This window comes from Citrobacter sp. CK202 (assembly GCF_030333225.1).
Classification (GTDB): Bacteria; Pseudomonadota; Gammaproteobacteria; order Enterobacterales; family Enterobacteriaceae; genus Citrobacter_B; species Citrobacter_B koseri.
In genome coordinates, this window is the sequence record NZ_JAOWGI010000024.1 from 1 (window position 1) to 55,866 (window position 55,866).

At 50.9% G+C, this 55,866-nt stretch carries 63 protein-coding genes and 1 pseudogene (1 of these 64 only partly in view); 47 read left to right on the plus strand and 17 right to left on the minus strand.

From position 1 onward, the window contains the following. The first annotated feature begins 65 nt into the window (after window positions 1–65). The 6 genes from OGX84_RS08170 (at window position 66) to OGX84_RS08195 (ending at window position 2,247) form a co-directional block, all read left to right on the plus strand. A complete protein-coding gene (locus OGX84_RS08170) occupies window positions 66–338 on the plus strand; it encodes a phage holin family protein (protein WP_048224292.1) in 273 nt (90 codons plus the stop codon). Beyond that, entirely contained in the window at window positions 338–826 is a 489-nt protein-coding gene (locus tag OGX84_RS08175; protein ID WP_286457701.1) for a lysozyme, read from the plus strand. Before OGX84_RS08170 ends, OGX84_RS08175 begins: the two co-directional genes overlap by 1 nt. Beyond that, window positions 823–1,290 (plus strand): lysis protein, encoded by a 468-nt coding sequence (locus OGX84_RS08180; RefSeq protein ID WP_286457777.1) that lies wholly within the window; start codon window positions 823–825, stop codon window positions 1,288–1,290. The genes OGX84_RS08175 and OGX84_RS08180 overlap by 4 nt, the downstream gene beginning before the upstream one ends. Before the next feature lie 115 nt (window positions 1,291–1,405). Next, window positions 1,406–1,579, plus strand: coding sequence for a GnsA/GnsB family addiction module toxin (locus OGX84_RS08185; protein WP_286457779.1), 174 nt, complete (start codon window positions 1,406–1,408; stop codon window positions 1,577–1,579). Between the two features lie 156 nt (window positions 1,580–1,735). Continuing rightward, window positions 1,736–1,900 (plus strand): YnfU family zinc-binding protein, encoded by a 165-nt coding sequence (locus OGX84_RS08190; RefSeq protein ID WP_286457781.1) that lies wholly within the window; start codon window positions 1,736–1,738, stop codon window positions 1,898–1,900. A gap of 143 nt (window positions 1,901–2,043) precedes the next feature. Then, complete coding sequence (locus OGX84_RS08195; protein WP_286457783.1) at window positions 2,044–2,247, plus strand: hypothetical protein; 204 nt, start codon at window positions 2,044–2,046, stop codon at window positions 2,245–2,247. A gap of 12 nt (window positions 2,248–2,259) precedes the next feature. Here the strand turns inward: OGX84_RS08195 and OGX84_RS08200 are convergent, their stop codons facing one another. Then, a complete protein-coding gene (locus OGX84_RS08200) occupies window positions 2,260–2,547 on the minus strand; it encodes a DUF6953 family protein (protein ID WP_502873614.1) in 288 nt (95 codons plus the stop codon). Continuing rightward, window positions 2,544–2,726, minus strand: a complete 183-nt coding sequence (locus OGX84_RS08205; protein WP_234284174.1) for a YodC family protein — start codon at window positions 2,724–2,726, stop codon at window positions 2,544–2,546. The genes OGX84_RS08200 and OGX84_RS08205 overlap by 4 nt, the downstream gene beginning before the upstream one ends. Before the next feature lie 26 nt (window positions 2,727–2,752). Between OGX84_RS08205 and OGX84_RS08210 the strand changes: the two genes are divergently transcribed. The 23 genes from OGX84_RS08210 (at window position 2,753) to OGX84_RS08320 (ending at window position 24,769) form a co-directional block, all read left to right on the plus strand. Further along, entirely contained in the window at window positions 2,753–3,268 is a 516-nt protein-coding gene (locus OGX84_RS08210; RefSeq protein WP_286457786.1) for a terminase small subunit, read from the plus strand. After that, window positions 3,268–4,752: a terminase large subunit gene (locus OGX84_RS08215; RefSeq protein ID WP_286457788.1), complete on the plus strand. Its 1,485-nt coding sequence runs from the start codon at window positions 3,268–3,270 to the stop codon at window positions 4,750–4,752. The genes OGX84_RS08210 and OGX84_RS08215 overlap by 1 nt, the downstream gene beginning before the upstream one ends. A 3-nt stretch (window positions 4,753–4,755) precedes the next feature. Further along, entirely contained in the window at window positions 4,756–6,159 is a 1,404-nt protein-coding gene (locus OGX84_RS08220) for a DUF4055 domain-containing protein (RefSeq protein WP_286457789.1), read from the plus strand. Further along, window positions 6,146–7,258: a phage minor head protein gene (locus OGX84_RS08225; protein WP_286457791.1), complete on the plus strand. Its 1,113-nt coding sequence runs from the start codon at window positions 6,146–6,148 to the stop codon at window positions 7,256–7,258. Before OGX84_RS08220 ends, OGX84_RS08225 begins: the two co-directional genes overlap by 14 nt. A gap of 104 nt (window positions 7,259–7,362) precedes the next feature. Next, complete coding sequence (locus tag OGX84_RS08230) at window positions 7,363–8,127, plus strand: DUF6651 domain-containing protein (protein ID WP_286457793.1); 765 nt, start codon at window positions 7,363–7,365, stop codon at window positions 8,125–8,127. Between the two features lie 90 nt (window positions 8,128–8,217). Beyond that, window positions 8,218–9,354: a major capsid protein gene (locus OGX84_RS08235; protein ID WP_286457795.1), complete on the plus strand. Its 1,137-nt coding sequence runs from the start codon at window positions 8,218–8,220 to the stop codon at window positions 9,352–9,354. Window positions 9,355–9,402: 48 nt separating this feature from the next. Continuing rightward, complete coding sequence (locus tag OGX84_RS08240; RefSeq protein ID WP_286457796.1) at window positions 9,403–9,693, plus strand: hypothetical protein; 291 nt, start codon at window positions 9,403–9,405, stop codon at window positions 9,691–9,693. Between the two features lie 3 nt (window positions 9,694–9,696). Then, complete coding sequence (locus OGX84_RS08245; RefSeq protein WP_286457798.1) at window positions 9,697–10,107, plus strand: protein singed; 411 nt, start codon at window positions 9,697–9,699, stop codon at window positions 10,105–10,107. Window position 10,108: 1 nt separating this feature from the next. Further along, window positions 10,109–10,492: a glutamate 5-kinase gene (locus OGX84_RS08250; protein ID WP_286457800.1), complete on the plus strand. Its 384-nt coding sequence runs from the start codon at window positions 10,109–10,111 to the stop codon at window positions 10,490–10,492. A 1-nt stretch (window position 10,493) separates the two neighbouring features. Continuing rightward, window positions 10,494–10,874 (plus strand): HK97 gp10 family phage protein, encoded by a 381-nt coding sequence (locus tag OGX84_RS08255; protein WP_060816048.1) that lies wholly within the window; start codon window positions 10,494–10,496, stop codon window positions 10,872–10,874. Beyond that, complete coding sequence (locus OGX84_RS08260; RefSeq protein WP_286457801.1) at window positions 10,871–11,263, plus strand: phage tail terminator-like protein; 393 nt, start codon at window positions 10,871–10,873, stop codon at window positions 11,261–11,263. Before OGX84_RS08255 ends, OGX84_RS08260 begins: the two co-directional genes overlap by 4 nt. Window positions 11,264–11,289: 26 nt before the next feature. Continuing rightward, the gene (locus OGX84_RS08265) at window positions 11,290–12,210 is read left to right on the plus strand and encodes a phage tail tube protein (protein ID WP_112002345.1); all 921 of its coding nucleotides are present in this window, start codon (window positions 11,290–11,292) and stop codon (window positions 12,208–12,210) included. A 60-nt stretch (window positions 12,211–12,270) separates the two neighbouring features. After that, on the plus strand, window positions 12,271–12,738 hold the full coding sequence (locus tag OGX84_RS08270; RefSeq protein WP_112002346.1) for a phage-derived protein YdaY family protein: 468 nt from the start codon (window positions 12,271–12,273) through the stop codon (window positions 12,736–12,738). A gap of 89 nt (window positions 12,739–12,827) precedes the next feature. After that, window positions 12,828–13,058, plus strand: a complete 231-nt coding sequence (locus OGX84_RS08275; RefSeq protein ID WP_112002347.1) for a hypothetical protein — start codon at window positions 12,828–12,830, stop codon at window positions 13,056–13,058. A gap of 39 nt (window positions 13,059–13,097) precedes the next feature. Beyond that, window positions 13,098–15,977, plus strand: a complete 2,880-nt coding sequence (locus tag OGX84_RS08280; protein WP_112002348.1) for a phage tail length tape measure family protein — start codon at window positions 13,098–13,100, stop codon at window positions 15,975–15,977. After that, window positions 15,977–16,441 carry a hypothetical protein gene (locus tag OGX84_RS08285; RefSeq protein ID WP_112002349.1) on the plus strand — a complete coding sequence of 155 codons (465 nt, stop codon included), beginning with the start codon at window positions 15,977–15,979 and terminating at the stop codon, window positions 16,439–16,441. Before OGX84_RS08280 ends, OGX84_RS08285 begins: the two co-directional genes overlap by 1 nt. Beyond that, window positions 16,438–16,926 carry a DUF1833 family protein gene (locus OGX84_RS08290; protein ID WP_112002350.1) on the plus strand — a complete coding sequence of 163 codons (489 nt, stop codon included), beginning with the start codon at window positions 16,438–16,440 and terminating at the stop codon, window positions 16,924–16,926. Before OGX84_RS08285 ends, OGX84_RS08290 begins: the two co-directional genes overlap by 4 nt. Window positions 16,927–16,984: 58 nt before the next feature. Further along, entirely contained in the window at window positions 16,985–17,497 is a 513-nt protein-coding gene (locus OGX84_RS08295; protein ID WP_112002351.1) for a DUF4823 domain-containing protein, read from the plus strand. A 69-nt stretch (window positions 17,498–17,566) separates the two neighbouring features. Then, complete coding sequence (locus OGX84_RS08300) at window positions 17,567–17,947, plus strand: hypothetical protein (RefSeq protein WP_012132713.1); 381 nt, start codon at window positions 17,567–17,569, stop codon at window positions 17,945–17,947. After that, window positions 17,944–20,661: a host specificity factor TipJ family phage tail protein gene (locus OGX84_RS08305; RefSeq protein ID WP_286457804.1), complete on the plus strand. Its 2,718-nt coding sequence runs from the start codon at window positions 17,944–17,946 to the stop codon at window positions 20,659–20,661. The genes OGX84_RS08300 and OGX84_RS08305 overlap by 4 nt, the downstream gene beginning before the upstream one ends. 42 nt (window positions 20,662–20,703) lie before the next feature. Further along, entirely contained in the window at window positions 20,704–21,225 is a 522-nt protein-coding gene (locus OGX84_RS08310; RefSeq protein WP_112002353.1) for a hypothetical protein, read from the plus strand. 65 nt (window positions 21,226–21,290) lie between these two features. Next, window positions 21,291–23,336 carry a tail fiber/spike domain-containing protein gene (locus OGX84_RS08315; RefSeq protein WP_112002354.1) on the plus strand — a complete coding sequence of 682 codons (2,046 nt, stop codon included), beginning with the start codon at window positions 21,291–21,293 and terminating at the stop codon, window positions 23,334–23,336. A 62-nt stretch (window positions 23,337–23,398) separates the two neighbouring features. After that, window positions 23,399–24,769, plus strand: coding sequence for a hypothetical protein (locus tag OGX84_RS08320; protein ID WP_112002355.1), 1,371 nt, complete (start codon window positions 23,399–23,401; stop codon window positions 24,767–24,769). A 59-nt stretch (window positions 24,770–24,828) separates the two neighbouring features. Here the strand turns inward: OGX84_RS08320 and OGX84_RS08325 are convergent, their stop codons facing one another. Next, on the minus strand, window positions 24,829–25,953 hold the full coding sequence (locus OGX84_RS08325; RefSeq protein WP_112002356.1) for an acyltransferase family protein: 1,125 nt from the start codon (window positions 25,951–25,953) through the stop codon (window positions 24,829–24,831). 459 nt (window positions 25,954–26,412) lie between these two features. On the opposite strand from OGX84_RS08325, the gene OGX84_RS08330 reads away from it, so the two are divergent. Continuing rightward, window positions 26,413–26,829: a translesion error-prone DNA polymerase V autoproteolytic subunit gene (locus OGX84_RS08330; protein ID WP_012132706.1), complete on the plus strand. Its 417-nt coding sequence runs from the start codon at window positions 26,413–26,415 to the stop codon at window positions 26,827–26,829. Between the two features lie 2 nt (window positions 26,830–26,831). After that, complete coding sequence (locus tag OGX84_RS08335; RefSeq protein WP_112002357.1) at window positions 26,832–28,097, plus strand: Y-family DNA polymerase; 1,266 nt, start codon at window positions 26,832–26,834, stop codon at window positions 28,095–28,097. Window positions 28,098–28,473: 376 nt separating this feature from the next. Here OGX84_RS08335 and purB read toward each other — a convergent pair whose 3' ends face one another. Genes purB through rluE form a run of 5 tightly spaced genes read right to left on the minus strand, consistent with a single transcriptional unit; the run spans window position 28,474 to window position 32,810 of the window. Then, the gene (gene purB, locus OGX84_RS08340; RefSeq protein ID WP_012132704.1) at window positions 28,474–29,844 is read right to left on the minus strand and encodes an adenylosuccinate lyase; all 1,371 of its coding nucleotides are present in this window, start codon (window positions 29,842–29,844) and stop codon (window positions 28,474–28,476) included. A 3-nt stretch (window positions 29,845–29,847) separates the two neighbouring features. Further along, window positions 29,848–30,489 (minus strand): high frequency lysogenization protein HflD, encoded by a 642-nt coding sequence (hflD, locus tag OGX84_RS08345; protein WP_024130407.1) that lies wholly within the window; start codon window positions 30,487–30,489, stop codon window positions 29,848–29,850. A 35-nt stretch (window positions 30,490–30,524) separates the two neighbouring features. Continuing rightward, window positions 30,525–31,631 carry a tRNA 2-thiouridine(34) synthase MnmA gene (gene mnmA, locus OGX84_RS08350; protein ID WP_286457809.1) on the minus strand — a complete coding sequence of 369 codons (1,107 nt, stop codon included), beginning with the start codon at window positions 31,629–31,631 and terminating at the stop codon, window positions 30,525–30,527. Window positions 31,632–31,685: 54 nt separating this feature from the next. Continuing rightward, the gene (locus tag OGX84_RS08355) at window positions 31,686–32,147 is read right to left on the minus strand and encodes an NUDIX hydrolase (protein WP_012132701.1); all 462 of its coding nucleotides are present in this window, start codon (window positions 32,145–32,147) and stop codon (window positions 31,686–31,688) included. Between the two features lie 9 nt (window positions 32,148–32,156). Next, window positions 32,157–32,810, minus strand: a complete 654-nt coding sequence (gene rluE / locus OGX84_RS08360; RefSeq protein ID WP_081353176.1) for a 23S rRNA pseudouridine(2457) synthase RluE — start codon at window positions 32,808–32,810, stop codon at window positions 32,157–32,159. Between the two features lie 172 nt (window positions 32,811–32,982). Between rluE and icd the strand changes: the two genes are divergently transcribed. The 3 genes from icd (at window position 32,983) to OGX84_RS08375 (ending at window position 36,152) form a co-directional block, all read left to right on the plus strand. Further along, window positions 32,983–34,233 (plus strand): NADP-dependent isocitrate dehydrogenase, encoded by a 1,251-nt coding sequence (icd, locus tag OGX84_RS08365; protein ID WP_047457457.1) that lies wholly within the window; start codon window positions 32,983–32,985, stop codon window positions 34,231–34,233. Between the two features lie 704 nt (window positions 34,234–34,937). Then, window positions 34,938–35,897: a Kdo(2)-lipid IV(A) acyltransferase gene (locus OGX84_RS08370; protein WP_049011760.1), complete on the plus strand. Its 960-nt coding sequence runs from the start codon at window positions 34,938–34,940 to the stop codon at window positions 35,895–35,897. 123 nt (window positions 35,898–36,020) lie between these two features. Then, window positions 36,021–36,152 (plus strand): hypothetical protein, encoded by a 132-nt coding sequence (locus OGX84_RS08375; protein ID WP_012132696.1) that lies wholly within the window; start codon window positions 36,021–36,023, stop codon window positions 36,150–36,152. Between the two features lie 666 nt (window positions 36,153–36,818). Here OGX84_RS08375 and uspF read toward each other — a convergent pair. Beyond that, window positions 36,819–37,247, minus strand: a complete 429-nt coding sequence (uspF, locus tag OGX84_RS08380; RefSeq protein WP_012132695.1) for a universal stress protein UspF — start codon at window positions 37,245–37,247, stop codon at window positions 36,819–36,821. Window positions 37,248–37,778: 531 nt separating this feature from the next. Between uspF and OGX84_RS08385 the strand changes: the two genes are divergently transcribed. From OGX84_RS08385 to OGX84_RS08415, 7 genes are all read left to right on the plus strand, one after another. After that, on the plus strand, window positions 37,779–38,873 hold the full coding sequence (locus OGX84_RS08385; RefSeq protein ID WP_104868749.1) for a NapC/NirT family cytochrome c: 1,095 nt from the start codon (window positions 37,779–37,781) through the stop codon (window positions 38,871–38,873). A gap of 20 nt (window positions 38,874–38,893) precedes the next feature. Beyond that, window positions 38,894–41,338, plus strand: a complete 2,445-nt coding sequence (locus OGX84_RS08390; protein WP_047457451.1) for a trimethylamine-N-oxide reductase 2 — start codon at window positions 38,894–38,896, stop codon at window positions 41,336–41,338. Between the two features lie 136 nt (window positions 41,339–41,474). Continuing rightward, the gene (zinT, locus tag OGX84_RS08395) at window positions 41,475–42,125 is read left to right on the plus strand and encodes a metal-binding protein ZinT (RefSeq protein ID WP_286457811.1); all 651 of its coding nucleotides are present in this window, start codon (window positions 41,475–41,477) and stop codon (window positions 42,123–42,125) included. A 209-nt stretch (window positions 42,126–42,334) separates the two neighbouring features. Continuing rightward, window positions 42,335–42,973, plus strand: a complete 639-nt coding sequence (leuE, locus tag OGX84_RS08400) for a leucine efflux protein LeuE (RefSeq protein WP_012132690.1) — start codon at window positions 42,335–42,337, stop codon at window positions 42,971–42,973. A gap of 185 nt (window positions 42,974–43,158) precedes the next feature. Continuing rightward, entirely contained in the window at window positions 43,159–43,521 is a 363-nt protein-coding gene (gene yeaR / locus OGX84_RS08405) for a DUF1971 domain-containing protein YeaR (RefSeq protein WP_024130400.1), read from the plus strand. A 3-nt stretch (window positions 43,522–43,524) separates the two neighbouring features. Then, a complete protein-coding gene (locus OGX84_RS08410; RefSeq protein ID WP_012132688.1) occupies window positions 43,525–43,707 on the plus strand; it encodes a DUF1869 domain-containing protein in 183 nt (60 codons plus the stop codon). Between the two features lie 232 nt (window positions 43,708–43,939). Continuing rightward, window positions 43,940–44,587 (plus strand): hypothetical protein, encoded by a 648-nt coding sequence (locus OGX84_RS08415; RefSeq protein WP_286457813.1) that lies wholly within the window; start codon window positions 43,940–43,942, stop codon window positions 44,585–44,587. A 63-nt stretch (window positions 44,588–44,650) separates the two neighbouring features. On the opposite strand, the gene fdhF is transcribed toward OGX84_RS08415, so the two are convergent. Next, window positions 44,651–46,798, minus strand: a complete 2,148-nt coding sequence (gene fdhF, locus OGX84_RS08420) for a formate dehydrogenase subunit alpha (protein ID WP_286457815.1) — start codon at window positions 46,796–46,798, stop codon at window positions 44,651–44,653. 466 nt (window positions 46,799–47,264) lie between these two features. Here fdhF and OGX84_RS08425 point away from each other — a divergent pair, with 466 nt between their 5' ends. Continuing rightward, a complete protein-coding gene (locus OGX84_RS08425) occupies window positions 47,265–47,513 on the plus strand; it encodes a GlsB/YeaQ/YmgE family stress response membrane protein (protein ID WP_012132684.1) in 249 nt (82 codons plus the stop codon). A 139-nt stretch (window positions 47,514–47,652) separates the two neighbouring features. Here OGX84_RS08425 and OGX84_RS08430 read toward each other — a convergent pair whose 3' ends face one another. Then, window positions 47,653–47,751 (minus strand): YoaK family small membrane protein, encoded by a 99-nt coding sequence (locus OGX84_RS08430; protein WP_024130398.1) that lies wholly within the window; start codon window positions 47,749–47,751, stop codon window positions 47,653–47,655. Between the two features lie 170 nt (window positions 47,752–47,921). Between OGX84_RS08430 and OGX84_RS08435 the strand changes: the two genes are divergently transcribed. Beyond that, entirely contained in the window at window positions 47,922–48,176 is a 255-nt protein-coding gene (locus OGX84_RS08435; RefSeq protein ID WP_230011222.1) for a putative hemolysin, read from the plus strand. A gap of 55 nt (window positions 48,177–48,231) precedes the next feature. Here the strand turns inward: OGX84_RS08435 and OGX84_RS08440 are convergent, their stop codons facing one another. After that, window positions 48,232–48,579: a DUF488 domain-containing protein gene (locus tag OGX84_RS08440; protein WP_104868746.1), complete on the minus strand. Its 348-nt coding sequence runs from the start codon at window positions 48,577–48,579 to the stop codon at window positions 48,232–48,234. Between the two features lie 217 nt (window positions 48,580–48,796). Between OGX84_RS08440 and OGX84_RS08445 the strand changes: the two genes are divergently transcribed. Continuing rightward, window positions 48,797–49,504, plus strand: a complete 708-nt coding sequence (locus OGX84_RS08445) for a CTP synthase C-terminal region-related (seleno)protein (RefSeq protein WP_286457816.1) — start codon at window positions 48,797–48,799, stop codon at window positions 49,502–49,504. A 32-nt stretch (window positions 49,505–49,536) separates the two neighbouring features. Here OGX84_RS08445 and OGX84_RS08450 read toward each other — a convergent pair whose 3' ends face one another. Continuing rightward, window positions 49,537–50,724 (minus strand): CynX/NimT family MFS transporter, encoded by a 1,188-nt coding sequence (locus OGX84_RS08450; RefSeq protein ID WP_286457817.1) that lies wholly within the window; start codon window positions 50,722–50,724, stop codon window positions 49,537–49,539. A 99-nt stretch (window positions 50,725–50,823) separates the two neighbouring features. Between OGX84_RS08450 and OGX84_RS08455 the strand changes: the two are divergent. Continuing rightward, window positions 50,824–51,613 (plus strand): annotated as a pseudogene (locus OGX84_RS08455) (AraC family transcriptional regulator); the annotation flags it as partial. On the opposite strand, the gene OGX84_RS08460 reads toward OGX84_RS08455, so the two are convergent. Then, on the minus strand, window positions 51,596–52,042 hold the full coding sequence (locus OGX84_RS08460; RefSeq protein WP_012132677.1) for a DUF441 domain-containing protein: 447 nt from the start codon (window positions 52,040–52,042) through the stop codon (window positions 51,596–51,598). The pseudogene OGX84_RS08455 and the gene OGX84_RS08460 overlap by 18 nt on opposite strands. Window positions 52,043–52,251: 209 nt before the next feature. Here OGX84_RS08460 and yoaI point away from each other — a divergent pair, with 209 nt between their 5' ends. Then, window positions 52,252–52,356 carry a small membrane protein YoaI gene (gene yoaI / locus OGX84_RS08465; RefSeq protein WP_096753847.1) on the plus strand — a complete coding sequence of 35 codons (105 nt, stop codon included), beginning with the start codon at window positions 52,252–52,254 and terminating at the stop codon, window positions 52,354–52,356. Window positions 52,357–52,360: 4 nt separating this feature from the next. On the opposite strand, the gene OGX84_RS08470 is transcribed toward yoaI, so the two are convergent. Both OGX84_RS08470 and dgcJ read right to left on the minus strand, forming a co-directional pair. Then, window positions 52,361–52,864, minus strand: a complete 504-nt coding sequence (locus OGX84_RS08470; RefSeq protein WP_012132676.1) for a YbaK/prolyl-tRNA synthetase associated domain-containing protein — start codon at window positions 52,862–52,864, stop codon at window positions 52,361–52,363. A 45-nt stretch (window positions 52,865–52,909) separates the two neighbouring features. Beyond that, window positions 52,910–54,397, minus strand: a complete 1,488-nt coding sequence (dgcJ, locus tag OGX84_RS08475; protein WP_012132675.1) for a diguanylate cyclase DgcJ — start codon at window positions 54,395–54,397, stop codon at window positions 52,910–52,912. 171 nt (window positions 54,398–54,568) lie between these two features. On the opposite strand from dgcJ, the gene OGX84_RS08480 reads away from it, so the two are divergent. Beyond that, the gene (locus tag OGX84_RS08480; protein WP_012132674.1) at window positions 54,569–55,339 is read left to right on the plus strand and encodes a class I SAM-dependent methyltransferase; all 771 of its coding nucleotides are present in this window, start codon (window positions 54,569–54,571) and stop codon (window positions 55,337–55,339) included. Window positions 55,340–55,390: 51 nt separating this feature from the next. On the opposite strand, the gene OGX84_RS08485 is transcribed toward OGX84_RS08480, so the two are convergent. Beyond that, window positions 55,391–55,866: the 3' portion of a YeaH/YhbH family protein gene (locus OGX84_RS08485; RefSeq protein WP_058669020.1), read on the minus strand. It continues 808 nt past the right edge of the window; only the last 476 of its 1,284 coding nucleotides appear in the window; the start codon falls outside the window, past its right edge — the gene reads right to left on this strand; the stop codon is at window positions 55,391–55,393.

Sequence of the window (55,866 nt, forward strand, 5' to 3'; positions counted from 1 at the left end):
AAATCCAGCCCGAGGGCCTGACCCTACAACACACAGCTCCCGCATTTACCGCGAGGAGAGAGACTATGAAGATGGACGAAAGATACAGCAACGCGACATACGGCAGCGCTGGTCTTGCGGCTTTCTTTGCCAGCCTGTCATTGCAGGACTGGGGCTTCATCATTGGCGTCGCTTTCAGCATCATCCTCGGCGTCCTGACATACAGGCTCAATAAGCGTGAGCAAATGAAGCGCACGAAGATACTGCAGGACATTCTGAACAAGACTGATTCAAGCAACCCATCTGCTACAGCCAAAGTTCTCGCCGATCTCGGACAGAAAGCACCGAAGGAAATCTGATGAACAGCACCCTGCGAAATAAAATTGCTGCCTCCATCGGTGGCGGTGCGATTGCGATCGCAACAGTCATGCTGTCAGGTAAGGATGGTCTTGAAGGTCGAGAATATGTGGCCTACCGAGATGTTGTCGGAGTGCTGACTGTCTGCGATGGTAGCACCGGATCCGACATAATCCCCGGAAAGCGGTATACCGATAAGGAATGCGATGCTCTAACCCGGAAAGATTTAACGCGAATTGCCGCGCAGGTTGATCCACATATCAAAGTGCCGACTACTGAAACTCAACGAGCAGCGATTTACTCTTTCGCGTACAACGTTGGCGCTTCTGCGGCCATCAACTCAACACTGCTGAAAAAACTCAATGCCAAAGAATACGCAGCGGCATGCGAAGAATTAAAGCGTTGGGTGTATGCCGGTGGTAAGAAGTGGAAAGGCCTGATGAATCGTCGAGATGTTGAGTATGAGGTTTGTACCTGGAGCCAGAAATGAGCAGGTTAACCGCAATCATCATCGCTTTTGTCGTCTGCATCATCGTATCTCTTGGCTGGGCTGTTAACCACTACCGCGATAACGCCATCACCTACAAAGACCAGCGCGATAAAGCCACTGAGAAACTCAGCCTGGCGAACGCCACCATCAAAGACATGCAGACCCGCCAGCGTGATGTTGCTGCGCTGGATGCCAAATACACGAAGGAGTTGGCAGATGCGAAAGCTGAAAATGATGCTCTTCAGCGTAAGCTTAATAATGGTGGTCGGGTGCTCGTCAAAGGCAAGTGTCCAGTGCCAGCCTCAACCGAAGCCGCCAGCACCTCCAGCTTGGGCAATGATGCCACCGTCGAACTCTCTCCAGCTTCTGGACGCAACGTTCTCGGTATCAGAGACGGAATCATCAGAGATCAGACAGCACTGAGAACCCTTCAGGAATACATCAATACGCAGTGCCTGAGGTAGAGCTCCGGGGAAGTTTTTTACTATGTACTGAAGATAAATCACATTGTTTTAGAGTCGCTTTTGGTAATATAACCTATTATTTATAATAGATTTGTGATGCTTAAGGAGCGATAAAATGAAAAATGAACAGTTGGTCCGTAAAGCCGAGGAAGATATTTCTGCCCTCATTACGAAAAAGATTGCGGAGCTAAAAAAGAAAACAGGCAAAGAAGTATCTGAGATCGTGTTTGTTCCACGTGAGATAATGGCCGGTCTTGATGGATACGAAGTAAAAATTAAGTTGATATAAAAGCGAGTCGGCGTAGTTGTATCTTTTGCGTCCAATCAAAGGCCTGTCGACGAATGATGTATGAGATAATGTGGGGGCCTATTGCGCCGTTAAATTTTGGTCAAAAAATGTGCGCTTTATGGTACAATGAAGCCCATTCACAAAAGGCCAACCATCATGTCGTTCTTCGATTATGCAATGCAGCGTGTTGGGCTTGTAGCCAATATGACTGTCACGTGTCCAATATGCGGACATAAATCAATTCAGTCGACCACTAAAGTACGCCAGCAACAGGCGTTACTTTGTCCTGAATGTAAATCACTCTTTGTCATTCACAGATAACACACTCCAATACAGTTGATTCAGGCCCTGCATTAGCGGGGCTTTTTTATTGCCATCACCATGGGTAGGTCCATAGTAATGACAGTATCCCCTACAGCGGATAATCAACCAAATATCCCCACTAGCGGATAAAGAGGCTCTCAATGTCCGACATCTACCAAATCACGCTAACCACCCAAACAGGCGAAACCTTCACGGGCAAGATGTCACGACGTCAGCCTGAGCTGGTTAACGGCTTTGTACCGATAGCGACGGAGACGGGAGAGTGGCTTTATTTTGCTCCTGCTGATGTGAAGCGCGTGCAGTTTACGCCGCTGGTCGGGAGCGTTGAAGAAAAGGGCGAATGAACGCCCTGTGTATTAACCGCGGGCTTCTCGGCCTTCTTCATCCTCAGAGACACGGTATCGCCAGTACTTATCTGGCTTCACCCAAACGACATTTTTCCCGCTTTCAACTCTAAATTTATTGATTATTTTGGTTGATAGCGCCTGGTTGCCATCTGCATTTTCTTTGAGGTGCTGCTCGTTATGTTGTTTAACGAGATAATCCACAACATCCTGCTGATATAGACAACCATCCCTCAATAAAGCACCCATCATCCAGGATGAAACATCATCAAGAGTTAAGGTTAGTGCGTTTGGGGCTATGGCTTTGGGGTAACGCGCTCAATGGATTCCGGTTTGAAATAGCCTTGCTCAAGTTTTTTACCAGCAAACCATTGGCAAAGAAAAGAATGACCTTGAGTAGTTGAAAATGACCTGATGGTCATATCAGGTCCGCCTGATTTCAATTTAACAATGTCCCCTGTTTTGAAGTCATCGCTCATAACAATCTCCTTATTGGAAGTAAAAAATGGCACTCACCGACAAACAAGAAATGTTCTGTCGCGAGTACCTCATCGATTTAAATGCCACGCAAGCGGCTATTCGGGCGGGGTACAGCGCTAAGACAGCTAACCGCACCGCGTCCGAAAACCTGTCAAAACCTGACATCCAGTCCAGAATTGCCGAACTTAAAGCGCACCGCAATGATCTGGTTGGCATAAATGCGACATACGTCCTGAATCGTCTCGTTGAGATTGACCAGATGGATGTGCTGGACATCCTGACCTCGACCGGAGAGTTGAAGCCGGTTTCTCAGTGGACGAAGGTCTGGAGGACAACGCTATCCGGGCTGGATGTCGTCGAGATGTCAGCCGAGGGAAACACAGCTGCGCTGCTCAAGAAGATAAAGTGGCCTGACAAGGTGAAGAACCTCGAGCTGATTGGTAAGCATATCGACGTCCAGGCATTCCGCGAGCAGGTGAAAACTGAGCATGTCGTTGAATCAATTTCTGAACTGATGGATTCACTGTCTCAGGGGGCGTAATGAAACCTGAGCACCTCAAGCTGCTGTCTGACAAAGACTGGCGACTGAACAATCTCTACTGGATCACCGACAAAGAGGGAAAGCCTACGCGCTTCAGGATGACACCGGAGCAGCGTGAATACTTCGAGGGGATCCACACCCGCAACATCATTCTGAAAGCTCGCCAGCTCGGTTTCACAACTGAGGTGTGCATCATCCAGTTGGACGCGGCTCTGTTCGAGTCGGCGAAATGCGCGCTGATTGCCCACACGCTGAATGACGCAAAGCGCCTGTTCCGCGAAAAGGTGAAGTACGCATACGACAAGCTGCCGGCAGAGATAAAGGCGGCCAACCCGGCCAGCAATGACTCTTCTGGTGAGCTCGTCTTTAAGAAGGGCGGATCACTCTACGTAAGCACGTCATTCCGTGGCGGTACGCTGCGTTACCTGCACGTTTCCGAGTTCGGCAAGATATGCGCCAAGTATCCGGACAAAGCCCGTGAAATCGTCACTGGTGCGTTTGAGGCGGTATCGACTGGATGCTTCGCTACTATCGAGAGCACGGCAGAGGGCCGGGCGGGTTACTTCTTCGATTACTGCCAGACAGCAGAGAAAGCGCTGCTGCAGGGTAAAACGCTATCCGCGCTGGACTGGAAGTTTTTCTTCTTCTCCTGGTGGAAGAACCCGCAGTACGCAATCGACCCGGTTGAGCCGCTGCCGGTGCGCCTGCTTGAATACTTTGCTGAGATGGAAGCGAAGCACCGCGTAGTCGTCAATGAACGCCAGAAAGCCTGGTACTACGCGAAAGAAAAAACGCTCGGCGATGACATGAAGCGCGAATACCCGACCATTCCGGCCGAGGCGTTCCAGCAGTCTGTCGAGGGCGCGTATTACGCAAAACAGTTCCGCTGGCTCTACACCAACAAGCGGATCGGCCAATTACCGGATAACTCACACCTGCCGGTGCACACGTTCTGGGATATCGGTGTGGGTGACTCCACGGCGATATGGTTCGTTCGTGAGGTTGGCGAAGAGTTCCATATCATCGACTACTACGAAAACTCCGGCGAAGGCCTGAGGCACTACATGAAGGTGCTGAAGGATAGGGGCTATGAGTACGGCGAGCACTGGGGGCCGCACGATATCGATAACCGGGAGTTCGGCTCTGATGCGAAATCACGCCGGGAGCTGGCGCGCGAAGGGTACGAAATCGACGGTCAGAAATATTCCCTCCGCTTCAGTGTCGTCCCAAAAGAGTCAGTTGATACGGGAATAGAATCAGTCCGCGAAATCCTTCCTCAATGCGCGTTCGATGAAGAAAAATGCGCTGAGGGGATCGCCCACCTTGAGGGCTATCGCAAAGAGTGGGATGACAAACGCGGATGCTGGAAAGATAAGCCATTACACGACTTCACATCACACGGTGCTGACGGGTTCCGTTACTTTGCGGTAGCGAAGAACAACCGTCGCAAACCGACTGGCAAAATCACCCAACTTCGGATCTAAATCATGCCTGATATTTCTACACCCAACCTCGACTATAACGACATGGTTGAGGCGTGGGATATTAACGATGCTCTGATGGGCGGTACGCTTGAGATGCGTCGACAGGGCGAGGCTTATCTTCCTCGCTGGCCGCGCGAGGACAAAGAGGACTATAAGAAACGCCTGTCTGTTGCTACGCTCCTCCCTTCCTATGAAGAAAGTATCAAGCAGAATGTCGGTCGCGTATTTGCTGAGCCAACCGTGTTAAGCGAAAAAACTCCGGAAAAAATCAAAGAGTATGCCGAAAACATCGATATGGAAGGCAGTCGCCTTGATGTCTGGGCGCAGCAATTCTTTAGCCTGGCGTTTCAGTATGGGCTCGCACATGCGCTGGTGGATTACCCGCGCACCAACGCCGAAGAAATCCGCACAAAAGCTGACGAGCAGGCTGCTGGTGGTCGACCGTATGTAACGATGCTTAATCCTCGGCAGGTGATCGGCTGGAAATCAAAGGTTGTTGGTGGGAAGGTCGTTCTCACTGAACTGAGAATCAAAGAAGTCATTGTCGTGGATGGTGATGACTTCGGGCAAACCAAAGTTGAGCAGATCCGCCACATCATGCCGCGTAAAGTGGAAATCTGGCGCCGTAACAAAGGTGATGGTGGGGAGTCCACCTGGACTCTTTATGAAGAGTGGGAAACCAGCCGCGACGACATTACCCTTGTAACGCTCTACACCAAAAAAACCGGGTTTATGCGAGGTTCTCCGCCACTGCTGAATCTGGCATTGCTGAACATCAAGCACTGGCAAAGCCAGAGTGAGCAGGACAACATTCTTCATGTTGTGCGAGTGCCGCTCCTGTCTGTTTTTGGCCTGGAAGACGATCAGGAACTGGTCATTGGCTCATCCAGCGCTACTAAATTCACCGACCGCGCAAAGCAGGGTATGGAATACACCGAGCACACCGGTGCTGCCATTGAATCCGGCAAAACGTCGCTGGATGATCTGGAAAATCAGATGCGCCAGGCGGGCGCGAAACTGCTTCGCTCAGAAAACACCTCAACCAAATCGGTAGACCAGACCAACGAAGAGAGAATGCAAGAAAACTCGCCGCTGTACACGATGGCTAGTTCGCTGGAGGATGCACTTGATAACATTCTGCAAATCATGGCCGAGTGGATTGATGAATCGACTGGTGGCAATGTCGATGTCCGTACTGAGTTGGATGTATCAGCACAGACCTATGATGCGACTGGCGCGCTGGCTGTTCAGTCGCTGCGTCAGGGCGGTGATATCCGTCAGATTGATGCTGTTCGTGCACTTCAGGCGATGAAATTTATCGACCCTGACGCGAAACCTGAAGAGGTTATCGACGAGCTGAGAAACCAGCAGGTAACGTTGATGGGCGGTAACAATGGCGACGGTTAACGAGCAACTGCGTGACGAGTCCATAGCGCACGCTATCTGGATTAGTCGTTACAGTACCGGCGTTGCCAACAGGATGGTGAAGCTGCTCAACGAAAGTGATGCTGAGTTGACAGCACGCTTGCTGGTGGCGATGGATGGTATAGAGCCGAATAGCTTTACGGTCACACGTCTTGAAGCGCTGCTGGCGAGCGTGCGGGAAATTAACCGCACGGCGATAAACGGCATGTTTTCCAGCCTGTCGACCGAACTGAACGAACTGGCGCAACATGAGGCTGGGTATCAGTTGAGCCTGTTTGACGCGCTGTTGCCGGAGTTCGTGACCGACGTTCATCCGCTGGTGGGTATCTCTCCTGACGCGGTGTATGCCGCCGCGATGGCGCAACCATTCCAGGGGCGATTGCTCAGTGAGTGGGCCTCAAACCTCGAAGCGGATCGCCTCAACCGCATCAGTAACGCAGTTCGACAGGGCTTTTTGCTGGGAGATACGAACGAGCAGATAGCGCGCAAGGTCCGCGGTCACGCTAATCGCGGCTATCAGGATGGCGCGTTACAGATGAGTCGCGCCAATGCCGCCAGCATCGCGAAAACGGCAGTGGGGCACCTTGCGGCGACGGCGCGTAACAGCTTCGCTGACGCCAATAGCGACCTGATGAAGGGTAAGCAGTGGCTTTCCACTCTGGACAACCGAACGACGCAGATGTGCAGGATTCGTGACCGCCTGAAGTACACGCTGGATAACAAGCCAATCGGTCATAAGATTCCTTATTTGCAGGGACCTGGAAAAATTCATTTCTGCTGCCGTTCCACTGAAACATTCATCCTCAAATCGGCGAAAGAGTTGGGTATCGATGTTCGCGATATCCCGCCAGCGGAACGTGCCAGCATGGATGGTGTTGTGCCGGGCGATACGAACTATCAGGAATGGTTCTCGCGCCAGTCGTTTGACCGCCAGAAGCAAATCGTTGGCGAGAAGCGCGCCCGGTTGATTCGTGATGGTGGCATGTCTCCTGATGAGTTCTACACCGACAAAGGCGAGTGGCTGACGCTGGCGCAGTTGCGTGAACGTGACGCGCAGGCGTTCAGGGATGCAGGGCTTTAATCTTCAATAAATCACAACAGGCTGCCTCCGGGCGGCCTTTTTTATGGCCGCAACTCGGATGATGCGCGGTGCAACGGTCGGATGACCAAATCAAAGGTAACAACATGAAACTGAAGACAGTAGAAGTAAACGGTAAGCACTACGCAGAAGTCGATGCTAACGGCCTGCCAGTTTACGTGCATGACGACGGGAAAGAGATTGGGTTTGATGCTTCTCAGGCGATGAGCACAATTTCTGCACGCAACGCCGAAGCAAAATCTCATCGTGAAGCCAAAGAAGCGGTTGAAGCAAAACTGGCAGCTTTCTCCGGGATTGAAGACCCCAAAAAGGCGCTCGAAGCAATCGAGATGATGACCAAAATCGACCAGAAAAAACTGATCGATGCTGGTGCTGTTGATCAGGTGAAAGCCGAAATCACTAAATCATTCCAGGTGCAACTGGATGAGGCCAACAACAAAAGTAAAATGCTGGAAGGCCAACTGTACGATTCGATGATCGGCGGTAGTTTTACTGGCTCCAAATTTATCACCGATAAAATCGCCATCCCTGCCGATCTGCTTCAGGCCCGCTTCGGTCAGTCGTTTAAGGTCGAAGAGGGTAAAGTTGTCGCCTATGACGGCACCGGCAACAAAATTTATTCCCGCTCTAAACCGGGCGAACTGGCCTCATTCGATGAAGCGCTGGAGTTCCTGGTAGAGCAGTACCCGCAAAAAGACCACATCCTGAAAGCCAGTGGCAATAACGGCGGTGGTTCTCGCCCAACTCAACATCAGGCAGGCCAAAAGACGATGAAGCGCGACGCGTTTACAGGTCTTAGCCCTGTCGAGCAGCAGTCGACGCTGAAAGAAGGCATCACCATCGTCGACTAATCGCATTTGCCAGTTGCCGGATGGTGGCTGGCGCCAGAGCTGGATAGCTCACTAATCAATCCACGATAAAATCTCAAGGAACACAGAAAAATGGCTAATACCCTTACCGGGTTGATCCCGACTATCTATACAGCTCTGGATATCGTTTCCCGTGAGCAGGTGGGCTTTATCCCTGCTGTCGCGCGAAATACCAAAGCAGACGCAGCAGCGAAAGACCAGACCGTTACTGCGCCGGTTGCTCCGGTTGCTGTTACCGAAGACATCGTGCCGGGTCCGTCTGCGCCGAATACCGGCGATCAGAATATCGGCACCGTCGATGTCAAAATCACCAAATCTAAAATGGCCCCGGTCAAATGGAACGGTGAAGAGCAACTGGCTCTCGGTCCCGCTGGTACTTACAACACCATTCTTGCTGACCAGTTCACCCAGGCATTCCGCGCACTGTCAAATGAGGTCGATGCTGATCTCGGCGCACTTTACTACGGCACTTCTCGCGCCGTTGGTACTGCTGGCACAACGCCGTTTGGCGTGAAGGAGGATCTGACCGACGCAGCTAATGCGCGCAAGGTTCTGGAGGACAACGGTTCGCCAACTACCAACCTGCAAATGGTTCTCGGTTCTTCTGCAATCGCGAATCTTCGCGGGAAGCAGACGGTACTGTTCAAAGTGAATGAATCCGGCACTGAGCAACTTCTTCGTGAAGGTACGCTGGGCCGACTGGAAGGCTTCAACATTCACAACTCTGCGGGCGTTAAGCGTGCGCCAGCTGCTACCGCGACAGGATATCTGGTCAATGGCGCGAAACAGGAAGGCGATATCATCATTGCCATCGATACTGGTACGGGCGCTATCGTAGCTGGTCAGGTCGTTACTTTCGATGGCGACGATAACCAGTATGTTGTTGCGGCAGCTACTTCAACCACCATCACTCTGGCTGCGCCGGGACTGCGCCAGAACCTGGCGGACAATACCGAAATCACGGTTGTTGGCGGCTTCACCGCGAATATGGCGTTTGACCGTAACGCATTCCTGCTGGCTTCGCGTACCCCGGCAATGCCAGAGGGTGGCGATACCGCTGATGACGTGATGAATGTAACCGATCCCGTATCCGGCATCACCTTCCAGGTTGCGTTGTATCGTCAGTACCGTCAGGTGCGTTATGAAGTTGGCCTGGCGTGGGGTGTCGCTTCCGTTAAGCCTGCTCATGCGGTAATGCTGCTGGGCTAACACCATCACACACAAGGGGCTTCGGCCCCTTTTCTTTCTGGAGGGCTTATGGCCGGATTGACGAAAGAGCAGCGCGCTCAGCGAGCGGCGGAAAAACTTGCTGCTGAACTGTCGGCAAACAACAATTCTGAGCAGCAGGAGCAGCAGGAGCAGCAGGAGCAGCAGGAGCAGCAGGAGCAGCAGGAGCAGCAGGAGCAGCAGGAGCAGCAGGAGCACGGTGCTCAGTTGGTTGCTATGTTCACTGACTTCCCGGCATTCCCCGGCGCGCCCACCACCGCAGATGTGCATCCTGACGAAGTGGAAAACTGGAAGGCGGCAGGCTGGCGCATAGAGGAGTGATTCATGATCACCTACATCACTGTTGCGGATGTCGATGCGCTTCTCGGTTCAACCTGGACGGATGAAAGCAAAAAAGCCAAATCTGTGCTGATGGCTAACACCTGGATGAATGGCCTCAACCTGAAAATGCCCTGCAATAAGACCACTCACGAAGTCATCATTCCCGATGATGTGAAGCTGGCTGGGGCGTATGCGTCGCTGGCCGCAGCAAATGGCGGGCTGTATCAACAGAAAACCAGTTCTGGCGTGCTCACCAGTGAATCCGTTGATGCCGATGGCGTGAGCGTGTCGGAAAGCTACGCCGAACTGGCAACAAACAGCACATCTTTGCTGGATTCCGATCTGCAACTGGCGCTGGCGATGCTCAAGCCGTATGGCGCGAATACTTCGCAGATTCGCCTTGTCCGGGGGTGATATGGGAATTCGTGACAAGATTCAGACGAAGGTCGCAAAGGCCTTTGATACCAAACTGGCGGATGCTGTCAACGATTTCACCGGCTTATATGTCATTCAGTCTGGATGGGACCCGGTAACGGAGACTGGCGGCGAAACCACCGTGACCTACACCGGGCGTGGGGTTCTGTCGAAATACAGCCTCAATCGCATTGATGGCGTCAATATCCTGCACGGTGATCTCAAATTAGCCGCACTGACGAATGAAGTTACCGACGCGCCGAAGGTCGATCACATCATCACTGCACCAGATCTGACTACTGGCGAACAGCAGCGCTACAAGGTCATTACCGCAGGAACCGATCCGGCGAAAGCGACATATTCCATTCAGTTACGGAGGGTGTGATATGGCGAACGGGTGGAGTATCGACCCCTCTGTTTTTATGAATCAGGTTGAGGAAGACGTTGGTAAAAAATTGCGTTTTATCTCGCTTCAGTTGCTGAATGAAATTGTCTCTCGCTCTCCGGTCGATACCGGGCGTTTCCGTGCGAATAATCAGGTGAGTATCGGCTCTCCTGAATACGGCACCACCGATACAACGGATAAAAATGGATCGGCGACTTTGCAGCAAGGTAGCGCTGTTATCGCGCAGGGAAAACCTTATTCAGTCATCTACATTCAGAATAACCTCCCATACGCGGAACCTCTGGAGAATGGTCACTCGCAGCAGGCTCCGGCAGGTATCTACGCTGTCTCATTCCACGGTGTAACACAGGCCTACAAATGACCCTCACAGAAATTCGTAACGCTGTCATTGCTCGCATGACGGCGCAGACGGCTATTGCCTCTGATGCTGTGGATTATCCAAATGGGCCGATATTTGACCCGGCGGGGAAATCTATCTGGGCGCGATTGACGAATATTCCCGGACTGGCTGGCGCTAATGAAATCGGCGGTGGTCCGGTTGTTCACCGTACCGGCGTACTCATCATTCAGATATTCGTTCCGGTTGGTAGCGGCTCTCTGCTGATAAACCAGACCGCCGACAAACTACGCGAGTTATTCGAATTCCAGGATGACGGAAAACTCAGTTATTTCGCCGTATCCGCTGTTCCTGCTGGTGAAACAGATGGCTGGTCTCAGCTCAATCTACAAATTCCTTACCGCGCTCTGTAGCGCTTAACTTCGATGGAGGTGACCGCATGTCGAGCGGCGCTAAGGTACTCTCGGCCTTTATACGGGAAACTACGGTAGGTGTAACTCCGGCAGGAGCGTGGAGTCTGATAAAGCGCTCCGCGTGGGGGGTGAAACCGACCCAAAACACAAATGACAATGACGAAATCGGTGGCACCCGCATGGCGCAGGGTATGTCGATGGGCACCGTTGATGTCGGTGGCGATGTGGCGACGAAGTTTCGCTGGGGACAGCATGATGCGTTTCTGGCGTCCTGCTTCGGTGCTGACTGGGTTGGCGATAGCCTGACGATGGGTAATGAACGTATCACGTTCTCACTCGCAACGTATGCTTCCGATGTTGGTATCGCCTCTATCGTTCGCGGCGCGCAGGTAAGCGTGTTCCAGTTGGAGGTTCCTAACGACGGTGATGTTACCGCGACGATCACTTTCGCCGGGCTGGGCTGGGATTCGAAAGCTGATGACACCAGTTATATCGAAGGAACACCTGCGGATAACTCTGGCGAGCTGCGTTACTCGTTCAAAGAGGTCACGGCAATCAACCTGAACGGCATCGACGGCGGTGATGGTTTCTGTATCGACACCTTCAACATCCAGTTCGACAACAACGTTCAGACCCAGCGTTGTATCGGCACCGGCTCACCATATGCCGGGGCCAATATTCCGACTACGTTCACGCCGTCAGGTTCAATCACATTATCCTGGTCTAAAGCTGCGTGGGAGGTTTGGAGCAAAACACTGACCGGGGCGACGGTGCCGTTTAGCTTCACCCTGGCGAACGACGAAGGGCAGTACACTTTCAACTTCCCGAAAGTACAGGTCGCAGGCGACTGGCCGGATGGGGGCAATACCGACATTATCCAGGTTCAACTCGATATCACTGCGGCAGACGAGTCACCGACCATTACCCGCACAGCTGCGGGCAGTTAATTTCCCTTGCCCGTTCCGCTCTGCATGGCGGCGCGGGCTTTTTTCATGCAGGAGTTTCGAATGATTATCCTCAACCCACGAATTGATGTTGGTGGCGAGCGCTGGTTTACGCCGCTGAAAGATCTCAAACCCATTGAAGGCCTAAAGCTGCTCGTCAGCAGCATTGATAACGACCAGTATCGCTCGCGTAATGCGCTTATACGCCGCCACATTGAAAAAATGGATGCCAGTTACCAGGTGGGAACCAGCGAATTTAGCCTGTCTGCGGTCGGGGAAATTGACTCTGCCGATGATCTTCTGATCGACAACTGCGCGCGTTACCTGCTGAAAGACTGGAAGGGCGTTGGTGAGCTTGTTGAAGGCGAAGAAGTTCCGATTGAGTACACACCTGAACGCGGCGCTGCACTTCTGAAACAGGAACCAGCAATTTACTGGCAAATTCTGGCTGAAGCCGCCAGCATCGCCCAGGGCAAAGAGCAGCAGAAGCAGGAAACCGTAAAAAAGCCATCGAAGCGCAAAAGTGGCTGAGTGAATTCGGTGGGGAGCAGGGTGAAAAGGCAAAGTGGCGAAGGGAGAAATTAAAACTCCCGCCAATTCCCGAGCCTGAAATTGACGGCGTGACAGGGGAAATCCTCAACGCTTACTCCGTTATTTCCCGCTCCCGGCTGTATGCCGGGATGGCTGGTGCGCCACTGCCAATCTCACTTCATGATATTGAGCGCTTTCTTTCTGCACGTCCCGTCCTCATTGATCGCGATGAATTTGACGCGGCGATATTTGCCCTCGATGACGCATGGCGTGAGAAGTGGGCGCAGGAACAGAAAAAACACGGCAAACAGAAACAATAAGCCCGGCATGTCCGGGTATTTTTATGCCCGGAGATCGCAATGTCAGAACAGACATCCCGCCTCGCTGTCATTATTGACAGCACCGGCGCAGAAAAAAATGCTGAAAGCCTGACCAGCGCCCTTCACGGGCTTACCGAGTGGGGGCAGAAAGCAGCGGCCAGCGCCGGGAAGGTAACGAAGGCGACCGAAGAAGAATCCGCTGCTTTATCGGAACTTCTGGACCGCATTGATCCGGTTAACGCGGCTCTGAATAAACTGGATAAACAACAGCAACAACTCGCGAAATTCAAGTCGAAAGGCATGCTGGACGATGAGACTTTTGATGTCTATTCGAAAAAAATCGAAGAGGCTCGTAATCGTCTCACCGGGTTTTCAGAGCAACTGAAAAATACTGGCATGTCAGCAAAGCAAACTGCTTTTGCGATGCGCATGATCCCTGCTCAGATGACCGACATCGTCGTGGGTCTGTCTACCGGGCAAAGTCCGTTCATGGTGCTGATGCAGCAGGGCGGTCAGTTAAAAGATATGTTCGGTGGCATCGGACCTGCGATTAAAGGCGTTAGCTCCTATGTGATGGGCCTGATCAATCCTTTCACGCTGGCGGCTGCTGCGGTCGGCGTGCTGGGTGTGGCGTACTACAAAGGCACGCAGGAACAGGACGCTTTCAATAAATCACTCATCCTGACGGGTAACCAGGTAGGGAAAACATCTGGTCAACTGGCGGACATTGCCGCGCGCGCTGGTGTAGCGGCGAACTCAACCACTGGCAAAGCGGCATCGGCGCTAAACCTACTGGTGGAATCTGGAAAGGTTGCCGGTGACTCGCTTGAGCGCGTGACCACTGCCGTTGTTAAAACGAGTGAAGCCACTGGTATTGCGACCGATAAACTGGTGGACGATTTCAACAAAATTGCCGCCGATCCGGTTGCGGCAATTACCAAACTGAACGACCAGTACCACTTCCTTACGCTGGCAACTTACAACCAGATTAAGGCCCTCCAGGATGAAGGGAATCAGCAGGAAGCGGCGCGCGTTGCTACTGATGCTTACGCCACCACCATGCAGCAGCGTGCCGCAGATATTCAGGATAATCTCGGTTATCTCGAAAAGGCATGGAACGGACTCACCGGCGCAGCAAAAGGTGCATGGGATGCAATGCTGGGCGTTGGGCGCGAGCAGTCTCTTGAACAACGACTGGCTGATGCGACTAAAAAGGCAAATGATGCACGCGGCAAAGCCGTGGGTAATATTTTCGGTGTGCCAGGGTGGCAAACTGAAGCGGCAGCAGCGGCTAATTTTCTGCAAAGTGCTATCGACCTGCAAGGCGACCTTACAAAAGCTGTCGCGGCTGGCAGAGAAGAGCAGGATAAGGCAATTAAAATACAGCAGGAAGCTGATCGCGTTAACCAGCAGTTCCTGTCGAATGCTGATAAGCGAAACAAGGCGATTCAGCAGCAGAAGAAATTCCTTGATGCCGGGGCCATCAGTGCAGATCAGTACGCGAAAAATATCGCGCGCATCAATGAAATGTACAAAGACCCTAAATCGCCAACAGCACCGAAGGGAAAAGCATATAGCGAAGATGCAGCGACACGACTGCTGGATCAGATTAACCAGCAGACATCCGCTATGCAGTCCCAGCTTGACGCCAGCGATAAGCTCACCAGCGCCACCCAGGCGCGAGTGAAATTTGAACAGCAGATAGCTGACCTCAAATCGAAAACGCAGCTCACCGCCGATCAAAAATCGCTTTTGTCCCGCTCTGAAGAAATTATTCAGGCCTACAAACGACAGGAGGAGTTGCAAAACTCCGTTAAAACGCTCGACGATTACCGGAAAATGCAGGAGCAGGTTAAAGCGAAGGATGAGCAGCAGAATGATTTGCTTCGCGAACGGCTTGCGCTGCTGGAAAAAGCAAAAGCCACAGGGAAGCTGGCGCCGGGGGAATACGAGCAAACCCGATCTGATATTTACAAAAACACTCCAGCGGAGTTGCCTTCTTCAGTGAAGAGTGTGGTTGGCAACCTGTCACCGACTGGCGGCCAGTTATCCGGCACGTTCGGCGGTATGCAACAGCAGTACATTCAGCTCGATCAGGCGCAACAGCAGTTACAGACGTGGTTGCAGGCTCAGGAAGCGGCATATGCCCAGGCTGCGCAAATCACCACGGAAGGCGAAGCGCGCATGACGGCAATTCGCCAGCAGGCTGCGCAGGCCAACCAGGTAATCGAATCCCAGAAAAACGAAATCATCACCAGTGCGACGCAAACCATGATCGACAGTGGTTTGCAGATTCTGGCGACTGGTTTCGGGGAGCAATCCGGGATTTATAAAGCGGCGTTCGCTGCCAGCAAGGCATTCGCTATTGCACAGTCTCTGGTTTCGATCCAGCAGGGGATAGCAATGGCGGCGGCTAACCCGTTCCCGTACAACATCGCTGCGATGGCATCCGTTGCAGCGGCGACGGCGAGCATCGTTTCTAATATCGCAGCTGTTGCGGATGTTGGTTTTGCTGTCGGTGGTTTTACGGGCCCGGGCGGAAAATACCAGCCCGCCGGGATAGTGCATAAAGGCGAGTATGTTTTTGACCAGGCTGCAACCAACCGGATAGGCGTCTCGAACCTTGAGGCGCTGCGCAATGGTGGTTCTCTGGATGCAACGCTGAGCAAGCCCGGTTTCGGTACGGGGGCGCAGAACGTCAATAACAACAGTAATTCAACTGTATTCAGCCCCCAGATTCAGCAGGACTTCCATATTCAGCAGGGTGTAACGCCTGAGCAGATGGATATGTCTCTCGCCAACACCGCCAAAAAGGCGACGACGGACGCAGTTGATCAGGTGGCGAACCAGATTGTCCGGGGTAACGGGAAAGTGGGTAACGCAATGCGAGGAACGTACACCGGAAGGAGAACGACCTGATGGCTGAAAAATACTACCCTCACGATTATCTCCCTATGCCGCTTCAGGACGGTTATGCATTTCAGCCAGTCAGTCCGTTAAAGCGCACCGAAATGACCACCGGCCGCGCCCGTCAGCGCCGCGCGTTTATTTCGACGCCGACACAGGCAAATGTGCAGTGGTCTTTCGAAAACGATGCTCAGGCTCAGCTTTTTGAGGGCTGGTATCACGAAACCATCACTGACGGCGCCGACTGGTTTTTCATGCGACTGCAAACGCCGCTTGGCGTGGAGTTCTACAAATGCCGGTTTACGGACATCTATCAGGGGCCGACTCTTGTCGCCCCGATTTACTGGCAGTTCTCCGCGACGCTTGAGTTGTGGACTCGACCCGTCCTCGGTGATGGCTGGGCTGAGTTCCCGGATTACATCATCAACAGCAGCATCATCGATATTGCACTTAACAGGGAGTGGCCGGAAGCATGACCAGTCCGACTTTGAAACGACTGTATGCCTCTTCCGGTGAAGAGGTCATTATCAAAACTTTGCAGATCAACATCGGTGATGATGTCCTTTATCTCTGTGATGGCTACGACAACATAACAGCGACGACGGAAACTGGTGAAGAGGTCACATTCATCGCCAGCGCCATCGATGTTGCACTACCGGCGCGGAACAGTGACGGCACTCAGGATTTGCAGTTTGCTGTCTCAAACATCAACGGTGAAGCATCCACATCCGTGCGTAGCGCGCTGGAAAATCTGCGTGGCGCCACGGTGACCTACCGACAATATACCTCTGACGATTTAGCCGCGCCCGCAGACCGCCCTTATACCCTGACGGTTAAAAATGGGTACTGGACTGCAACGCAGGCGCAGATTATCGCTGGATACATGAATGTGCTGGATACTGGATGGCCCCGCTATAGCTACACACTCCCGTTCTATCCGGGCTTGCGTTACATGAGTTAATGTTCAGCCATAAATTACTTGATAAGATAAGGTTCTTCTTATTGACAGGGATAGAAAAGTGAAACGATTTTTGCTGGTTTCTGCCGTAATTTTACTGGCCGGATGTTCGGCTAAATACAATACGAACAATATTCAGAGCAACACTGAGCAGTTAGTCAAAGATGCTCCAGTTGCTATTGCTATGCCATCTGATGGGGTATATGAAACCCGCACATATGCTGGCTCTGGAAATTCGACAGCGACTGCATTAAAAGCTGCTTTTTTGCGACATTCAGATAACGTAGCGATTTACGCTGATTGTGAAGATGTTACTTGTCTGAAAAATAATCATACAATCCATCATGGATACTACGTTGTTCCTCAGATATTGCATTGGGAGGACAGGGCTACTGAGTGGTCAGGAATTCCAGATAAAATTGAAGTGAAAATTACAATTTATAATGCAGAATCCAACAATCGGATTGCCTCAACGATTATTAGCGGGAAAAGTAAGTGGGCAACATTTGGTGGTGATCATCCGCAAGACTTGTTGCCAGAGCCAGTAAACTCGTACATCTCCAGCCTGTATTGAACCGTCAGTAAACTACATTTCAAACCCCGTATAAACGGGGTTTTTTATTGCCTGAAATTCGGAGGCTTAATGTTCAATCAAGATAAATACCTTTCGGTCAGATGGCTGAAGGGCGGTCGCGCTTACCCTGAACTTGACTGTTTCGGCATTGTGAATGAGGTGCGTCGCGATCTGGGGCTTCATGAGTGGCCGGATTTCGCCGGAGTGACGAAAGATAGTGGAGGGCTTAATCGAGAAGCGAGGAAACTGATGCTTTCCCTACAACGCTGCGAGCCATGTGAAGGTGCGGGTGTTGCCTGCTATTCAGGCTCAACTGTTACGCATGTCGGCGTTGTCGTGGTGCTTAATGGCCGTCTGCATGTGGCCGAATGCAACCCTAAATCCAACGTTTCTTTTACGCCGGTGGCGCAGTTTGTTCGCCGCTTCGTTAAAGTGGAGTTCTGGAAGTGACCATCAGAATTTATCCTTCCCGGTTACCCGGCGAGCCGCTGGAAACGCATGAACATGGTGCGGTGACTATTCATCAGTGGATGGCGCGGAATGTTGAAAATTACCGCGCTGACATGAAGCATCCGATCGCCATTGAAGTGGACGGCGTGAATATCCCGGCTGCTGCATGGTTTGATTATGCGATCAGCCCGAAAAGTGATGTGCACATTTATCCGGTCCCTCATGGCGCCGTTGCGCTGGCGTGGATTGCCGTTGCTGTTTCGGTCGCATCTGTTGCTTATGCGCTGTTCTTTGCGCCTGGCGCATCAGATCTCGGTGGTTTCTCTTCGTCGACAGGCGATTCACTGGACGTTAACCCGGCAAAAGCGAACCGTGCAAAGCTGGGTGATCCAATTCGCGAGTTGTTCGGACGCCGCCGAATTTACCCCGATTACGTAGTGCAACCGGTAACCCGCTTCAGCCCGGACGATCCGACAGTGATGACCGTTGAAATGTTCGTTGCTCTGGGATTCGGACAATTTTCATTCGGCGAAGGGGATATGCGCGTCGGCGCCACGCCCGTTTCATCGCTTGGTGATGGTTTCGCATACACCGTTTTTCAGCCGGGCCAGAATGTGGCTGGTGATCGCCGTAGTGAAAACTGGTTTAACTCTACCGAGGTTGGCGGGACGTCATCGGGTGCCGGGCTGGATATGGCCCAGACCGCACCGGATACGGATGATGTGGTAGCGCAGTCACTGACGGTGTCGGGAAGCACAATCACGTTTAACGGATTAAGCGCTGATGATGATACTGCAACAAACGAGCTGCCTGATTCGTGGATTGCTGGCGCAACGGTTGAGCTAATCGTACCCGATCAGTTTGTTGTTACCAATGATGGCGCATACAGCAGCATTACCAGTGACAATCTGGCGGAAATAGCCCCTTACGTCGGAATGCCGGTAACGCTCTGGTACAACAGCGTCGACTACAGTCTGTTTATCGCTTCGTATACGCCGCATGCAGACGCGACAGAGGAAGAAGAGGAAGTCACCGCGTCGATAACGCTGGCTTATGAGAGTGAAACCGGCGCGCCTTTTACGGGTATTCCTGAGGGGTATATCAGGCTTTCCGTTTCTCACGCTGGGTATCAGTACAAAATTTTCGATGTGGACGGCACCAGTGTAACTCTTCAACGCTTGATTGATGGTGTTGTCGATAACACATGGCCGGGTTTCGTGGCGCACACCGTGCTTGATTTTGAGGCATCTGGCGTTAACCAGAATGACTCCTGGATGGGACCATTTCTGGCATGCCCGGATAATGAAACCATAGACATGTTTGAAGTGAATTTCTTCTTCCCGAATGGAATTTGCGGGTACGACAAAAAAGGGAGAAAACAAAACAGAACGGTTCGCTGGGAAGTTCAGTACCGTGTCTATGGCTCTGGTTCTGGCTGGATGAGCAAAACCGGTTCGTATAACACAAAAAATATTAATGGCCTTGGTTTCACTGAGCGCATCACGCTGAGTTCTCCCGGACTTGTTGAAGTGCGGTGCCGACGCACTAACGAACAGGGGCAGGATAACAGTCGCGATAATATGTACTGGCAATCATTGCGTGGCCGCCTACTGACCAGACCGTCATCGTATGCTGGCGTAACAACGATGGGGGTCACGGTGGAAACCGGTGGCAAGCTGGCAGCGCAGTCCGATCGCCGGGTGAACGTGGTAGCTACAAGGATTTACGACACTGGCGCGGCGCGCAGCATCTCCGGCGCGCTGTACCACGTTGGTAACTCGCTTGGGCTGGACATGGACACCGACGCCATTAATGCGCTGGAAAGTACCTACTGGACGCCTGACAATGAGTTTTTCGACTTCGAGACGACCGAAAGCACATCTGCGCTGGAGGTTTTGCAGAAGATCGCCAACGCCGGGAAAAGCTATTTTCTGCTTGCAGACGGGCTTGCCTCGGTTGCGCGCGAAGGCGTTAAGCCCTGGTCGGGGGTTATCAGTCCGCATGAGATGACCGAAGACCTGCAAACCGCGTTCGTGGCTCCGTCTGACGACGACTATGACGGCGTGGACGTTACGTATATCAACGGCACCACCTGGGCGGAGGAAACGGTACAGTGCCGGATACCGGGAAATCCAACGCCCGTAAAAATCGAAGACTACACGCTTGACGGTGTGCTCGACCGTGACCGGGCATATCAGATCGGCATGCGGCGGCTGATGAAGTACCTACAGCAACGGCTGACACATACGACCTCAACAGAACTGGACGCACTTTGCTATAACGTCGGCGATCGTATCGTGCTGACCGACGACATACCGGGCAGCCAGACAGTCAGCGCGCTGATTGAAGAGATGGATACCACTGATAACAAGACAACGTTTACGGTGACGGAGCCTCTTGACTGGTCTTTCGAGAACCCTCGCGTGCTGATACGTTACCAGGATGGCACCGCTTCTGGCCTGATGACGGCAACGAGAATGGGGGATTATCAGGTGCTGGTTCCTGAACAAGCAGAGTTCAGCTCTATCATTCTCAATGATCCGTCTATCGAACCGCCGCGCCTGATTTTCTGCGATTCTTCACGCACAGGTTATGACGCTATCGTCTCAGAGATAGCACCACAATCAGACGGCACATGCCAGATAACTGCGAAGCAGTATAAACCCAACTTCTACGATTACGACAATGCCACTTATCCCGGCAATGTAGGATGATCGTGATGTAGTGTAATATCGACCGTGGATGCGGGAGGGGATATGGCGGTTCAGTTAAAGGATGTTGTGTTACACGAGGTTGGTCATTGGATCTCATGGAAATTACAAGGTGGTGTTGTCGGCCCTATAGAGATAATTAATTATTCTCTTTCAGGGCCGAAAGGGTCGACCACTATAATACATGACTGGAAAATTCATGATGTCAATGACGTAATAACATTCACCAAATCCAGAATAATTACATTGTGGTCTGGTGTGTATGCACAGGCATTTGATGGCATTGCATATAATGTAGCCACCGTGAGAAAGGAGTTTAATGCAGGTGGAGGAGGGCGTCTTGACTGGTTAAAAGCGCATGAATACTTGCTGCTGTTGAAAAATCTTTACGGCAATAGTATCAGTTTTGAATCGCTGCACCATCAAGTGGATCAGGAAACCGCAACACTGATAGCTGATAATTATTCAGTAGTAAAGAAATTATCAGATGCACTTTGTCTATCTGTTGAGGAAGAAGATAAAAAATATACTTTCCAAGAAAATGAACTCTTGTCTTTCATCAAATAATCACCCCGCTAGATAACATTCAGAACCCGCGAATAATCGCGGGTTTTCTATTTTATGAGGCCAGTATGACCACCTATAACACCAAAGAACCTCTTGGTTCTGCATCCGCCAAGGTTCTTTATGATAACGCCCAGAACTTTGATCACCTCTCAAATGACCGGGTCAATGAAACGTGGGATGACCGTTTTGGTAAGCCCAGACTTACATGGCACGGAATGGAGCAGCGTTATAAAACAGCGCTCGCGAACCTCGGCTTAAATCCTGTCGGGACATTTCAGGGCGGGGCGGTTATTAATTCCGCCGGTGACATCATTCAGGATGAGACAACAGGTGCATGGTATCGCTGGGATGATCTCACGACCCTGCCGAAAACCGTTCCATCTGGTTCTACTCCAGATTCATCCGGCGGTACAGGTGTCGGAAAATGGCTGGCCGTAGATGTCAGCGATGTCCTGCGCCGCGAGCTGGCGCTGCCAACCGGTGCAGAGCAGGTGGGCTATGGTTATGTGACAGTTGCCGAGCGGCTGTCTTATGTTGTCTACATTACTAACGCTGATCCAACCGGCAGCACCAGTGCAGTAGCCGCAATACAGGCTGCTATTGATGCCAATAAAGGGAAGAAGCTTGTTCTGCCTGCTGGCGACTATCTGATCGACGACACGATTTTCATTCCGCGAAACACGCAACTGTGTGGAGTGGCACCAATTCAAACGATGTATCACGACATGGTGCATAACAATGCGATTGTAGATCTCATCGCTGATGATGGTTATACGAAACTGCATTTAAAAGGAGATCCAGATAAACGAATCCTGACTGATGTTGTGCATGGTGTTGATGACCCGGCATACAGCATGGGGATTGTTTTCGCTGAGTCTGGTGCCGGGTTAGAAAACATTGCAGTTATTGGCTGGCGTAAACGTACAGATGGGACTTATGAGCCGCCATCACTGACGGCTCCGAATGACGAGGGGGCAGTCCCGTGTTTTGACATTCCGGTATTCAACGCATCAGTAATGAGCGTGAGAATGCACAACACTATGATCGCTGGTTATATCCCTGAAAATAGCGCTTGCTATTGGATTGATTCAACTCGCGGCGAGCAACGTAATGGCAACGGGAATGACTTTAACGTTGATGACCGCATTAAGTCGGTAGGAGCCAATGACTCACGCCAAATTGATTGCTGTTTCTGGTGGTTCCATCCCAATACCCCGTCGACAGAACATGATGCTAATTTTTATGGCATGAAAATTCAGGGGCATGATGACGATATTCGAAACCTGACTCGTTATCCCAGCGCAAGCGCAGCAAACAATGCGGCTGCTCTTAACTGGATTTGGGGTGGTCCAGGAACAAGCGATCACAAATTCCGGGGGAGTGTAATTAAGGGGGTTTATCTTGATTGCACTCTAATATCTTATGTGGGGGATGATCGGTTAAATTTTTACTCATCAAACCCAGGGATTGGAGGGGTTAACGGTTATCCTGGTGGGTGGCAGAACACAACAGGAGCAGGTGGGAAAATAAGCTTTCTTGATTGTGTCATCCGGCAGGGTGATATTTATCTTAAGCGTGTAGCAAATGTCTGGTTTGCTAACACGTACGGCGAGGCTGGTTATTTCTATATGACTAATTTAACAGGTTGGGTTACTCAATCTGATGGTTTTCTGGGGCATGCTGGTGTTGATATTACCATTGACAATCCCGATGGCTCGTCTCCTGCTGCATATAATCGCCTTAACTCTCCCCTGTATAAAGTTGTTAACTGCGGTAATAGCGACAGATTTGGGCTGTTTCATACCGGGCTTGCAAGCTCTTATGTAAGACCACATAAACCTGGTTTCGTTGATCTTGGTTATGATGATAATGGAAGCAACAGATATCGCTGGAATAGGGTGTTCACGATAAGTGCTATAGCGGAAACCATTAGCTCAAGCAACGATAGAAATAATATAGGTTTGTTAAAACCCCCACGCCTGCCAAGCTACACTACCTCCAATTTGCCTACGCTTGGCGCGAGTGATTACGGTTGTTTAATATTTAATACCACAACTAACCTTGTTGCAGTATGGACATCGGCAGGATGGCGAAGCCTTCAGGTGGTGTGATACATTGACGTTATCTGGATGCGGTAACTCCCGCATCCTTTTAACGTATAGTGAGATTTGTAATGAATATCAGGAAGATACTTTGTTTTTCAGTAATAATTCTGATTGTTTTGTGTGCATCTTTATTTTATGTGTTTCAGAAGCATAAGCGTACAAATATGCTAGTTATTGGCTATGGACAAAGTTTAATGACCGGGATGGAAGGGTGGCCTGCATTAACGACTCACAGTGAAGTTGATAATGCATTTATGATTGGTGATTCGGTCAGGCCAGACTCAAGGAGATCACAACATTACAAACCCGTTGGTAATTACGTTAGACCATTAACTTCAACTGTTCAGCAAGTGAATGATTCATCTAAGCTGGTCAGCCCAGAGTATGTTAGTAAACTAAAGCGAGGGGCTATCAACGAGGGTGAAGATCCTATAGTTGGTGCAGTTACGGCGTTTTCTGGTTTTAGAATTAGTTTTTTTGAATCTCTCTTTGGTATGAATGCCGGGGTTTCAGGTTCCGATATACTACAGATTTCAAAAGGAAGTGGTTATTACAAAAGGTTTACCGATGCTGTTAAAATATTTAACGCTGTTTCTATTAGCGAAAAAAGAGAACCTGTTGTCTCTTCTATAGTATTTATGCAGGGTGAAATGAATTACATGCCCACATACAAAAATGCACCGCAAGATTATGATAGATATTTATTCGCTTTAAAAAAACTGCACAAAAATATGTTGAGCGATGCGGTATCAATTACGAAACAGAAAGATAAACCATTATTTTTCATGTATCAAACAGGTGGTAGCTTTTCTAGGGATACAAACGATTTATCTGTTGGCATGGCTCAACTTGATTTTTCCAATAAAAATGATGGGGTCTATATGGTTGGCCCGACATACCAATACCCAGATAAAGGTGGACATCTGGGACCAAATGGTTATCGATGGTTTGGTGTACAGATAGCAAAGGTTATGCATCAGGTTATCGACAAGGGGGTAAACTGGAAGCCATTACAACCACTATCCGTTTCATTATCTAATGATAAGGTGGTTGTAAGGTATGGTGTTCCTTATCCACCATTAAAATTCACGGAAGCATACGTGAAGTATGATCCTGTGATGTATGATGATAAGGGTTTTACATTGTACGATAGCAACGGTCGTGTTGATATTTCATCCGTAGAAATCACCGCACAAGATGAAATAACAATTACTCCAGTTCATAAGATTACTGGTCCTGCAAAATTATTTTATGCCGACAAAACATACCATAACGGGAATGGAAACGTTTCAGACAGTGACAATACCGTATCTCCATATAAATACGAATATAAGGGGGGGAGCGGGCAATACCCTGAATCGAATATCAAAGAATTAGTGGGGAAACCGTATCCATTGAATAACTTTAGTGTTGCATTTTGTTTGGCTGTTGCTATGTGAGGTTTTAATAAATAGATGAGATAAAAGGGGCGCGTTTGCCCCTTTTATCTGATATCTAATTAGTTTAGTAATTTCCTTGCTATTTTTATTGATGGCTTCTCGATTTTTTTATACATTATAAACGATATCAATACGCTAACAGATAAAAAGACAAATAGGGAAAAGACACCGTATTGATTGTTCCAAACTTGAGGGAAATAAGTTTGGGTGAGTTTTATGATGGCCCAGTGAACCAAGTATAGAGAGTAAGATATATCACCAATAAATGAAAGTGGTTTTATTTCGAATGGTATCATGTCCTCAGCCATCAGGGCAGCAGTCACAAGTGCCATGCTGGGCCAGAACAACCCCACCATGCCCTGCGGCATCCATCCTGAGTAAAATGTGAAATACAGAAAGATGACAATGAGAATGGTGCAGCAACATGCGCGAACTATTTTATTTATTTTTACAATATTTTTCCTGTAATTTATGAACAAAAATGCCAAGAAAATACCACCAACAAATTCCCATAGCATTGTAGTAGACATCACTTTTACAACTGGGGCTAACAAAAAATCCGCATTAAACTCAGCCTTTGCATTGGATGAGAACATAAATGAGCCATTAAAGCATAGTTGTAATAAAATCGGTAACAGCAAGAGAATTAAAGAGGAGAGTAACCCCCTATATTTGAAACTCACATATCCAGCGAAGCAGAAAATTACATAAAAATATATCTCATATGTCAAAGTCCATGCCGGTCCTATCAGGTTGAATTTGAATGCGGGTGCGTTAGCATTATAATCAACATGGATAAGAAATAGTGATTTTATTACATTTATGAATTTTGCATCTGCATAATATATACAGGAAACAAGTAACCAAATTATAAAGAAAGTTGGGTAAATTCTTAAAAATCTCTTTATGGCAAATGTTTTTGGTGCTAATTCTGATTTGTTTGATGTGATGTAATAAATGATAAAGCCACTCATGATAAAGAATACATCGACACCAACAGAGCCATTTACCATAAAAGATTTCCACTCTGGACCAATAAGGGTTGTTGAGTGAAATAAAACTACAAGCATGGCGGCAATACCACGCAAATACTGTATTGATAATATTTTGTTTGAAGTGGTTTTGTCCGTAGAAACGGTAATCACATCTTCGGCAGACAACGCATGTGAACTAGCTTGAGTCATTCTATAGCCTATAGAAACATTACATTCATTTTTTTTGTGATGCTATATTAACATTGTTTGTGAATTTATGAAGTAGCCAGGTGTGATCATCAGTGATAAGTCACACTTGATTAATATGATTGTTCAATAATTCATCACTATTGATGCTTGTCCAATGAGTTTTGGGATAAACTTGCCGCTGTGCATAGTATAGATCTTAGTAAGTTATTCTTGAGGTCTACAAAAAAGGACATAGTAGTCGTCATGTAATTTAAGTTATCGAACACAGAGCTTGTGTGGGGCTCGGGCGCGGCCAGTTGGCGATCGTTCGACAGAGAGCACCAGTCGCCGATGATGTTCCACAAAACTAAATTTCACCTCACGCCAGTTACTTACCGTGTTGTACTTCTAAGAGACTTGAACGCTGCCATTGATACAATAATACTGTATATATAATCAGTATCAATTAAGGTGATTATCATGCAGTTTTTCACGCCTACAGATCTACGCCATGTGGCGCTCCCAATGTTTAGTGACCTTGTGCAATGCGGGTTTCCTTCCCCTGCTCAGGACTATGTTGAGTCGCGTATAGACCTTAACGAATTGCTGGTGAGGCACCCAAGCGCGACGTATTTCGTGAAGGCCACAGGAGATTCTATGCGTGATGCCGGAATCGGCGAAGGCGATTTGTTGGTAGTCGACAGTTCACGAAAAGCAGGGCATGGGGACATTGTCATTGCAGCGGTCGACGGTGAGTTCACAGTTAAGCGCCTGTTGCTGCATCCTGCTGTCATGCTCAAGCCTGAAAACTCTGTGTATAAACCAATCATGATTGGGAGTGAAGACAATCTGGAGGTTTTCGGCGTCGTAACTTACATCGTGAAGTCTGCTGGCTGAGTATGTTTGCACTCGTAGACGTGAACAGCTTCTATGCGAGTTGTGAAACGGTGTTCAGGCCAGACCTAAAAGGAAGGCCGGTTGTCGTTCTCTCTAACAATGATGGCTGTGTTATTGCCCGTTCAGCAGCAGCGAAGTCCTTTGTTAAAATGGGGGAGCCCTATTTCAAACAAAAAGAGACTTTTCGCCGTCACGGCATCGTCGCGTTCTCCAGTAACTATGAGCTTTACGCTGATATGTCGAATCGCGTAATGACAACGCTGGAAGAAATTAGTCCCCGCGTCGAAATTTACAGCATAGACGAGGCATTTTGTGACATGACTGGCGTGCGAAACTGCCGTGATCTTACTGAATTTGGCCGGGAGATCCGCACTACAGTATTACAGCGTACACATCTCACCGTCGGTGTCGGTATTGCGCAGACAAAAACCCTCGCGAAACTGGCTAACTATGCGGCAAAGAAGTGGCAACGACAGACTGGTGGTGTTGTTGATTTATCGAACGTGAGCCGGCAGCGTAAACTGTTAGCTGCGCTGCCAGTTGGCGAGGTGTGGGGTATAGGGCGACGCATCTCTAAAAAGCTGGAGGGGATGGGCATCGAAACTGCTCTTGACCTGGCTGACACAGATATCCGGTTTATCAAGAAGCATTTCAATGTTGTGCTCGAAAGAACGGTACGCGAGCTGCGTGGTGAGCCGTGTCTGGAACTGGAAGAGTTTGCACCAGTAAAGCAGGAAATCGTCTGCTCACGCTCCTTCAGTGGTCGTATCACTGATTACGAAGAGATGCGTCAGGCGATTTTCAGTTACGCCAGCCGGGCGGCGGAGAAGCTGCGCGGCGAGCATCAATATTGCCGGTTTATCTCCGCGTTCGTGAAGACAAGCCCGTTTGCACTGAACGAACCGTATTACGGCAACAGCGCCTCTGTGAAGCTTCTGACCCCGACGCAGGACAGCCGGGACATTATCGGCGCGGCCACGCGATGCCTGGATGCTGTCTGGAAAGATGGACGCCGTTACCAGAAGGCAGGCGTTATGCTCGGCGACTTCTTCAGCCAGGGGGTGGCACAACTCAACCTTTTTGATGATAACGCGCCGCGGCGCAATAGCGACAAACTGATGAAGGTGCTGGATCATCTCAACACCAAAGACGGCGTAGGTACGCTCTACTTCGCCGGACAGGGCATACAACAGCAGTGGCAGATGAAGCGGGAGATGCTCTCACCGCGATACACCACTCGATATGAAGACCTTTTGCGTGTGAAGTGAAAAAAGTGTCTGTCGTGAATTGTATCTGCCCGGCATAGCCCATCAATGTGTCTAATCTTTATTGGTTTTCGGTATGGATTTTGGGGGCGGATTTGGGGGCAAATAGTTGGTTAGGGGTAATTTTAGGGGCGATAAAATACCTGATATTGTCTGCTATTGTCCGATAACTACATTCCCCAACTTCTTGATATTGTTATAAATGCATGTTTCTTAAACTGTTTATTTTTTTCATTCGCAGTCTAACGCTGATTATGTTGCGGCGGGGATAAACATTTCGTAAACCGGGGGGAGAGTTATGCCGGATGAGTCTCCGGCATTGGGGGCGCTGAATATCGGCCGGATAAGATGCGTTAGCATCGCTATCCGGCAGGGGGGATTACTTCAGCTCGTCAACCATAGTGATGGCGCGACCAATATAGTTGGCCGGGGTCATCGCCTTCAGGCGCGTTTTCTCTTCTTCCGGCAGGGCCAGACTGTCGATAAACTGCTTCATGCCTTCGGCGTCAACACGTTTGCCGCGCGTTAACTCTTTCAGCTTCTCGTACGGTTTCTCAATGCCGTAGCGGCGCATTACGGTCTGGATCGGCTCTGCCAGCACTTCCCAGTTGTGATCCAGTTCATCCAGCAGACGATCGCGGTTCACTTCCAGTTTGCTTACGCCTTTCAGGGTGGACTGATACGCGATCAACGCATAGCCAATACCGACGCCCAGGTTACGCAGCACGGTGGAGTCCGTCAGGTCGCGCTGCCAGCGGGAAACCGGCAGTTTGCTTGCCAGGTGTTGCAGTACGGCGTTAGCCAGGCCCAGGTTGCCTTCGGAGTTTTCGAAGTCAATCGGGTTAACCTTGTGCGGCATGGTGGAAGAACCAATTTCACCCGCGATGGTTCTCTGTTTGAAGTGGTTGAGCGCGATATAACCCCAGACGTCGCGATCGAAGTCAATCAGGATGGTGTTAAAGCGCGCGACGCAGTCAAACAGCTCTGCGATGTAGTCATGCGGTTCAATCTGTGTGGTGTACGGGTTCCACTGGATACCCAGCGACGTCACAAACTCTTCGCTGAAATGGTGCCAATCCACTTCCGGGTAAGCGGCAATGTGGGCGTTATAGTTACCGACCGCGCCGTTGATTTTACCAAGGATTTCCACCTGGTTTAACTGGCGGAACTGGCGTTCCATGCGGTAAGCCACGTTAGCCATCTCTTTCCCCATCGTGGACGGCGTAGCCGGTTGACCGTGGGTACGGGAGAGCAGGGGAATGTCGCGATACTGAACGGACAGATCTTTGACCGCGTCGATCAGCTGACGCCAGTACGGCAGGATCACTTCGTCGCGCGCGGTTTTCAGCATCAGCGCATGAGACAGGTTGTTGATGTCTTCAGAAGTACAGGCGAAGTGGATGAACTCAGAAACCGCATGCAGTTCCGGGATATCCGCCACTTTTTCTTTCAGGAAATACTCAACTGCCTTCACGTCGTGGTTCGTCGTGCGCTCAATGGTTTTGATACGTGCGGCATCTTCTTCATTGAAGTTCGCGACAATCGTATCCAGGAAACCGTTTGCGTCGGCAGCAAAAGCAGGAACTTCCTTGATCGCTGCGTGCGCGGCCAGTTTTTGCAGCCAGCGTACTTCAACCTGTACACGGAATTTCAGCAAACCGTATTCGCTGAAAATCCCGCGCAGCGCGCTGACTTTATCGCCGTAGCGTCCATCGACAGGGGAAACGGCGGTCAGTGAGGATAATTCCATAGATCACAACTCCGGGGTTAAATGAGCAAGAATTTGTTTTGCCTGAGTGGTCAGGCGATTACGAGAAAACATTAATTGCAGGCGGCCACCGCCGACCTGGTGCCAGAGCACTGCGGCACGGATACCGGCCAGAAGCGAGGCGCGAACTTTTGCCTGCACCTGCGGGCTTTGCAGCACGGCGGGTGAGCCCGTCACCTGAATGCGTGGCCCCAGCGGGCTGATGACATCGACATAAATACCGGCCATCGCGCTCATCAGCGTTTCTGATTGCAGGTCAAAATGGTCAAGCTGACGCTGTAAGCCGTTAATGCGCTCGCCCAGCATGTCCAGCGCGCCTTTGGCGGCTGACAGTTTGCGCTCCAGCACCATCAGGCTCAGCGTATAGCGCGTCAGCTCTGCGTTCAGCCCCTGGCGGCTACTGGCATTCAGGACGCCGAGCAGGGTTTCCAGACCGAGGCGAAGGTTCGCTTCGCTGCCGCCGAATACGCCCAGCGTAGAGCTGGGGTTCATATCGATAACGCTGTTCAGTGAAACGTGTAGCGCATCGGCATCACAGTGCCCCTGGTGCGCCAGCTGTTGCACCAGGCGTGCTGACTGGCAAATGCCTGCCAGTGCGAGGGTGATGTCATAATAATTCTTTGCCACGATCACTGCTTCCTTGTATCAGTTATAGAGAATAATTATACCGGCAGGGGCAGGCGCTGCTCGATAATACCGCCGCCGAGGCACACTTCTCCGTTATAAAAGACAGCCGACTGACCCGGCGTTACTGCGGCTACCGGCTCATCAAAAATCACTTCAATGCGTTCGTCATCCAGCGCTTTCACGGTGCACGGAATGTCGGTCTGGCGGTAGCGGGTTTTCACCGTGCAGCGCAGGGTGCCGCTAAACGGTTCGCGATCGACCCAGTGAAGCTGTTGGGCAATCAGGCCGACGGACATCAGACGTGGATGCTCATGACCCTGAGCGACAACCAGAATGTTATTCTCGACATCTTTATCGACCACGTACCACGGATCTTCGGTGCCTTCTTTGGTGCCGCCGATACCCAGACCTTTACGTTGGCCCAGCGTGTGGTACATCAGCCCCTGGTGCTGACCGATTTTGTCGCCGTCTACGGTGATGATTTTTCCTGGCTGCGCCGGGAGATAGCGACCGAGGAACTCGCGGAATTTACGTTCGCCGATAAAGCAGATGCCGGTAGAGTCTTTTTTCTTCGCGGTGATCAGACCGAGGTCTTCGGCAATTTTGCGTACCTGCGGTTTTTCCAGTTCACCGACCGGGAACAGGCTTTGGGCGATCTGCTCATGGCCGAGTGTGTAAAGGAAGTAGCTCTGATCTTTGTTACCGTCGAGCCCGCGCAGCAGGCGGCTTTTGCCGTCCACATCCGCGCGACGGACGTAGTGACCGGTGGCGATATAATCAGCGCCCAGATCTTCAGCGGCAAATTCGAGGAAGGCTTTAAATTTGATCTCTTTATTACACAGAATATCCGGGTTCGGCGTGCGGCCCGCTTTGTACTCTTCCAGGAAGAGTTCAAAAACGTTGTCCCAGTATTCTGCGGCAAAGTTTACGGTATGCAGTTCAATGCCAAGTTTGTCGCAAACGGCCTGCGCATCAGCCAGGTCGGCTGCCGCTGTGCAATATTCCTCACCGTCGTCCTCTTCCCAGTTCTTCATGAACAGGCCTTCTACCTGGTAGCCCTGTTGTTGCAACAGCCAGGCGGAAACGGAGGAGTCGACACCGCCGGACATGCCGACGATCACTTTTTTTGGGCTTTCTGACATTGGAATACTCACGACATTGAACTTCAAGGCGGCGTATTCTATCACGCAGCCCTTTTACTTGACACCCTCTGTAAACGGCCAGTTAAATTCGCCGATGATCGCCAGCGGATAACGTTGCCCGTTCTGCCAGCAACGAATGCTCTCGGCAACCAGCGGCGAACGCAGGTTGGGGGCGTTGAGGATCGCGTCGGCGCTGACCCAGCGACAGCAGTCAATGTCGTTGTCGTGAGGTTCAGTGGCGCACATCCTGGTAAGTTCAATGGAAAAGAGGAAACGCAGGAACGGCGTGTTGTCCGGCGCGATCCATTGATGCAGACGAATAAAGTGCTGGGGTTGCGCGGTAATCCCTGTCTCTTCCCAGAGTTCGCGCGCGGCGGCTTCCACCAGCGTTTCGTCGGCTTCCAGATGTCCGGCTGGCTGATTCCAGAGCGCTTTGCCGTTAATGGTCTCTTCCACCACGAGGAATTGACCTTCTGCATGGACGATGCAGGCGACGGTGACGTGCGGTTTGAACATGGTTTTTCCTTAATCGGTAGCGTCTCGCCATTCGCCGTTGGCAAGATTATCCAGCGTGTAGTTGCCCATTGCGTAGCGGATCAGTCGCAGCGTAGGGTAGCCGACGTGCGCCGTCATACGCCGTACCTGACGGTTACGGCCTTCATATAAGGTCACTTTGAGCCAGCGGGTGGGAATACTTTTTCGTTCGCGAATCGGCGGCGTTCTCGGCCACAGCCATTCGGGTTCCTCCACTACCTCAATGCCCGCAGGCAGAGTGGGGCCATCATTGAGCGTCACGCCATTGCGCAGGGCTTCCAGCGCTTCTGCGGTGGGTTCGCCTTCAACCTGAACGTAATAAATCTTACCGGTACGTTTGCCGGGCTGCGTCAGACGAGCCTGCAATGCGCCATCGTTGGTGAGCACCAGAAGACCTTCGCTGTCCCTGTCCAGACGACCTGCTGCATAGACGCCTTGGACAGGAATATAGTCTTTTAATGTGCTGCGCCCGGCCTCATCCGTAAATTGCGGCAAAACATCGTAAGGTTTATTGAACAAAACCACGCGTTTTGGCTGGTTTTCTTTCCGCCGCTTAGTGACTTGTCGTGAGCTGAATCGCTCAACCCGGTGATTTCTAAAAGAAGTTTTTTGCATGGTATTTTCAGGGCTTATCAATTGCCGCATTATAGCCTAATAACGAGTGTCTTTCATGGCAGCAAACAATAGGGTAGTATTGACACGCTCATTACAAATCATTAACAAAAAAGTTGCTCTAATGCATCCGTGTCGCAGGACGCAAACGCACATGCAGCGTGATGACAGACGAGCAAACCAGAAGCGCTCGAAGGAGAGGTGAATGGAAAGCAAAGTAGTTGTTCCGGCGGAAGGTAAGAAGATCACCCTGCAAAACGGCAAACTCAACGTTCCTGAAAATCCGATTATCCCGTTCATTGAAGGCGACGGTATCGGTGTTGATGTAACCCCAGCCATGCTCAAAGTGGTCGATGCCGCTGTCGAGAAAGCCTATAAAGGCGAGCGTAAAATCTCCTGGATGGAAATTTACACCGGTGAAAAATCCACTCAGGTTTATGGCCAGGATGTCTGGCTGCCTGCTGAAACCCTGGATCTGATTCGTGATTACCGCGTGGCCATCAAAGGCCCTCTGACTACCCCGGTCGGCGGCGGTATTCGTTCCCTGAACGTGGCGCTGCGTCAGGAACTCGACCTGTACGTGTGTCTGCGTCCGGTTCGTTACTATCAGGGCACCCCAAGCCCGGTTAAACACCCTGAACTGACCGACATGGTCATCTTCCGCGAAAACGCTGAAGATATTTATGCAGGTATCGAATGGAAAGCCGACTCTGCGGATGCCGAGAAAGTGATCAAATTCCTGCGCGAAGAGATGGGCGTGAAGAAAATTCGCTTCCCTGAACACTGTGGTATCGGTATTAAGCCGTGTTCCGAAGAAGGAACCAAACGTCTGGTGCGTGCGGCGATTGAATATGCCATCGCTAACGACCGTGATTCTGTGACCCTGGTTCACAAAGGCAACATCATGAAGTTCACCGAAGGCGCGTTTAAAGACTGGGGCTACCAGTTAGCGCGTGATGAATTCGGCGGTGAGCTGATCGACGGCGGCCCGTGGGTCAAAATCAAGAACCCGAACACCGGCAAAGAGATCGTGATTAAAGACGTGATCGCCGATGCGTTCCTGCAACAGATCCTGCTGCGTCCGGCTGAGTACGACGTGATTGCCTGTATGAACCTGAACGGCGACTACATCTCTGACGCCCTGGCGGCGCAGGTTGGCGGTATCGGTATCGCGCCGGGCGCGAACATCGGTGACGAGTGCGCGCTGTTCGAAGCGACTCACGGTACTGCGCCGAAGTACGCGGGCCAGGATAAAGTTAACCCGGGCTCCATCATTCTGTCTGCTGAGATGATGCTGCGCCACATGCAGTGGTTCGAAGCCGCAGATCTGATCGTCAAAGGGATGGAAGGCGCGATTGCCGCGAAGACCGTCACTTACGATTTCGAACGTCTGATGGAAGGCGCTAAGCTGCTGAAATGTTCAGAGTTTGGCGACGCGATCATCGCAAATATGTAATCCAGTTTCTGGGTTAAACAAGAACGGGAGCCTGAGGGTTCCCGTTTTTTATTATTAGCATTCGAACTTGTTTTTTGAATGTCGAATTCGCAGAGGACTAAGACGATACTTCGCAAGTCTCCAGACGGGGAAGATGTGCATCTGCCAGTGACTCAGACGATTAGCCCATCAGCGGATGTGGCTACGGAGCATTGTGCAAAACGGGCATAAACAACCTGGAACGGGTGAAGCGTCACAGGTTCCCAAAAATGTTGTTTGCGGCTCAGTACCATGCTGACTGTAAAAACTTCCCAGAATCTTACTTTCGAGTGTGCGAACGTTATCAGGAGCCGTACCGGGTACTACGTTGGGCGGTGATTTGAATGCCAGGCAACTGAACGACGAGGCTGCCAGTGATATGGCGAATATGTTTCTGACTTTCATCTGATGATTACCCTTCTCACTAAAAGTTATGTAATAACATAACCTCAATTGTGCTTAATGAATAGACCTGAAATTGTCCGATCGGTCATGTGGCGGCGAAAAGGTAAATGACGTTTTTACGACCTCGCGGTGAGCAGGGGATAAGTCGCAAAAAATGACAAAACGACTTTTTCGTCTTTTTATAGACTTTTTGTGCTAACCGGGGCTTTAGTTTTCCCCTCTTTGTAATAGTCAGATAGCTAACACCGCAGTTATCAGTAAATCGGAACGTATTTTACTCAATGACGAGACTCCCAACATTTTCATTCGCTTTTTTTCATCCTCGCTACTGGCTGCTATGGCTGGGTATTTTCTTCTTACGATGTGCTGTTTTGCTGCCTTATCCCATTCTGCTCAGGCTTGGCGCTTGTCTGGGGAGAGTGGCCATGCGCGCATTGCCTCGCAGGGTAACAATAGCCCGTCGCAACCTGGAACTTTGCTTTAAGGCGCTACCTGCGAAGGAGCGTGAAAAATTACTGATTAAAAATTTTGAGTCGGTAGGCATGGGGGTACTTGAAACCGGTATCGCCTGGTTCTGGTCAGACAGGCGTTTACGCAAATGGTTTACGGTTACGGGTTATGAACATATGGAAAGTGCGCGAGCTGAAAATAAAGGCGTGCTTCTCATCGGTATGCACTTTCTTACTCTTGAACTTGGGGCGCGCATATTTGGGATGCTCAATCCGGGCATTGGCGTATACAGGCCGAACAATAACGCGCTGTATGACTGGTTGCAGACGCGGGGACGTCTTCGCTCAAATAAAACCATGCTCGATCGCTATGATTTAAAAGGCATGATACGAGTGCTCAAACAAGGTGAGATTGTCTGGTATGCACCTGATCATGACTATGGCGCTCGTAACAGCGTGTTTGTTCCTTTTTTTGATGTTCCCGATGCGGCGACTACCGCCGGCAGTTACATGCTTGTCAGAAGCGCCCGCCCGGCGGTTGTTCCTTTTGTTCCCCGACGCCGAGCGGATGGAAGAGGGTACGAGCTGATCATCCTCCCGGATATCGGCCATGAACTGTATGACGAGGGCAAGGAAACCGTTGCGACCAGAATGAATCGGGCGATTGAACGCGCAATCAACCTGGCTCCTGAACAATATATGTGGCTACACCGTCGCTTTAAGACCCGACCAGCAGGCAAGCCGGCCCTGTATGGGAAGAAGGAAAACGCGATTGAGAGTAACGGCGAATAGCTCGCTTCCTGGTTTCAAACCGCCTCCGGGCGGTTACTGGTCAATAATGCCGTCATAAACCTGTCATGTGTTCGTGCTATTGGGAATTTAGTCATTCATTTTCTGCGGTCAGGGGAGGTGAAAATGGGCACGGAACATGAACGCATTCGGTCAGTATTAACGGGGCTGCTTATCGCGCTGCTGATGCTGCTTGTCATGGCCGGGTGGCCTTATCTTGTGCGTATGATCTCCGGTTATATCGCCGGGTATCTGTAAATATGCACCTGAGGATAAACAAGAACGGGAACCTGTCAGTTCCCGTTTTTTTATGTCAGTAGAATGGCGTGTTGTGAGAGTGACGACTCTGCACCTGCAATCACCAGCCAGGCAGCGTACCCCCGACACTCCACTCTTCGGAGCCAAAATCGGGTTTCTCGCCTCGGATCACACGGTTTCTTTCTTCTTTTGTCGGTTTATGGGTGGCGGCGCGGCTGGGAAGTTTCCCGGGAGTTTTTACGCAGCCGAATCCCTGACAAATTGGGCTGGCGGAAGAGGGCGCGGGTTGTACTTCTGAGTCGACACAAGCCGTCAACAATACGATTGAAATCGTGCCGGCAACTCTCTTTATGTTCATAAATATCCTTTTAATGTTTAACGACTCACATGCCCTTTTCCCTGAGAGCATGAATACTCTGGCAAAAAAAGCCCGCAACAGAGTGCGGGCAAAATCATACTGGAAGCAATGTGAGCAATGTCGTGCTTTCAATACCTGTATTAGGCGCTAAGGTATTTACAGCAAGAGAATGATAACCATTATCATTTAATGATTCAACCATTCGTTTTATAAGGCTGTTTTTATCGGGAGTCATTCATCAGAAAACAGGTGTGATACAAGAACGGGAGCCTGTTGGCTCCCGTTTTCGCCAGGGTTAGCGAGCGGTATTAGCGTACAACCAGAACAGGGCAGTTTGCATGGCGAACAACGGCCGCAGCAGTTGAACCCAGCAGATAGGTGCTGAAACCCGGTTGATGCGACGCAATGATAATCAGGTCGGCTTCTACCGCATCCGCCAGTTTGAGGATCTGATCTTTGGGCGGGCCGTAGACAACATGGGACTGGCTCCTGCCCTCGGGGATATTGAATTGTTTAACAATTTCCTCCAGTTTGACGGCGGCCTTTGACTGAAGACCGCTTCTATCCGGGAACTCGCTGGAGTAGGCCAGACCCAGTGAGGCATAGAACGGGACAGAAGGTATTACGGCCAAAAAATGCACCTTTGCGGTTTTAGCATGCGCCTCAACCTGCGGGATGATCTGACGGGTCAAGCTGGCTTCTGAGATATCAATCGGCACCAGAATAGAACGATACATATTCACCACCTCCTGTTTGTTTTATCTCCACCTTAAGTGTACTGGACTTATCGGTTGTATAAGAAGTAATCAGATCAAAGTTATGTGAACGAGTCCGCAAGTCGTAAGAATGTAGACACAAAACGTCCACCAGAAGGTGTTACTGACATGATGGCTGTCAGGAGAATGATTTTTACCGTGAATATCGTTATGAAGCAGTAATGGGTTCCGTTTTACTTTATTTCATTGTATATTTATTTATATAACGACGGGATATTTTCTCTCTCTTGAATCGCCATCTTAATTATTTGAAACTTTCTCCTGATATTTAATTTAATAATGGTTTAAATATCTATATAATACAGTGTAACTTTCTGTGTTTTAACGATTTTATACTCATATATTCCGTTGTTGTGTAATCTGCGATCCCCTTCAAATTTACTTGCATGCTAATTCTTATTCACATCCACGCTTGATGGATATCAATAATTAACCTGCTCGGTCTAATTATTGTCTACCTCTAAAGGGGTAGTTGTCTGACGGGAATGAGGAATGAGAAAAATAAATAAAACCATTTTATGGACGATGCTGCTTTGCATCGTTCTTGGCGCAGTAATTGTTTTAGCGGGGCAATGGACGTTACATAAAACATCGAGCACTGAATTTTGTCTGTCTTGCCATACGATGCAGGCGCCTTATGAGGAGTATACGGGCTCGGTTCACTTCCAGAATCAGAAGGGGATTCGTGCGGAATGCGCGGATTGCCATATCCCGGAAGGCGGGGTGGATTACCTGGTAGCCAAGCTCCTTGCCTCGAAAGATGTCTATCATCAGTTCATCACCAAAAAAATCGACACGCCAGAGAAGTTTGAAGAGCATCGTCTGGAGATGGCGCAAACCGTTTGGGCGCAGTTGAAAGCCAGCGACTCCGCAACCTGTCGTAGCTGTCATAGCATGGATGCGATGGATCTTGACGCGCAAAGCGCTGATGCCCGCAAAATGCACCAAATGGGCATTCAGGAAAAACAAACCTGTATTGATTGCCACAAAGGCGTCGCCCACTTCCCACCCGAAATAACAATGGACGACAGCGCCCTCAAAGCGCTTGAGGCCCAGTCTGCATCTACCCCCGCATCTGCAAAAACGCTCTATGCCGTAAGCAATACCGCACTTGGCGATCTGGCAACGGTCTATCCGGCCACGCAAATGCATGTCCTGAAATCGACGGAAACGTCACGGCTGGTGGAGATCCGCGGGAGCCAGATGCAGGGGAGCGAGCAGGTTATTTACTACGCGGCAGGCCAGCGGTTGATCCTTGCCAGTCTGAGTGAGAAAGGGCAGCAATCACTCAACATTCTCTCTGACTGGAAAAAAGATGATTACGGTAACGCGTGGCGGGATGTGGCGCTACAGGGCGAGTGGAGCGGCTCTGCGCTCGCCAGCCGCGAACCGATGTGGGACTACGCGCGCAAACTCGACAATGTGTACTGCGCAGGCTGCCATGCGCCGATTCCTGCGAAGCATTTTACCCTCAATGCCTGGCCCTCTGTGGCGAAAGGGATGGGGGCTCGTACCAACATCAGTGAAAACGAACTGGATATCCTGAGCCGTTACTTCCAGTACAACGCGAAAGATATGCATGAATAGTGATAATACCAGGAGAAATCATGAAACTCACAAGACGTGACTTTATCAAGACGGCTGGAGCGGCAACCGGGACTATGGCGATTTCTTCGGTGATCCCAATGCCTGCCTGGGCCGAAAACCAAAATGGCGGCGCCATCCTGACGGCCGCACGTTGGGGGGCCGTATATGTGGAGGTTAAAGACGGCAAGGTTGTCTCTTCAAAAGGCGCATTACCTAAAACCATACCGAACTCATTGCAGCAAACCGCGCCGGATCAGGTACATACCAACGTCCGTGTAAAATACCCAATGGTGCGTAAAAGCTATCTGGAAAATCCAGGTAAAGCGGACGGTAAACGGGGAAGTGATCCCTTTGTGCGGGTGAGCTGGGAACAGGCGCTGAAACTCATTCATGAGCAGCATAGCCGTATTCGTAGCAGCTATGGCCCGTCCTCCATTTTTGCGGGTTCCTATGGCTGGCGCTCCAGCGGCGTCTTGCATAAAGCGCAAACGTTGCTGCAACGCTATATGAGTATGGCCGGGGGATATGCAGGCCATACCGGGGATTATTCCACCGGGGCGGCGCAGGTTATCATGCCATATGTTGTGGGATCGGTTGAGGTATATGAACAACAGACGACATGGCCGATGGTGCTTGAGCACAGCCAGGTGGTGGTGCTGTGGGGGATGAACCCGCTCAACACGTTAAAAATTGCCTGGAGCAGTACGGATGAGCAGGGGCTTGAGTATTTTAATCTGCTGAAGAAATCGGGAAAAACCGTTATCGCGATCGACCCAATGCGCTCAGAAACCATTGAGTTTTTTGGCGACAATGCAACGTGGATCGCCCCGCATATGGGAACTGACGTGGCGATGATGCTGGGGATTGCGCATACGCTGGTGAAAAAAGAGCGTCACGATAAAGCGTTCCTGGAAAAATACACCACCGGTTATCCGCAGTTTGAAGAGTATCTGCTCGGCAAGAGCGACAACGTTGAGAAAACCGCTGAATGGGCATCCGGCGTCTGTGGCGTACCCGCAGAACAGATTGAGAAACTGGCGGAAATTTTCGCCAGCAACCAAACCATGCTGATGGCGGGCTGGGGGATTCAACGTCAGCAATACGGTGAGCAAAAACACTGGATGCTGGTGACGCTGGCCGCGATGCTGGGGCAAATTGGGACGGAAGGCGGCGGTTTCGGTTTCTCCTATCACTATTCCAACGGCGGGAACCCGACGCGTACCGGTGGTGTACTGCCTGCGATATCGGCGCAAATTGAGGGGGGATCGTCGGCAGGGAACGACTGGGCGGTATCGGATGCGGTGGTGAATCTGCCTGTGGCGCGAATTGTGGAGGCGCTGGAAAACCCGGGAGGAAAATATCAGCATAATGGTAAAGAGCAGACCTTCCCGGATATCAAAATGATCTGGTGGGCAGGCGGCGCGAACTTTACCCATCATCAGGATACCAACCGCTTAATCAAAGCGTGGCAGAAGCCCGAGCTGGTGGTGATTTCCGAGTGCTACTGGACGGCGGCGGCGAAACATGCCGATATTGTTCTCCCGATCACCACATCGTTTGAACGTAACGATCTCACGATGACCGGAGACTACAGCAACCAGCATCTGGTGCCTATGAAGCAGGTGATTGAGCCGCAGTTTGAGGCCCGTAATGACTTTGACGTCTTTGCTGATTTAGCTGAGATGCTCAAACCCGGCGGCAAAGCGGTCTATACCGAGGGTAAAGATGAGATGGCATGGCTGAAGCAATTCTACGACGCCGCGCAAAAGGCGGCTCGCGCTCAACGTGTGGCAATGCCTCAGTTCAATGCGTTCTGGCAGCAGAATAAGCTGATTGAAATGCGCGAGAACGAAAAGAACAACAAATATGTGCGTTATGCCGATTTCCGCCATGATCCGGTCATGAATGCGCTCGGTACGCCAAGCGGTAAGATCGAGATCTATTCAAAAACCATTGAAGGTTATCACTACAAAGACTGTCCGCCTCATGCTTCATGGATTGAACCGGATGAGTGGAAAGGGTCTGCGGATAAGGATCAGTTACAGTTGCTGACCGCCCATCCGGCGCACCGTCTGCACAGTCAGTTGAACTATGCGTCGTTGCGAAAAGAGTATGCCATTGCCGATCGCGAGCCGGTGACGATTCATCCAGATGATGCGAAGGCAAGAGGCATTGCTGAGGGCGACCTGGTACGCGTATGGAATGGTCGTGGTCAGGTTCTGGTCGGGGCGCACGTCAGCGACGGGATCAAGCCGGGGATCATCTGTATCCATGAAGGCGCCTGGCCTGATATCGAGAATGGCATCTGCAAAAACGGCGGCGCCAACGTGCTGACGGCGGACATCCCGACGTCAAGGCTGGCGAACGGCTGCGCGGGGAATACGACCCTGGTATACGCAGAGAAATTTACCGGCGAAGCCCCAACGCTCACGGTATTTGATGAGCCAGAGATTGTCACTCTGTAACGCCGGGGACTGTTAGTTTGTCGGAATAAGCGGGAGCCTGTGTGCTCCCGTTTTTTATGCTTCTCATTCAGAGTTGAATTAATGGTGATGTTATATTATAACATTTAATCTTTGCGCACTGATTGAGGGTGATATTTTGGCGATTCATTTTGAAAAATTAGCAGTAGCTCTGGGAATGCTTCTGGTTAGCGGACACGCGCTTGCGCATGGGCACCATTCACATGGCGCACCGCTAACGGAGATGGAGCAAAAGGCGGCAGAAGGCGTTTTTGACGATAAAAACGTGAAGGACAGGGTGCTAACGGACTGGGACGGTATGTGGCAGTCTGTTTATCCGTATCTGGTAAGCGGGGAGCTTGATCCGGTATTTAAAAAGAAAGCGGAGAAAGATAGCAGCAAAACGGCCGAGGAGATTAAGGCCTATTACCGTAAAGGCTACGCCACCAATGTGGATACTATCGGCATTGAAAATGGCGTCATGGAATTTCACACCGGTAATCAGGTTGAGTCCTGCCAATACGATTATGCCGGACACAAGATCCTGACCTATGCATCCGGTAAAAAAGGCGTTCGCTATCTGTTTGAGTGTAAAGATGCGAAGAGCAACGCGCCTAAATATGTGCAGTTCAGCGATCATATTATCGCGCCGCGTAAGTCGAGCCATTTCCATATCTTTATGGGGAACACCTCCCAGCAGGCATTGCTTGAAGAAATGGATAACTGGCCAACCTATTATCCGTACCAGCTGAAGGCCGAAGAGGTCGTCGACGAGATGTTGCACCACTAAGATGTTGTCATTATGGCGGGTCCGGCAGGACCCGCCATCGTGTTATGACGGTGTCCCAAAAGAGCGATATCTGTCATAAGTAAGGCGCTTTTGCCGATAAATATCATGATATAACGCAACGCTATGATTTCCCTTCCCATCATTCAGTTCATTCGTTAGCATATTGTTTCGCAGTAAAGCGTATCTGTTTTTTTCAGGAAGAGGTTAACGTGTTCGCAGAGTATGGAGTTCTGAACTACTGGACGTATCTGGTTGGGGCCATTTTTATCGTGCTGGTGCCGGGGCCTAATACGATATTTGTGCTGAAAAACAGCGTCGGGCGAGGGATGAAAGGCGGGTATCTCGCCGCCAGCGGCGTGTTCATTGGCGATGCGGTGCTGATGTTTCTGGCGTACGCGGGCGTCGCAACATTAATAAAAACAACGCCGGTGCTGTTTAATATCGTTCGTTATCTCGGCGCTTTTTATCTGCTGTATCTTGGTGCGAAGATCCTTTACGCCACGCTCAAATCGAAAGGGAGCGAAGTGGCGCATGATGAGGTTCCGTTTGGCGCAATCTTTAAACGTGCCTTAATTCTGAGCCTGACCAATCCCAAAGCCATCCTTTTTTACGTTTCGTTTTTCGTCCAGTTTATTGACGTCAATGCGCCGCACGCGGGGCTGTCATTTTTTATCCTGGCGACAACGCTTGAAGTGGTGAGCTTTTTCTATCTGAGCTTCCTGATTATTTCGGGCGCTTTTGTAACGCAGTACATTCGCACGAAAAAGAAACTGGCGAAGGTGGGGAATTCCCTTATCGGTTTGATTTTCGTTGGTTTTGCCGCACGTCTGGCGACGCTTCAGTCATAACGCCATCAGGCCCGTGCACTCTGTGGGCCTTCCGTTTTTACTTTTTGTTTAAAGATGATGCTCACCGCCACGCGCGACGGAAAAAATAACCAATAAATGGTATTTAAAACACATCTTATGAGGCGTACCCTTTTTACAGCAGCGATTCAGTAAGATCGCTGGTTGTTACTGGAAGAGGGAATAAAATGCTTCAAATTCCACAAAATCATATCCATACACGCTCCACTCCGTTCTGGAATAAAGACACCGCGCCAGCCGGAATTTTCGAACGCCACCTTGATAAAGGAACCCGACCAGGGGTTTATCCTCGCCTGTCGGTTATGCAGGGGGCGGTCAAATATCTCGGATACGCAGATGAACACAGCCCTGAACCGGAAAAAGTGATGATCATTGAAGCCGGTCAGTTCGGCGTTTTTCCCCCGGAAAAATGGCACAACATCGAAGTGATGAGCGACGATACCTACTTTAACATCGACTTTTTTGTTGCACCGGAAGTGCTGATGGAAAGCGCCAGCCAACGAAAAGTCATTCATACCGGGAAGGAGTAAATCATGGGCAAAGCGACCTATACCGTTACCGTAACCAATAACAGCAACGGTGTTTCAGTTGATTATGAAACTGAAGCGCCGATGACACTGCTGGTCCCGGACGTTGCGGCAGAAGTGGTGAAAGATCTGGTGAACACCGTGCGCTCATACGACACCGAAAACGAGCACGACGTTTGCGGCTGGTGATCCCGTTCGGGAAGCCTGCGACCGCGATTTTTTAACCGTTACGCTAAACCGCACAGCGCTATCACGACGCTGGGCGGTTTTTTTTTCGCCTGATATCAGCATGTACCTGACAACTGAAATTAATTGAAAAGAAATATTAAGGAAACCTTAAGAACATCGCATTGTTTGTTAATGCTCTGGCATTCATAAAATATATGATTGAGCATCAAACACTGAACAGAAAATGACCACCATGAAATTTGATACTCGATTAACCTCGTCGGCTCTCGTCCTTGCGCTTGTTGCGTTGGTTATTCCTTTCACTGCGAACTGGCACGTACCTCTGCTAAATGGCGTCGTGGTGTTATGGATTGAAAATGGGCAGGCGCTATGGCTACTGTTTGGTGCGCTATTTACCGCCTGGTATATCAGGCCGTTGTCTCGCCCTGACGGCGCAAAGCAGTTTTGGCTTTGGGCGGTGGTGTGGTGGCTGGTGTTGTTAGGGCGAAGCACCAGCTGGGGGCGCGACTATTTTCCTGATCATCCTAAAATGATCTTCCGGGGGATTTCCGTCGTCCTGATCGCCGCGCTTGTGCTTCCGGTATTGCTCTCAAAGACTTTGCGCCAGGAAATTGCGCGTCGGCTGCGTGAAGAATCCCTGCCGCTGTGGTTGCTAACTGTTACTGCCTGCGCGTTTTTAATTTCCGATACGGTGGAGCATCATCGGTTACTGGCGCCGCTGTTCCTGCACAGTAAGCAATACACCGATTTGATTGAAGAACTGTATGAATTGCCGTTCATGATCGGGCTTTTTTTGGTTACGCTGACGTTTATGAAACGCGATAAACAAGATGAATATATTGCGTTGCAGACGGCGGAACCGCAGCATGCGGAATATTGAGGTTCGCTGATGAAAACGCCCGGGTTCTTTTTCCCGAACCCGGGCTAACAGGCACAGCGCGGCTTATGCAATTGCCTCGCATAAACGCGACTTCATATCGCTGTACGATTGGGCAGCATGGTTTTCCGCCCAGCGCTGATCGGTAATGGCTTCGACCTTCACGGCGCAGTATTTGGTTTCAGGCGTTTTCGAAATCGGATCAAGATTATCCTGAGTCAGTTCGTTACAGGCGCCTATCCACCATTGATAGGTCATATAGACCGTCCCCTGGTTAATGCGATCTGAAACATCGGCCCGGCTGATGACTTTACCGCGACGTGAACTCACCCACACCAGTTCGCGATGACGAATCCCCAGTTTTTCCGCGTCGTTCGTGTTGATTTGCACGTTGCCAGGTTCATCTGCCAGCGCCTGTAGCGCAGCGCAGTTGCCGGTCATTGAGCGGCAGGAATAGTGTCCCACTTCGCGAACGGTACAGAGCACCATCGGGAACGCATCATCAGGAACTTCCGCCGGAGCCCGCCACGGCGCGGCGAATAACTTGCCTTTGCCGCTGGGCGTATCAAACTGACTATGTGCGTAAAGATACGGTGTGCCGGGGTGATCAAGATCCGGGCACGGCCACTGCACATGCCCCATATCGCCCATTTTTTCCCAGGTGACGCCGTAGAAAAGCGGACACAGTTCGCGCATCTCATCCCAGATGTGCTGGTTACTTTCATAATGCATCGGGTATCCCATTTCGGTCGCCAGCAGACTGATAATCTCCCAGTCGCGCTTCACATCTCCGGTGGGGTCGATGGCTTTTTCAAACCGCTGGAAGCCTCGGTCGGCACAGGTGAAGACGCCTCCGTGTTCGCCCCATGAGGTCGCGGGCAGGAGAACATCCGCCATTTCTGCCGTTTTGGTCATGAAAATATCCTGCACCACGATAAAGTCCAGCGCCTCGAAACCGGCCCGCACCAGCCCCAGGTCGGCCTCGGTTTGCAGCGGATCTTCCCCCATGATGTAGTAGGCTTTAATTTTGCCTTCCATCGCCAGGTGCGGCACCTCGGTAATACGCGTGCCGACGTTGTCATCCATCAGGCTGGCATCGATTCCCCAGGCTTGCGCGAATTTCTCTCTGGCGACTGCATCCGTCACGTCCTGGTAGCCGGGGAACTGGTTAGGCAGAACGCCCATATCGCACGCTCCCTGGACGTTGTTCTGACCGCGTACCGGGCCGACGCCGACGTCAGGACGCCCCAGATTGCCCGTCAGCAGCGCCAGGCTCGATAAACCGCGCACGACGTCGACAGCCTGACCAAACTGGGTCACGCCCATTCCCCACATGACCGTGGCGGAAGGGGCGGCGGCGAATGTTCGCATCGCCTGACGCACCTGCTGGGCAGGGACGCCGGTTAAATGTTCGACGGATTCCGGGGCGTAATCTTTTACGGTCTCCCGGTAGGCCTCCAGTCCTTCCGTGTGCTTTTGTACGTACTCCGTGTCGTAAAGGTGTTCATCAAGCAGAACGTAGCCAAAGGCGTTAACCAGCGCCATATTGCAGCCGTTGTTCAGTTGCAGGTGCTGATCGGCAATACGGGCGGTCTCAATGCGCCGGGGATCGCACACAATAATTTTGGCGCCGTTCTGCCTGGCCTTAATGACTCTGCGCGCGACAATAGGGTGAGAGTCTGCGCAGTTATAGCCGAAAATCAGCAGGCATTTGGAGTTCTCTATATCACTGATGGAGTTACTCATCGCCCCATTACCCAGCGTCTCCTGCAACCCGGCGACGGAAGGGCCGTGGCATACGCGGGCGCAGCAATCGACATTGTTGGTATTGAGTACGGCGCGGGCGAATTTCTGCATGACGTAGTTGGTTTCATTCCCTGTCCCACGGGAAGAGCCTGTCGTCATAATGGCGCGGGGCCCAAAGGTTTCTTTAATGGCGGATAAGCGTTGTGCGGTATAGCGGATCGCTTCATCCCAACTGACGGGGGTAAATTTTCCGCCTTTTTGATAGCGGATCATCGGGCGGGTCAGACGTGGCGTCAGAAGCCGCGTGTCGTTAAGGAAGTCCCAGCCATAGTAGCCTTTCAGGCATAGCTGGTTCTGGTTGGTTACACCCTCTGCGCCTTCGGCACGGATAATTTTGTTATTTTCAACAACAAGCTTGAGCTTGCACCCGGCCCCACAGTACGGGCACACACTGGTGATTTTTTTCATCAATAACAGACCTGTTAAAAGCTGAAATAGCGCGAATTGTAGACGAAGCCGACGCGCGACATGGCGCTGGCTTCGGTTTGTCGTAGCGACGGGCTGTTAAAGCACAAACCGTGCCAGAAACAGAAACTCAGGCGCGGCGGGGCTTGTCTGCGAAAAGATGAAGAAAATGACAGGGGATTCGTCATAAATGACGAGTAAACGTCAAAAAAAAGCCCGCACTCAGTGAGGCGGGCAAAAATACTGGAAGCAATGTGAGCAATGTCGTACTGAATACCTGAGTGATTTGCTCAACTATTCAGTAATGAGAAAGATAATCTTTATCATCTAAACTTGCAACCCCAACTTTTATGGGAGTAAAGAAAAAATAATAAAAGTGACATTTATCACAAATTTCAATTCTCTGATGATGTGCTATTCTTTTTAACGGCGAGTAAACCGCTAACGTACAAACATAAGTGAGGAAAAAATGGGCATTATTTCATGGATTATCTTTGGGCTTATTGCAGGTATTCTGGCGAAGTGGATTATGCCTGGTAAGGATGGCGGCGGATTCTTCATGACGATCATCCTGGGGATCGTCGGTGCCGTGGTAGGGGGATGGATCAGCACGTTCTTCGGGTTTGGCAAAGTTGACGGCTTCAACTTTGGCAGCTTTGCCGTAGCGGTTATCGGCGCGATTGTCGTTCTGTTTATCTACAGAAAAATCAAAAGTTAAGCGACGTAGTTCGTAAGACGAAAAGGCTACCGTTGGTGGCCTTTATTATTTTGATAAGCCCGTTACCACCAGCCCAGTTTGGTTCCTGCCACCGCGATAATCGCGATGCCAATCATGATGAGCGTCGTTTTCTTCATCGTTACGCCCCCGGCGTGGCGTAGCCGCCGATGAAAAACCATGCCAAAAAAGTCACCGCCGTAATGAAAATCACGACAGGAAAAATAATGCCTAACTTCATGCTATCACCCGTTCTCGTTATAGGAAGACGAGCAAGGATAGCAGGGCGTCGTGCGTGACAAAAGATGTTTTAACGTCACGCTTTTCATTCTGATACGCATCGCAAGAAAACATGGAGATACAACGGCAGGCGGGTTAACCTGTCGGGGTGTAATGTTAACGGGAGTTCATATGAGATTCATATTTGTCGCGCTGCCGTGCGCGTTGGCGCTCTCCGCCTGTTCGTCGTCATCCCAGCCCGAGGCGCCGAAACCTCCGCAAATAGGTATGGCAAACCCGGCTGCCGTCTATTGCGAACAGAAGGGCGGTACGCGAGTGCCCGTTCAAAGCCCGCAAGGGGTACGCACGGAATGTAAACTGCCCGGCGGTGAAGTGATTGAAGAGTGGGATCTCTGGCGCAGAGATCATCCTGCCAGCGGTAAGTGACACCCGGCGCATCGCTTTGCGCGTGCGCCGTGTTTTGGCGGATTTTGTGTGCGAATCACAATCCGCGTAGCCAGTCGGCCAGGACAAGTGCGTGATTCTGCTCTGTGTTCTTTGCCGCATATAGCAGGGTCAGCGTCTGCTGGCGGGCAATGTCCGCCAGTCGTTTACCTTCCTGCTTCTGTTGGTCGAGTTCACTCCGGTATTGCGCAGTAAAATTCTTGAAATCAATCACTTCAGAGTGAAAGGCCTTGCGTAATTCAGATGAAGGCGTCAGCGTTTTATCCCACTCGTCAAAGGCCAGATCGGTTTTTTTGACCCCTCGCGGCCACAGCCTGTCAACCAGTACACGGTAGCCGTCGCTTTTTTCTGCCGGGTCGTAGACGCGTTTACACTGAATTTTCATCCTTTTCTCTCCTCAATCCAGGCCATGACTTCATTAATCTGATTGCCGGAAAATCGTGCCGCGTCATGCTGACGTAGCAGGCTGTTTCTGAAACGTAGAACGTCATCACTATAGCACTTCGATCCTCCTCAATTTAAGGGATTGTGATAACAGTAAAAGATCGGTAGTCTGAGGTTCCTTATGTTGTCCCTCATTGCATTGACATAAGGAACGCCTCATGGAACTTTCCCCTGTTAAAGACACGCTACGTATTGCGCTGGTGGGTGATTACAACCCCGATATCGTGGCGCACCAGGCCATCCCCCTTGCTATTGATGATGCGGCCGCCGTGCTGGAGTTAATGGCGGACTATGACTGGCTGACGACGCCCGACATCAATAGTGACGAAGATTTGGTGGGCTATGATGCCATCTGGGTTGTTCCCGGCAGCCCCTATAAAAATACCGAAGGGGCATTGATTGCTATTCGTTATGCCCGTGAAAACAGCATTCCTTTTCTGGGAACCTGCGGCGGATTCCAGCACGCGATCCTCGAGTATGCCCGCAACGTGCTGGGCTGGCGCGATGCGGCGCATGCCGAAACTGATGCTTCCGGTCGGATGGTTATCGCCCCGTTGAGCTGCTCGTTGGTGGAAAAAACGGATGATATCGAACTGAGGGCGAATACGCTGGTCGCCAAAGCCTACGGGCAGGACGTTATCTCCGAAGGGTATCACTGCAACTACGGGGTATCAGAGGATTTTGCCGCTGAACTTGAGAATGGCGATTTGCGGGTTACCGGGTGGGATGAGGCGGGAGACATCCGTGCCGTGGAACTGGTAACGCATCCCTTTTTCATTGGTACGCTTTTTCAACATGAACGTGGCGCGCTGGCGGGCAAACCCGTTCCCTTGGTGCAGGCGATGCTGCGAGCCGCACGGGGATAAAAACAAGGGCAGGTCAATGCCTGCCCGTTCGGTTATTTTGATGCGATCTCCCGATCGCGTCCGGCATAAAGGCCGAATATCGCCATCGCGACCGCCAGAACCGCCACGCCAATTAGCGGGATGTGCCAGTCGCCGTTGGCATCATGAATCTTACCCATCAACGGCGGCCCACATGCCGCCAGCAGATAGCCGACAGATTGCGCCATGCCCGAAAGCGCCGCCGCCTGGTGCGCGGAACTGGCGCGCAGCCCGATAAACGTCAGACCCAAAATCATCGTCGCGCCAGAGCCAAACCCAAACAGAATCGTCCACAGCACCGCCTGTTCCGGCATAAACCAGAACCCGGCCGCGCCGAGAGCGCACATGAGCGATACCAGCGCGGCAATACTGCGCTGATCCTTGAACCGGTGCAGGATGAGCGGAATCAACAGTCCCGGCGCAGCCGTCGCCAGTTGCAGCAGGCCGTGTAGCGATCCGGCCTGCGCTTCACTGTAGCCGTGGCTGATTAAAATCGCGGGTAGCCAGCCGATGATAACGTAATAGATAAGCGAGTTAATGCCGAGGAATAAGGTGACTTGCCAGGCGAGGGAGGATCGCCAGATGCCGCGCGAGTGTAACGCGCGGGAGCTGCTCAGGTTGGCGGTAGCCGTGTTGCGCCACTGCGGCAGCCAGATAAGAAAGGCCAGCAGGGGAAACAGCATCAGCATTAACAGCGCGCCGCGCCAGCCAAAGCCATGCAACGCCAGGGGTACGACCATTGCCGAACCCACCGCTGCTGCGGCGCCCATCGTCAATGAATAGGCGCCGGTCAGTTTTGCCACATGCTGTGAGTAATCGCGTTTAATCAGCCCGGGGAGCAGCACGTTTCCCAGCGCGATACCGCAACCAATAATGGCTGTGCCGGTAAACAGGAAGCTGGCAGAAGGCAGCGAGCGCACGGCAATACCAAAGCAAATCAACAGCATGGCGGCAAACAGGCTACGTTCCATGCCGAACCGGCGCGCAATGTTTGCCGCCAGCGGAGAGACCAGCGCGAAAGCCAGCAAGGGAAGCGTGGTCAGGAGGCCCGTTTGTGCGGTAGTTAGCCCGTAATCCGCACGAATCGTCTCCAGTAACGGCGCAGCGCCAGTGAAGGTAACGCGCAGCGTCGTCGCAATCATCAGAATACCGGCAATCAGTAATGCACCGTTTTTGCCACGTAATGAAGGGGAAATAGTCATTGTTTTCTCATATCAACAGGCGAGGCGATACCTTACCGTTTTTACTCTCTGGATCAATCAAGCTAAAATGACAGTTTATCGCTAAAATCGGACAATATGATGATTGGCCTGAGACTGGATGGCTACGAGCCTGACCTTCACCATGATGCGGCTGTGGCCTTTTGCATTCGCGCTCGCGAAGATGAGCTTTTCAGTCCGCTGCATCACCATCGAAAAGGGCAACTGATCCTGGCGCTGCATGGCGCTATTACCTGCGAAGTAGAAAGCGCCATGTGGATGGTGCCGCCACAGTATGCGGTATGGGTTCCCGGCGAAATTCCCCACAGTAACCACGTCACGGCGGGGGCGGAATTATGTTTTCTGTTTATTGAGCCGGATGCGGTCGTGATGCCGGATCGCTGCTGTACGCTAAAAATAACGCCATTGTGCCGGGAGCTGATTCTGGCGCTTGCCGCGAGAACGGATATTCAGCGTACCGAGCCAATGACGCAGCGCCTGACACAGGTCTTGTTTGATGAGCTTCCGCAACAACCACAGGAGCAGATGCAGCTTCCGGTTTCCGGGCATCCCAAAATACGTCAAATGGTGGAGACGATGGCGCGTGAATCAGCCCGCTGGCAAACGCTGGGGCAGTGGGCGAGCCTGTTCGCCATGAGCGAACGCAATCTTGCCCGATTGGTGGTAAAGGAAACCGGCCTGAGCTTTCGTCGCTGGCGTCACCAGTTGCAGCTTATTCTGGCGTTGCAGGCGCTGATTGACGGACACAGCGTGCAGCACGTCGCCCAAACGCTGGGTTATGATTCAACGACCGCGTTTATCACCATGTTTAAAAAGGGGCTGGGGCAAACGCCGGGTCGTTATCTGGCCGGGCTTACTGCTTCCCAATAATCAGCGACACCAGGCCTGCGGCAATGAGCGGGCCGACCGGCACGCCCCGGAACAGCGCGACGCCCAGTACCGTCCCCACCAGTAAACCCGCGACCAGCTGTGGCTGGCTTCCCATCAGCGTAACGCCGCGCCCGCCCAGCCAGGAGACGAAGACGCCAATGGCGATGGCAACCAGTGATTTCCAGTTGACGAAGGAGTGAATGAGCGTAGAGGGAGGCAGCGAACCGCTGGCGATCGGCGCCATGACGCCGATAGTCAGGATAATGATCCCGACGGTAAGCCCCTGTTTCTCAATCCACGGGAAAAACGTATTGAGTGGGGTAACGCGGACAATGATCAACACCAGAATTGAAACGGCGACAGTGGTGTTATGGCTGATAAAGCCCAGCGCTGCCAGTCCAAGCAGGATCAGCAGAGTGACATCAAACATCGTGGTTTCCTTGCCAGAGAAAGATAAGCCTGCTTACTGTACGCGCAAATACGTGAGTGAACAGGCTTTTTTATCAATAACGGCACATTTTCAGGCGAATGCCTGAGGAGAATTTTCCGGGCAGGCCAGGCTTGCTGTCATTAAATTGCCATTAATTCGATTTATCAATAACAGGTGAGCCGTTTTCTCTGTCGCAACGGGGTGAAACCATGAACGATCATATGCTGATTGAAACGCTGATCATTACCTCATCATTTTTCGCTATTGCCGCGGTGATTGTGATTTCCGTACTGGTGCTGGAAAGACGTTTCTGAGCCGTTATTGCGCTCGGCGAAAGTTGACCAGTTCCGGCTGCGCAATGCGCAGGTAATCGTCGGTATTCATAATGACCGATTTTTCCAGCACGCCGGCGTTAAACGCGATTTCGTTGAAGCGCTCGAACAACAGCGGATCGGCCACCAGCTTCAGGTTAGGGTGGAAGCTAAAAGGGGGAATCGCGCCAAAGACGCAGCCGGTCAGCGCATCCACCTCGGCAGGGCTGGCAAGCGAAGCTCTTAGTCCGCCGAGATGGTTTGCGAGTTGGGCGAGATCGGCCTGCTGGTCAGCGGAAAGGATCGCCAGGACATGTTGATTGACGCCATTGCCTTTCACTTTACACACCAGCGCTTTTGCCCCCTGGCCTAGTGCGGTGCCGCGAATTTCCGAAACCGCTTCGCACTTACCGACCGCCTCGTGACTGAGTACACGATAAGTGGCGCCTTCCTGCGATAAAAGGGTAATCAAACGCTGGTGAGCCGTGATTCCCTTAGCGACTTCATTCATTATTCACTCCCAATATTGCGATGAAGTTTCAACGGCAAAAGGGTATCACAAACGTGCATGATTTTGTTGTTTGTTGAGATAGAGTTGCTCATCAGAGGCCTTGTATGCGTCCTGGATCGTATCCTCAGGTTGCATATGATAAAGTCCAGCGGAAAAACTAATCACCTTATCTGGCGCGATGATTCGCAACTTATTGGCAATACGCTCAGGTAAAGTTGTTGCCGGTACAACTGAATCGATAAGAATTACACAAAATTCATCACCTCCCAGTCTTATTGCGTAATCAGTTTTACGCACCGATGCTTCAATGGCTTTTGCCAGCAATGTAATTGTGCGATCGCCTTCCTGATGCCCCTGCGTGTCGTTAATGACTTTCAACCTATCCAGATCGATGGCGATAAACGTCACGGAGGTGCCTGTGTTGACCAGTCGCTGCAAACGCTGTTCAAGCTGCGGTGTCAGGATTTTACGGTTATAGAGGCCGGTCATCGCATCGCTGATATTTTCACGATTGACATTATGGTAAAGGCGAAAATGCATTCTGACCATGTTCAGTAACGTAGCGGTAACGAGCAGGTAAAAGGCGAACAGTTTCCACGATGAGACAATAAAATACAGGATGTCGAGAGATAATGTGACACGGATTCCGCCTGGCAGGTCGTGAACATAATTAACATAATTAAAGAGGTTATTTTCGCTCTGATGGACAATGATTTTTTTCTCTGAATTCAGGTCGAATAGAGTCGCGTCCAGATAGCGCCAGACCAGTGGACGATCCTGAGTGTAAAAAATATTCTTCAGGTTATCCTGGTTAATATCCACCATTACTATGCCTTTTAACTTTCCATGTAGATAAACGGGAGTTAAAAAACTCATCACATTTTTTTCAGTAAGATCGTCCTGATAAATGCTTGAGAGCACTGTTCGCCCTGTGAATTGACCATCAATATCGTTACGGTTGATTCCCAGTGTTCCTTTTCGCAGAAAAGACCAGTGGTGCATAAAAAATTGTCTGGAGTCAATCAGGTTATAGAAATAGACGTAGCGTTTTTTAATATCCAGATAGTAGTGGAATTTATCTTCTACAGTGCCCAGCCCTTTACCATAATCCTTCTGGTTACGATTCGCGGCCACCGCCTGATCAAAAGCGAACAACAGAGGAGCGTCGTCAGCTACGATCGCGCAGTTTGCCTCGGCGGTTTGCAGTGTTCCATGTAGCGATGGGTTATTATGAGTGGTGAGATTGATGCCGTGGGTATTGCGACCTGTTTCAAATCCGCGGCATAACGCATATTGTTGTTCATCGGATGGCGGTGTTTTGGGCTCCGTGAACGTGCGCATTAAATGAGCTGCAATGCTCTGATTCTGGTACTTGTCATACAAAAATGAAGAGTCTGCCTTTTCGATGATATAGCCCATATAGGCATTCATCGCCCTGTCACTGGCGATCAGTTCATAAGCCAGAAAAGAGGACGTCAGTACAATGACGCTTGCGGAGATAAAGAGCCTGAGCGCTTTATGATGCAATTTCATGATGAATAACAGTTTTCAAAGGGCGACGCTTCAGTTTATCACAGTGGCGATGTTCTCTCTAACAGCGCCTTCGTCCTCTTTTGTGTTATGAAATAAAAATCATTCTCATACTTCCCCTTTTTCTCTTAATGTTGTATTTATAATGCAACTTATCAGGAAGGAGGGTGCGCGATGAGTGCGAATGAAAAAGCGGGCCATACGTTTTTAGCTAGCCTGGGCAAAACCCGTCTGCGTCCGGGCGGCATTGAGGCGACGGAGTGGCTGTTCAGCCAGTCTCAGCTGACGCCGGGCAGCCAGGTGCTGGAAGTGGCATGCAATATGGCGACGACCGCCATTGAGTTGGTGCAACGTTTTGGTTGTTCGGTCTACGCCATCGATATGGATAAAAACGCGCTGGCAAACGCGCGGAACAATGTTGCGGCGCACGGGCTGGAAAATCACATCCATGTCATGGCCGCCAATGCCAACAGCTTACCCTTTGCCGATAACAGTTTCGATGTCGTGATTAACGAGGCCATGCTCACCATGTATGCCGACAAAGCGAAAGCAAAGCTGATCGGTGAATATTATCGGGTTCTGAAGCCGGGTGGCCGTCTCTTAACGCACGATATTATGCTGACCAGCCAGAAGCTGGCGGAAGGTGAGCAGAACCAGCTTCAGCATGTGGTGAAATCGAATGTAAGCCCGATGACCAAACAAGGCTGGCGCGATCTGTTGCTGGATTCCGGGTTTGAGCAGGTTTTACAGCAAAACGGTGAAATGTCGCTGATGTCTCCGCGAGGGTTGATTCGCGATGAAGGGCTGAAAGGGGCGCTTAAAATTGTTTATAACGGGCTGTGCATCCGTGACAATCGCAGCCGTTTTATCAAGATGTTTCGCTTCTTTAAATCACAGCGCCATCAGTTGAATTACATTGTCTGCTGTTCGGTTAAGGGGAAATAAAGAAAAGCCAGAACAGGGTTCTGGCTTTTTACTGACCTGACGGACTGATTTCTAGTCTTTACTTGTCGTACTTTGTTTCTGGAACAGTTCACGGAAGACCGGATAGATATCATCCTGGTCGCGGATATGCTGCATCGCAAAGTTATCAAAGGTCGATTGCAGATGCTCATATTCGCGCCATAAGGTCTGGTGGGCGCGGCGGGTGATTTCGATATAGCTGTAATAGCGCACCACCGGCAGCAGTTTTTTCGCCAGAATCTCATGACACAGCGGAGAGTCATCTGCCCAGTTATCGCCATCCGAAGCCTGCGCCGCGTAGATATTCCACTGCGCCGGGTCGTAGCGATCTTTCACTACCTCATCCATCAATTTCAGGGCGCTGGAGACGATAGTGCCCCCGGTTTCCTGGGAGTAGAAGAACTCATGTTCATCCACCTCTTTTGCCTGCGTATGGTGGCGGATATAGACCACTTCAACGTTCTTATAGGTTCGGCTGAGGAACAGGTAGAGCAGGATATAAAAACGTT

Excerpts from the sequence above, each read along its gene's own strand:
- OGX84_RS08355 (WP_012132701.1), bottom strand. The coding sequence starts at position 32,147 with ATGTTCAAACCGCACGTCACCGTCGCCTGCATCGTCCATGCAGAAGGT.
- OGX84_RS08205 (WP_234284174.1), bottom strand. The coding sequence starts at position 2,726 with ATGAGCGATGACTTCAAAACAGGGGACATTGTTAAATTGAAATCAGGC.
- OGX84_RS08245 (WP_286457798.1), top strand. The coding sequence starts at position 9,697 with ATGATCACCTACATCACTGTTGCGGATGTCGATGCGCTTCTCGGTTCA.
- OGX84_RS08240 (WP_286457796.1), top strand. The coding sequence starts at position 9,403 with ATGGCCGGATTGACGAAAGAGCAGCGCGCTCAGCGAGCGGCGGAAAAA.
- OGX84_RS08445 (WP_286457816.1), top strand. The coding sequence starts at position 48,797 with ATGGAACTTTCCCCTGTTAAAGACACGCTACGTATTGCGCTGGTGGGT.
- OGX84_RS08435 (WP_230011222.1), top strand. The coding sequence starts at position 47,922 with ATGAGATTCATATTTGTCGCGCTGCCGTGCGCGTTGGCGCTCTCCGCC.
- OGX84_RS08175 (WP_286457701.1), top strand. The coding sequence starts at position 338 with ATGAACAGCACCCTGCGAAATAAAATTGCTGCCTCCATCGGTGGCGGT.
- OGX84_RS08450 (WP_286457817.1), bottom strand. The coding sequence starts at position 50,724 with ATGACTATTTCCCCTTCATTACGTGGCAAAAACGGTGCATTACTGATT.
- dgcJ (WP_012132675.1), bottom strand. The coding sequence starts at position 54,397 with ATGAAATTGCATCATAAAGCGCTCAGGCTCTTTATCTCCGCAAGCGTC.
- OGX84_RS08215 (WP_286457788.1), top strand. The coding sequence starts at position 3,268 with ATGAAACCTGAGCACCTCAAGCTGCTGTCTGACAAAGACTGGCGACTG.
- OGX84_RS08390 (WP_047457451.1), top strand. The coding sequence starts at position 38,894 with ATGAAACTCACAAGACGTGACTTTATCAAGACGGCTGGAGCGGCAACC.
- OGX84_RS08310 (WP_112002353.1), top strand. The coding sequence starts at position 20,704 with ATGGCGGTTCAGTTAAAGGATGTTGTGTTACACGAGGTTGGTCATTGG.
- OGX84_RS08300 (WP_012132713.1), top strand. The coding sequence starts at position 17,567 with ATGTTCAATCAAGATAAATACCTTTCGGTCAGATGGCTGAAGGGCGGT.
- OGX84_RS08280 (WP_112002348.1), top strand. The coding sequence starts at position 13,098 with ATGTCAGAACAGACATCCCGCCTCGCTGTCATTATTGACAGCACCGGC.
- OGX84_RS08415 (WP_286457813.1), top strand. The coding sequence starts at position 43,940 with ATGAAATTTGATACTCGATTAACCTCGTCGGCTCTCGTCCTTGCGCTT.
- OGX84_RS08470 (WP_012132676.1), bottom strand. The coding sequence starts at position 52,864 with ATGAATGAAGTCGCTAAGGGAATCACGGCTCACCAGCGTTTGATTACC.
- OGX84_RS08235 (WP_286457795.1), top strand. The coding sequence starts at position 8,218 with ATGGCTAATACCCTTACCGGGTTGATCCCGACTATCTATACAGCTCTG.
- OGX84_RS08180 (WP_286457777.1), top strand. The coding sequence starts at position 823 with ATGAGCAGGTTAACCGCAATCATCATCGCTTTTGTCGTCTGCATCATC.
- OGX84_RS08385 (WP_104868749.1), top strand. The coding sequence starts at position 37,779 with ATGAGAAAAATAAATAAAACCATTTTATGGACGATGCTGCTTTGCATC.
- OGX84_RS08410 (WP_012132688.1), top strand. The coding sequence starts at position 43,525 with ATGGGCAAAGCGACCTATACCGTTACCGTAACCAATAACAGCAACGGT.
- OGX84_RS08370 (WP_049011760.1), top strand. The coding sequence starts at position 34,938 with ATGACGAGACTCCCAACATTTTCATTCGCTTTTTTTCATCCTCGCTAC.
- yeaR (WP_024130400.1), top strand. The coding sequence starts at position 43,159 with ATGCTTCAAATTCCACAAAATCATATCCATACACGCTCCACTCCGTTC.
- OGX84_RS08375 (WP_012132696.1), top strand. The coding sequence starts at position 36,021 with ATGGGCACGGAACATGAACGCATTCGGTCAGTATTAACGGGGCTGCTT.
- OGX84_RS08290 (WP_112002350.1), top strand. The coding sequence starts at position 16,438 with ATGACCAGTCCGACTTTGAAACGACTGTATGCCTCTTCCGGTGAAGAG.
- OGX84_RS08285 (WP_112002349.1), top strand. The coding sequence starts at position 15,977 with ATGGCTGAAAAATACTACCCTCACGATTATCTCCCTATGCCGCTTCAG.
- OGX84_RS08195 (WP_286457783.1), top strand. The coding sequence starts at position 2,044 with ATGTCCGACATCTACCAAATCACGCTAACCACCCAAACAGGCGAAACC.
- rluE (WP_081353176.1), bottom strand. The coding sequence starts at position 32,810 with ATGCGGCAATTGATAAGCCCTGAAAATACCATGCAAAAAACTTCTTTT.
- OGX84_RS08315 (WP_112002354.1), top strand. The coding sequence starts at position 21,291 with ATGACCACCTATAACACCAAAGAACCTCTTGGTTCTGCATCCGCCAAG.
- OGX84_RS08250 (WP_286457800.1), top strand. The coding sequence starts at position 10,109 with ATGGGAATTCGTGACAAGATTCAGACGAAGGTCGCAAAGGCCTTTGAT.
- OGX84_RS08335 (WP_112002357.1), top strand. The coding sequence starts at position 26,832 with ATGTTTGCACTCGTAGACGTGAACAGCTTCTATGCGAGTTGTGAAACG.
- OGX84_RS08425 (WP_012132684.1), top strand. The coding sequence starts at position 47,265 with ATGGGCATTATTTCATGGATTATCTTTGGGCTTATTGCAGGTATTCTG.
- OGX84_RS08255 (WP_060816048.1), top strand. The coding sequence starts at position 10,494 with ATGGCGAACGGGTGGAGTATCGACCCCTCTGTTTTTATGAATCAGGTT.
- OGX84_RS08480 (WP_012132674.1), top strand. The coding sequence starts at position 54,569 with ATGAGTGCGAATGAAAAAGCGGGCCATACGTTTTTAGCTAGCCTGGGC.
- OGX84_RS08190 (WP_286457781.1), top strand. The coding sequence starts at position 1,736 with ATGTCGTTCTTCGATTATGCAATGCAGCGTGTTGGGCTTGTAGCCAAT.
- OGX84_RS08220 (WP_286457789.1), top strand. The coding sequence starts at position 4,756 with ATGCCTGATATTTCTACACCCAACCTCGACTATAACGACATGGTTGAG.
- fdhF (WP_286457815.1), bottom strand. The coding sequence starts at position 46,798 with ATGAAAAAAATCACCAGTGTGTGCCCGTACTGTGGGGCCGGGTGCAAG.
- OGX84_RS08270 (WP_112002346.1), top strand. The coding sequence starts at position 12,271 with ATGATTATCCTCAACCCACGAATTGATGTTGGTGGCGAGCGCTGGTTT.
- OGX84_RS08230 (WP_286457793.1), top strand. The coding sequence starts at position 7,363 with ATGAAACTGAAGACAGTAGAAGTAAACGGTAAGCACTACGCAGAAGTC.
- OGX84_RS08440 (WP_104868746.1), bottom strand. The coding sequence starts at position 48,579 with ATGAAAATTCAGTGTAAACGCGTCTACGACCCGGCAGAAAAAAGCGAC.
- icd (WP_047457457.1), top strand. The coding sequence starts at position 32,983 with ATGGAAAGCAAAGTAGTTGTTCCGGCGGAAGGTAAGAAGATCACCCTG.
- OGX84_RS08185 (WP_286457779.1), top strand. The coding sequence starts at position 1,406 with ATGAAAAATGAACAGTTGGTCCGTAAAGCCGAGGAAGATATTTCTGCC.
- OGX84_RS08170 (WP_048224292.1), top strand. The coding sequence starts at position 66 with ATGAAGATGGACGAAAGATACAGCAACGCGACATACGGCAGCGCTGGT.
- OGX84_RS08320 (WP_112002355.1), top strand. The coding sequence starts at position 23,399 with ATGAATATCAGGAAGATACTTTGTTTTTCAGTAATAATTCTGATTGTT.
- uspF (WP_012132695.1), bottom strand. The coding sequence starts at position 37,247 with ATGTATCGTTCTATTCTGGTGCCGATTGATATCTCAGAAGCCAGCTTG.
- mnmA (WP_286457809.1), bottom strand. The coding sequence starts at position 31,631 with ATGTCAGAAAGCCCAAAAAAAGTGATCGTCGGCATGTCCGGCGGTGTC.
- OGX84_RS08225 (WP_286457791.1), top strand. The coding sequence starts at position 6,146 with ATGGCGACGGTTAACGAGCAACTGCGTGACGAGTCCATAGCGCACGCT.
- purB (WP_012132704.1), bottom strand. The coding sequence starts at position 29,844 with ATGGAATTATCCTCACTGACCGCCGTTTCCCCTGTCGATGGACGCTAC.
- OGX84_RS08265 (WP_112002345.1), top strand. The coding sequence starts at position 11,290 with ATGTCGAGCGGCGCTAAGGTACTCTCGGCCTTTATACGGGAAACTACG.
- OGX84_RS08430 (WP_024130398.1), bottom strand. The coding sequence starts at position 47,751 with ATGAAGTTAGGCATTATTTTTCCTGTCGTGATTTTCATTACGGCGGTG.
- OGX84_RS08460 (WP_012132677.1), bottom strand. The coding sequence starts at position 52,042 with ATGTTTGATGTCACTCTGCTGATCCTGCTTGGACTGGCAGCGCTGGGC.
- OGX84_RS08260 (WP_286457801.1), top strand. The coding sequence starts at position 10,871 with ATGACCCTCACAGAAATTCGTAACGCTGTCATTGCTCGCATGACGGCG.
- OGX84_RS08330 (WP_012132706.1), top strand. The coding sequence starts at position 26,413 with ATGCAGTTTTTCACGCCTACAGATCTACGCCATGTGGCGCTCCCAATG.
- OGX84_RS08325 (WP_112002356.1), bottom strand. The coding sequence starts at position 25,953 with ATGACTCAAGCTAGTTCACATGCGTTGTCTGCCGAAGATGTGATTACC.
- yoaI (WP_096753847.1), top strand. The coding sequence starts at position 52,252 with ATGAACGATCATATGCTGATTGAAACGCTGATCATTACCTCATCATTT.
- OGX84_RS08210 (WP_286457786.1), top strand. The coding sequence starts at position 2,753 with ATGGCACTCACCGACAAACAAGAAATGTTCTGTCGCGAGTACCTCATC.